Source organism: Enterobacter sp. 118C5 (assembly GCF_034107645.1).
GTDB lineage: Bacteria > Pseudomonadota > Gammaproteobacteria > Enterobacterales > Enterobacteriaceae > Enterobacter > Enterobacter nematophilus.
Genome location: NZ_JAWNEU010000004.1, coordinates 113,357 through 171,027 on the forward strand (window position 1 = coordinate 113,357; position 57,671 = coordinate 171,027).

The 57,671-nt window shown below is 56.5% G+C and carries 49 protein-coding genes and 1 riboswitch (2 of these 50 running past the window's edge); of the genes, 27 read left to right on the forward strand and 22 right to left on the reverse strand.

What is annotated here, in order from left to right:
• Positions 1-14: the final stretch of a carbamoyl-phosphate synthase large subunit gene (carB, locus tag UTO39_RS10310; protein WP_008502028.1), read on the forward strand. The gene continues 3,211 nt to the left of window position 1, outside the view; 14 of the gene's 3,225 nt are visible here — the last part of the coding sequence; its start codon lies off the left edge, out of view; the stop codon is at positions 12-14.
• A gap of 139 nt (positions 15-153) precedes the next feature.
• Positions 154-387, forward strand: a complete 234-nt coding sequence (locus tag UTO39_RS10315) for a YgdI/YgdR family lipoprotein (RefSeq protein WP_023310357.1) — start codon at positions 154-156, stop codon at positions 385-387.
• Between the two features lie 48 nt (positions 388-435).
• Here the strand turns inward: UTO39_RS10315 and UTO39_RS10320 are convergent, their stop codons facing one another.
• Entirely contained in the window at positions 436-3,348 is a 2,913-nt protein-coding gene (locus UTO39_RS10320; protein WP_320727119.1) for an autotransporter outer membrane beta-barrel domain-containing protein, read from the reverse strand.
• A 362-nt stretch (positions 3,349-3,710) separates the two neighbouring features.
• Between UTO39_RS10320 and kefF the strand changes: the two genes are divergently transcribed.
• From kefF to folA, 3 genes are all read left to right on the forward strand, one after another.
• On the forward strand, positions 3,711-4,241 hold the full coding sequence (gene kefF, locus UTO39_RS10325; protein ID WP_061099262.1) for a glutathione-regulated potassium-efflux system oxidoreductase KefF: 531 nt from the start codon (positions 3,711-3,713) through the stop codon (positions 4,239-4,241).
• On the forward strand, positions 4,234-6,099 hold the full coding sequence (gene kefC, locus UTO39_RS10330; protein ID WP_061099261.1) for a glutathione-regulated potassium-efflux system protein KefC: 1,866 nt from the start codon (positions 4,234-4,236) through the stop codon (positions 6,097-6,099). Before kefF ends, kefC begins: the two co-directional genes overlap by 8 nt.
• A gap of 114 nt (positions 6,100-6,213) precedes the next feature.
• On the forward strand, positions 6,214-6,693 hold the full coding sequence (gene folA, locus UTO39_RS10335) for a type 3 dihydrofolate reductase (RefSeq protein ID WP_006173915.1): 480 nt from the start codon (positions 6,214-6,216) through the stop codon (positions 6,691-6,693).
• Between the two features lie 59 nt (positions 6,694-6,752).
• Here folA and apaH read toward each other — a convergent pair whose 3' ends face one another.
• The 6 genes from apaH to lptD are packed head-to-tail and all read right to left on the reverse strand — an operon-like array spanning position 6,753 to position 13,482.
• A complete protein-coding gene (apaH, locus tag UTO39_RS10340; protein ID WP_320727120.1) occupies positions 6,753-7,601 on the reverse strand; it encodes a bis(5'-nucleosyl)-tetraphosphatase (symmetrical) ApaH in 849 nt (282 codons plus the stop codon).
• Between the two features lie 4 nt (positions 7,602-7,605).
• Positions 7,606-7,983 (reverse strand): Co2+/Mg2+ efflux protein ApaG, encoded by a 378-nt coding sequence (gene apaG, locus UTO39_RS10345; protein WP_014882505.1) that lies wholly within the window; start codon positions 7,981-7,983, stop codon positions 7,606-7,608.
• Between the two features lie 3 nt (positions 7,984-7,986).
• Positions 7,987-8,808, reverse strand: coding sequence for a 16S rRNA (adenine(1518)-N(6)/adenine(1519)-N(6))-dimethyltransferase RsmA (gene rsmA, locus UTO39_RS10350; protein ID WP_028015479.1), 822 nt, complete (start codon positions 8,806-8,808; stop codon positions 7,987-7,989).
• Positions 8,805-9,791: a 4-hydroxythreonine-4-phosphate dehydrogenase PdxA gene (gene pdxA / locus UTO39_RS10355; protein WP_320727121.1), complete on the reverse strand. Its 987-nt coding sequence runs from the start codon at positions 9,789-9,791 to the stop codon at positions 8,805-8,807. The genes rsmA and pdxA overlap by 4 nt, the downstream gene beginning before the upstream one ends.
• Positions 9,791-11,077 (reverse strand): peptidylprolyl isomerase SurA, encoded by a 1,287-nt coding sequence (surA, locus tag UTO39_RS10360; protein ID WP_253540671.1) that lies wholly within the window; start codon positions 11,075-11,077, stop codon positions 9,791-9,793. The genes pdxA and surA overlap by 1 nt, the downstream gene beginning before the upstream one ends.
• A 53-nt stretch (positions 11,078-11,130) precedes the next feature.
• Positions 11,131-13,482, reverse strand: coding sequence for an LPS assembly protein LptD (lptD, locus tag UTO39_RS10365; protein ID WP_320727122.1), 2,352 nt, complete (start codon positions 13,480-13,482; stop codon positions 11,131-11,133).
• Between the two features lie 239 nt (positions 13,483-13,721).
• On the opposite strand from lptD, the gene djlA reads away from it, so the two are divergent.
• Entirely contained in the window at positions 13,722-14,537 is an 816-nt protein-coding gene (djlA, locus tag UTO39_RS10370) for a co-chaperone DjlA (RefSeq protein ID WP_061099256.1), read from the forward strand.
• Between the two features lie 29 nt (positions 14,538-14,566).
• Here the strand turns inward: djlA and rluA are convergent, their stop codons facing one another.
• The 6 genes from rluA to araB form a co-directional block, all read right to left on the reverse strand.
• The gene (gene rluA, locus UTO39_RS10375; RefSeq protein ID WP_008502014.1) at positions 14,567-15,226 is read right to left on the reverse strand and encodes a bifunctional tRNA pseudouridine(32) synthase/23S rRNA pseudouridine(746) synthase RluA; all 660 of its coding nucleotides are present in this window, start codon (positions 15,224-15,226) and stop codon (positions 14,567-14,569) included.
• A gap of 12 nt (positions 15,227-15,238) precedes the next feature.
• The gene (gene rapA, locus UTO39_RS10380; RefSeq protein ID WP_320727123.1) at positions 15,239-18,145 is read right to left on the reverse strand and encodes an RNA polymerase-associated protein RapA; all 2,907 of its coding nucleotides are present in this window, start codon (positions 18,143-18,145) and stop codon (positions 15,239-15,241) included.
• Positions 18,146-18,273: 128 nt separating this feature from the next.
• On the reverse strand, positions 18,274-20,631 hold the full coding sequence (gene polB / locus UTO39_RS10385; RefSeq protein WP_320727124.1) for a DNA polymerase II: 2,358 nt from the start codon (positions 20,629-20,631) through the stop codon (positions 18,274-18,276).
• A gap of 74 nt (positions 20,632-20,705) precedes the next feature.
• A complete protein-coding gene (araD, locus tag UTO39_RS10390; RefSeq protein WP_023295910.1) occupies positions 20,706-21,401 on the reverse strand; it encodes an L-ribulose-5-phosphate 4-epimerase in 696 nt (231 codons plus the stop codon).
• A 47-nt stretch (positions 21,402-21,448) separates the two neighbouring features.
• Positions 21,449-22,951 (reverse strand): L-arabinose isomerase, encoded by a 1,503-nt coding sequence (gene araA / locus UTO39_RS10395; RefSeq protein WP_061099252.1) that lies wholly within the window; start codon positions 22,949-22,951, stop codon positions 21,449-21,451.
• A gap of 10 nt (positions 22,952-22,961) precedes the next feature.
• The gene (araB, locus tag UTO39_RS10400) at positions 22,962-24,671 is read right to left on the reverse strand and encodes a ribulokinase (RefSeq protein WP_061099251.1); all 1,710 of its coding nucleotides are present in this window, start codon (positions 24,669-24,671) and stop codon (positions 22,962-22,964) included.
• A 337-nt stretch (positions 24,672-25,008) separates the two neighbouring features.
• On the opposite strand from araB, the gene araC reads away from it, so the two are divergent.
• A complete protein-coding gene (gene araC / locus UTO39_RS10405) occupies positions 25,009-25,854 on the forward strand; it encodes an arabinose operon transcriptional regulator AraC (RefSeq protein WP_061099250.1) in 846 nt (281 codons plus the stop codon).
• Between the two features lie 128 nt (positions 25,855-25,982).
• Complete coding sequence (locus UTO39_RS10410; RefSeq protein WP_253540680.1) at positions 25,983-26,750, forward strand: DedA family protein; 768 nt, start codon at positions 25,983-25,985, stop codon at positions 26,748-26,750.
• 30 nt (positions 26,751-26,780) lie between these two features.
• Here the strand turns inward: UTO39_RS10410 and thiQ are convergent, their stop codons facing one another.
• From thiQ to sgrR, 4 genes are all read right to left on the reverse strand, one after another.
• Positions 26,781-27,482 (reverse strand): thiamine ABC transporter ATP-binding protein ThiQ, encoded by a 702-nt coding sequence (gene thiQ, locus UTO39_RS10415; protein WP_266179276.1) that lies wholly within the window; start codon positions 27,480-27,482, stop codon positions 26,781-26,783.
• Positions 27,466-29,076 (reverse strand): thiamine/thiamine pyrophosphate ABC transporter permease ThiP, encoded by a 1,611-nt coding sequence (gene thiP / locus UTO39_RS10420; RefSeq protein ID WP_320727125.1) that lies wholly within the window; start codon positions 29,074-29,076, stop codon positions 27,466-27,468. Before thiP ends, thiQ begins: the two co-directional genes overlap by 17 nt.
• Positions 29,052-30,035: a thiamine ABC transporter substrate binding subunit gene (gene thiB, locus UTO39_RS10425; RefSeq protein ID WP_320727126.1), complete on the reverse strand. Its 984-nt coding sequence runs from the start codon at positions 30,033-30,035 to the stop codon at positions 29,052-29,054. The genes thiP and thiB overlap by 25 nt, the downstream gene beginning before the upstream one ends.
• Positions 30,036-30,066: 31 nt before the next feature.
• A riboswitch (TPP riboswitch) is annotated at positions 30,067-30,167 on the reverse strand.
• A 36-nt stretch (positions 30,168-30,203) separates the two neighbouring features.
• On the reverse strand, positions 30,204-31,859 hold the full coding sequence (sgrR, locus tag UTO39_RS10430; protein WP_320727127.1) for an HTH-type transcriptional regulator SgrR: 1,656 nt from the start codon (positions 31,857-31,859) through the stop codon (positions 30,204-30,206).
• 88 nt (positions 31,860-31,947) lie between these two features.
• Between sgrR and sgrT the strand changes: the two genes are divergently transcribed.
• The 3 genes from sgrT to UTO39_RS10445 all read left to right on the forward strand — a co-directional run bounded on the left by sgrT (position 31,948) and on the right by UTO39_RS10445 (position 33,768).
• Complete coding sequence (sgrT, locus tag UTO39_RS10435) at positions 31,948-32,100, forward strand: glucose uptake inhibitor SgrT (RefSeq protein WP_116342480.1); 153 nt, start codon at positions 31,948-31,950, stop codon at positions 32,098-32,100.
• Positions 32,101-32,220: 120 nt separating this feature from the next.
• Positions 32,221-33,399: a sugar efflux transporter gene (locus UTO39_RS10440; RefSeq protein ID WP_061099243.1), complete on the forward strand. Its 1,179-nt coding sequence runs from the start codon at positions 32,221-32,223 to the stop codon at positions 33,397-33,399.
• 216 nt (positions 33,400-33,615) lie between these two features.
• Complete coding sequence (locus UTO39_RS10445) at positions 33,616-33,768, forward strand: Hok/Gef family protein (protein ID WP_042319272.1); 153 nt, start codon at positions 33,616-33,618, stop codon at positions 33,766-33,768.
• Positions 33,769-33,859: 91 nt separating this feature from the next.
• Here UTO39_RS10445 and leuD read toward each other — a convergent pair whose 3' ends face one another.
• The 5 genes from leuD to leuL form a co-directional block, all read right to left on the reverse strand.
• Positions 33,860-34,465, reverse strand: a complete 606-nt coding sequence (gene leuD / locus UTO39_RS10450) for a 3-isopropylmalate dehydratase small subunit (protein WP_320727128.1) — start codon at positions 34,463-34,465, stop codon at positions 33,860-33,862.
• A 10-nt stretch (positions 34,466-34,475) separates the two neighbouring features.
• A complete protein-coding gene (leuC, locus tag UTO39_RS10455; protein ID WP_061099241.1) occupies positions 34,476-35,876 on the reverse strand; it encodes a 3-isopropylmalate dehydratase large subunit in 1,401 nt (466 codons plus the stop codon).
• Between the two features lie 2 nt (positions 35,877-35,878).
• On the reverse strand, positions 35,879-36,970 hold the full coding sequence (gene leuB / locus UTO39_RS10460) for a 3-isopropylmalate dehydrogenase (RefSeq protein ID WP_320727129.1): 1,092 nt from the start codon (positions 36,968-36,970) through the stop codon (positions 35,879-35,881).
• The gene (leuA, locus tag UTO39_RS10465) at positions 36,970-38,541 is read right to left on the reverse strand and encodes a 2-isopropylmalate synthase (protein ID WP_151413490.1); all 1,572 of its coding nucleotides are present in this window, start codon (positions 38,539-38,541) and stop codon (positions 36,970-36,972) included. The genes leuB and leuA overlap by 1 nt, the downstream gene beginning before the upstream one ends.
• A gap of 91 nt (positions 38,542-38,632) precedes the next feature.
• Positions 38,633-38,719, reverse strand: a complete 87-nt coding sequence (leuL, locus tag UTO39_RS22335; protein ID WP_071786497.1) for a leu operon leader peptide — start codon at positions 38,717-38,719, stop codon at positions 38,633-38,635.
• 609 nt (positions 38,720-39,328) lie between these two features.
• Between leuL and leuO the strand changes: the two genes are divergently transcribed.
• From leuO to UTO39_RS10545, 16 genes are all read left to right on the forward strand, one after another.
• Positions 39,329-40,273 (forward strand): transcriptional regulator LeuO, encoded by a 945-nt coding sequence (gene leuO, locus UTO39_RS10470; RefSeq protein WP_061099238.1) that lies wholly within the window; start codon positions 39,329-39,331, stop codon positions 40,271-40,273.
• A 380-nt stretch (positions 40,274-40,653) separates the two neighbouring features.
• The gene (gene ilvI / locus UTO39_RS10475) at positions 40,654-42,378 is read left to right on the forward strand and encodes an acetolactate synthase 3 large subunit (protein ID WP_320727130.1); all 1,725 of its coding nucleotides are present in this window, start codon (positions 40,654-40,656) and stop codon (positions 42,376-42,378) included.
• Between the two features lies 1 nt (position 42,379).
• Positions 42,380-42,871 (forward strand): acetolactate synthase small subunit, encoded by a 492-nt coding sequence (gene ilvN, locus UTO39_RS10480; RefSeq protein WP_045259452.1) that lies wholly within the window; start codon positions 42,380-42,382, stop codon positions 42,869-42,871.
• A 179-nt stretch (positions 42,872-43,050) separates the two neighbouring features.
• Complete coding sequence (gene cra / locus UTO39_RS10485; RefSeq protein WP_320727131.1) at positions 43,051-44,058, forward strand: catabolite repressor/activator; 1,008 nt, start codon at positions 43,051-43,053, stop codon at positions 44,056-44,058.
• Between the two features lie 598 nt (positions 44,059-44,656).
• On the forward strand, positions 44,657-45,115 hold the full coding sequence (gene mraZ / locus UTO39_RS10490) for a division/cell wall cluster transcriptional repressor MraZ (RefSeq protein ID WP_014882537.1): 459 nt from the start codon (positions 44,657-44,659) through the stop codon (positions 45,113-45,115).
• Positions 45,116-45,117: 2 nt separating this feature from the next.
• A complete protein-coding gene (gene rsmH / locus UTO39_RS10495) occupies positions 45,118-46,059 on the forward strand; it encodes a 16S rRNA (cytosine(1402)-N(4))-methyltransferase RsmH (protein WP_028015503.1) in 942 nt (313 codons plus the stop codon).
• Positions 46,056-46,421 (forward strand): cell division protein FtsL, encoded by a 366-nt coding sequence (ftsL, locus tag UTO39_RS10500; protein WP_006173860.1) that lies wholly within the window; start codon positions 46,056-46,058, stop codon positions 46,419-46,421. Before rsmH ends, ftsL begins: the two co-directional genes overlap by 4 nt.
• Positions 46,422-46,436: 15 nt before the next feature.
• A complete protein-coding gene (locus UTO39_RS10505; RefSeq protein ID WP_028015504.1) occupies positions 46,437-48,203 on the forward strand; it encodes a peptidoglycan glycosyltransferase FtsI in 1,767 nt (588 codons plus the stop codon).
• Positions 48,190-49,677: a UDP-N-acetylmuramoyl-L-alanyl-D-glutamate--2,6-diaminopimelate ligase gene (gene murE / locus UTO39_RS10510; protein WP_061099235.1), complete on the forward strand. Its 1,488-nt coding sequence runs from the start codon at positions 48,190-48,192 to the stop codon at positions 49,675-49,677. Before UTO39_RS10505 ends, murE begins: the two co-directional genes overlap by 14 nt.
• Positions 49,674-51,032 (forward strand): UDP-N-acetylmuramoyl-tripeptide--D-alanyl-D-alanine ligase, encoded by a 1,359-nt coding sequence (gene murF / locus UTO39_RS10515; protein ID WP_320727132.1) that lies wholly within the window; start codon positions 49,674-49,676, stop codon positions 51,030-51,032. The genes murE and murF overlap by 4 nt, the downstream gene beginning before the upstream one ends.
• On the forward strand, positions 51,026-52,108 hold the full coding sequence (mraY, locus tag UTO39_RS10520; RefSeq protein WP_008501985.1) for a phospho-N-acetylmuramoyl-pentapeptide-transferase: 1,083 nt from the start codon (positions 51,026-51,028) through the stop codon (positions 52,106-52,108). The genes murF and mraY overlap by 7 nt, the downstream gene beginning before the upstream one ends.
• A gap of 2 nt (positions 52,109-52,110) precedes the next feature.
• The gene (gene murD, locus UTO39_RS10525) at positions 52,111-53,427 is read left to right on the forward strand and encodes a UDP-N-acetylmuramoyl-L-alanine--D-glutamate ligase (RefSeq protein ID WP_320727133.1); all 1,317 of its coding nucleotides are present in this window, start codon (positions 52,111-52,113) and stop codon (positions 53,425-53,427) included.
• Positions 53,427-54,671 (forward strand): cell division protein FtsW, encoded by a 1,245-nt coding sequence (ftsW, locus tag UTO39_RS10530; RefSeq protein ID WP_061099232.1) that lies wholly within the window; start codon positions 53,427-53,429, stop codon positions 54,669-54,671. The genes murD and ftsW overlap by 1 nt, the downstream gene beginning before the upstream one ends.
• Positions 54,668-55,732 (forward strand): undecaprenyldiphospho-muramoylpentapeptide beta-N-acetylglucosaminyltransferase, encoded by a 1,065-nt coding sequence (murG, locus tag UTO39_RS10535; protein ID WP_061099231.1) that lies wholly within the window; start codon positions 54,668-54,670, stop codon positions 55,730-55,732. The genes ftsW and murG overlap by 4 nt, the downstream gene beginning before the upstream one ends.
• Before the next feature lie 56 nt (positions 55,733-55,788).
• The gene (gene murC / locus UTO39_RS10540) at positions 55,789-57,264 is read left to right on the forward strand and encodes a UDP-N-acetylmuramate--L-alanine ligase (RefSeq protein ID WP_028015510.1); all 1,476 of its coding nucleotides are present in this window, start codon (positions 55,789-55,791) and stop codon (positions 57,262-57,264) included.
• A protein-coding gene (locus tag UTO39_RS10545; protein ID WP_320727134.1) for a D-alanine--D-alanine ligase crosses the window boundary here: on the forward strand, positions 57,257-57,671 show its beginning. It continues 506 nt past the right edge of the window; 415 of the gene's 921 nt are visible here — the first part of the coding sequence; the start codon lies at positions 57,257-57,259; its stop codon lies beyond the right edge, outside the window. Before murC ends, UTO39_RS10545 begins: the two co-directional genes overlap by 8 nt.

Consider the following 57,671-nt stretch of genomic DNA (forward strand, 5'->3'; position numbering starts at 1 on the left):
AGATTAGCAAGTAAGACAAATTGCCCGGTGCCGTTCGGTTGCCGGGCATTTTCCCCATCTTCAGAACCTTCTGGTTTTTCATCCGCTTTCAGTCAGTTAGCCTAAAATGGTTAGGTCGATAACTAAATTCATCTGAGAGCAGGGGAAAACACCATGCAAAATAAATTACTGATCGCTTCCGTTCTGGCTGCCACTACAATGTTCACCGTCGCGGGCTGTTCGTCCAATCAGGCCGTAAAAACTACCGATGGCAAAACCATCGTGACTGACGGGAAGCCGCAGGTGGATGACGATACCGGTCTGGTGTCGTACAAAAACGCCGAAACCGGTCAAACTGAACAGATTAACCGTGACCAGGTTAAATCGATGGGCGAACTGGATAATTAAAAAAAAGCAGTGGCATCAGCCACTGCTTTTTTGCTTCGTGCTGAAAGATTACCAGCGGTGATTCAGCAGGATATGACCGCCGTAAGCGGCATAGCTGTTTTCACCCCATTCGCCGCTGGCGCGCAGGGAGATCGTCGTGGTTTCGTTCAGATTGCCGGTGACGCCCAGCTCTAGCTGACCGCGATCTTCAGGCGTATCGTTGCTGACGGTTTCGTCGTTGAATGCCAGATCGTTTTGACCAGCACCTTTCAGCCAGTTAACCGCAACGTACGGCTGCCATGCGGTGACGTCTTTCTGCTGGAAGTAGCTGGATTTCACGCCCAGACGACCGAAGAGGCTGTCATTGTCCAGCGTGGTGACGCGAACGCCGTCGCGATCGGTATGATTTTCCTGATCGAGATAGCTGTAGATCACCTGCGCCTGTGGCTCGATCTTCCAGGTACGTTCGTTTTCAGACTGGATGACCCACGCGTGGCCGACTTCAACAGACGCGGCAAAGCCTTCGCTATCGTAGTCTTCATCGTTGCGGTTGCTGGTCACTTTGTTGTTATACCAGCTATAGGCGGCCCAGGTATCAATGTAGCTGCCCAGACGTAATTTCTGATCTTCCTGCCAGGTGGCGTACATCCCAACGTTGAAACCATCTACCTTGCCCTGCGCATCACGCACGTTGTGCTTTGCATCAGGGTGGGTTTTCGCCTGGCCAGCACCGAACATGCCGCCGGCACGCAGAATACCGTTGTCCAGAGGCTTGCTCATGAAATCGCTGCCGACTTGCAGAACGGTAGTGGTGGTGTCGTAGCTGACTTTATCGCCGCCTGCATCGTTCTCATGATAACGACCTTTTACGTACATCCAGGTGTTCAGATCGTCTTCATTGCGGAAGGTAATTTGGTCACGGTCATCGCGCTTATGCAGGAACATGCTTTGTGCGGCGAGGTAGTTGCCTAAGTAAGCCCCTACTTCAGGCGCCATCACTTCCGGGGCATTGCTGCCGCCGTTGTCGGTATTGTCACCCTTGTCGCTGTTATCGCCGCCGTCTGTATTGCCGCCACCGTCGTTATTTCCGCCGCCATCGGTATTGCCACCGCCGTCGGTATTACCGCCGCCATCAGTGTTACCACCGTCATCGGTATTATCACCGCCATCGGTATTGTCCCCGCCGTCGGAAGGCTCATCAGAAGGTGTCGCCTTTGATTCCAGGTACCAGTTGCCGTCTTCGTGCTGATAAAGGTTGTATTCATAAGCGCCGGCAACAACCGGTGCTGCCAGGGTCAGCTGGGCTTCGGAGCTGCCGCCTACGCTTACAATTTCCATACCGTTAACGGTTTGCGCGCCTTCACCACCAATATTGGTAATGCTTACTTCGGACTGACCGAAGCTGCTGCCGGTAATGGTGAGGTGGTCGGTTGGCGCATCATCTTCACCCACAGTGCTGTTCATCACAATCTGGCTGCCGTCAGAACCGGTGTAGTCGCCGTTAATCGTGAAATCATTGCCTACGCTACGATCGGCCGCGCTGAGCAGCAGCGTGCCGCCGTTCGTCACGTTGCCGTTCACCGTATCAACTCCGGCATCCCTTAGCGTTGAGTTACCCGCAATCGCATTCCACGCTGCCAGCGTACCGCCGGTAAGTACGGCGACGTTGTTGTTAACTTCGCCTGCGGTGGCAAAGGTTGCACCGTTTTCCACGGTGACGGTGGCGTTACTGCCTTTGACGCCGAGCATGGCTTCGGAAGCGACCAGCGTGGTTCCGCTGTGCAGAACCGTATTTCCTGTATAGCTATTTTGGCCGGTCAGCATCAGGGTGTTTGAATCCACTTTTTCTACGTTACCGCTACCCGTCATGCCGGTAGAAAAAGTTGAATTGCTGCCCTGGTTAAAAATGACGGTACCGTTGTTAGTAAGGCCACCGCTGAGCGTCGCGGTTTTTTGACCATCGCCCAGCTGCAGCGATGCGTCTTTTGCAACAAGGGTATTACCCGTATTGGATACCGCGCCCGACAGGGTTAATGCGCCGGTTTCTACCTGCAGAGAATCGGCAGAGCCGATAATGTCGAGGTTACCCGCCAGCGTCCAGCTTTCACCTTCCATTTTAACGCTGGCAAAGCCGTCGCCCTCATTCAGGCCAACGAAGTTGCTGTCTTCCGTGCCGGTGCCGACCAGTGTGAGGGTATTTCCTTTTGAACCAGTGGAAATAACGTCACCCTCCAGGGAGGAACCCGTGTCGAGAACCAGCGTGTTATTTTTATCGCTGGCAAACGTAATTGCGTTGGTATCACCGCCGATCGTTCCGCTATTCGTAATATCTACTTTTGCAGTATCTTTAACGTTAATACCGTTTTGGGAGCCCTTCACGGTAGCGCTGTTTAAAACCTTGGTATTGCCATCACTTAACGTAATAGCATCGCCGCTTGTACCGATTATTGTGCCGCTGTTATTAATACCAATGCCAATCTGAGACGTCAGGCCTGTTTTACCTTTGATCGTTGCCGTGCTGGTATTGGTTATGTTAACTGCTGAGGAGTTCTCGCTGACAAATATGCCGTTTTCCGCGCCGGTAATACCGCCATCATTATTAAAATCACCGAGTATTGACTGAATGTTTACCGCATTCCCGTTGGTAGAGGAAATGGTTGCGCCACTCTCATTGTTAATAACGACGCGTTGTGCGCCAGTATTAATGTCCAGACCATTGCCTGTGCCGGAAATATTGCCGTTGTTTGTGACAGTGGTGACATTAAATCCGGTCACTGACACGCCCGATTCATTACCTGCGGAGGAAATTGTGACGTCTTTACTAATCACATATTCTGAATCGGCTGAAAAATCTTGAGGTACAGAAGTTGATTGGTCAATCGTTGCAGAAAACGCAACGACAGGAGTACACATTAATAAGGCAGGAAATAGCTTACCCAGAGTTTTGGTTGTATTGTTCAATCTAAAAAATTTGTTGCTCATGTACACATCCATTTGATTGAGAAGTAACATCAGGTAACGTATGTAAGAACGTATATTGGTTTGGAAATAATGAGCTCACAGAAAAGAGCGTAAAATTATTATTTTTTCAATGGGTTATGTACAGGTTGATTTATTAAATAGTAATTTAAGGTGCTCTAAAAATATCCGTAGCCACTATGGTTAAGTATTATTATTTTGTTGGGTGAATTTGTCGTAGCGGCATCTTAGTGCCAGTAACGCTCGCAAGGCGGCGTCGGTTGCCAATACTTGCGTTTTACTTTGGGGTCTTAGTTTGCCCCTTTCAGTCGGGAAGGTAACTGTCTACACTCACTGCTACAGAAAAGAAGAAGACAGGCATATTCATGATTCTGATAATTTATGCGCATCCCTATCCGCACCATTCGCATGCGAATAAGCGGATGCTTGAGCAGGTAAGGACGCTTGATAACGTAGAGATACGTTCCCTCTATGAACTCTATCCCGATTTTAATCTCGATATCGCCGCCGAACAGGAGGCGCTCACCCGTGCCGATCTGATTATCTGGCAGCATCCTATGCAGTGGTACAGCACGCCTCCGCTCCTAAAACTGTGGATTGATAAGGTCTTTTCTCACGGCTGGGCGTATGGCCACAACGGCCATGCGCTAAAAGGCAAAAGCCTGATGTGGGCGGTTACCACCGGCGGTGGGGAAAGCCACTTTGATATTGGTGCCTTCCCGGGTTTTGACGTGCTGGCGCAGCCGCTGCAGGCCACGGCGCTTTACTGCGGGCTAAACTGGCTTCCGCCTTTTGCGATGCACTGCACCTTTGTTTGCGACGATGAAACGCTGCAGGCGCAGGCTCGCCATTATAAACAACGCTTGCTTGAGTGGCAGGAGACGCATCATGGATAGCCATACGCTGATACAGGCGCTGATTTATCTCGGCGCGGCGGCGCTGATTGTGCCAGTGGCGGTACGTCTGGGGCTGGGCTCTGTTCTCGGTTACCTGATTGCGGGCTGCGTCATTGGGCCGTGGGGCTTTCGACTGGTCACGGATGCGGAGGCGATCCTCCATTTCGCTGAAATTGGCGTTGTGCTGATGCTGTTTGTGATTGGCCTGGAGTTGGATCCGCAGAGGTTATGGAAGCTTCGCGCCTCGGTATTTGGCGGCGGGGCATTGCAGATGGTGGCCTGCGGCCTGCTGCTCGGTGGGTTCTGCATCCTGCTGGGCATGGACTGGAAAGTGGCGGAGCTCATCGGCATGACGCTGGCGCTCTCCTCAACGGCCATCGCCATGCAGGCGATGAACGAGCGTAACCTGACGGTCTCTCAGATGGGGCGCAGCGCGTTCTCGGTGTTGCTGTTCCAGGATATCGCTGCTATTCCGCTGGTGGCGATGATCCCGCTGCTGGCGGCAAGCGGCTCGTCCACCACGCTGGGTGCTTTTGCGCTGTCGGCATTAAAAGTCGTGGGAGCGCTGGCGCTGGTGGTCCTGCTTGGCCGCTACGTGACCCGTCCGCTGCTGCGGTTTGTGGCCCGCTCAGGCCTGCGCGAAGTGTTCAGTGCCGTGGCGCTGTTCCTGGTGTTTGGCTTTGGTTTGTTGCTGGAGGAAGCCGGGCTGTCGATGGCGATGGGGGCATTCCTTGCGGGCGTTCTGCTGGCGAGCTCTGAATATCGACACGCGCTCGAAAGCGATATTGAGCCGTTTAAAGGATTACTGCTGGGGCTGTTTTTCATCGGGGTGGGGATGTCCGTCGACTTCGGCACGCTGGTCACGCACCCGCTGCGGATCGTCATCCTGCTCGTCGGTTTCCTGGTCATTAAAATGGCGATGCTGTGGCTGATTGCGCGCCCATTGAAGGTGCCGAACAAGCAGCGCCGCTGGTTTGCCGTGCTGCTGGGTCAGGGAAGCGAATTTGCCTTCGTGGTCTTTGGCGCCGCGCAGATGGCAAACGTGCTCGATCCCGAGTGGGCGAAAGCGCTGACGCTGGCGGTCGCGCTGTCGATGGCGGCAACGCCTGTTCTGCTGGTGGTGCTGACGCGTCTCGAAAAATCGGGCAGCGAGCAGGAGCGCGAAGCCGACGAGATCGACGAGGAGCAGCCGCGCGTTATCATCGCCGGGTTTGGCCGCTACGGGCAGATCGTGGGGCGTTTACTGCTGTCGAGCGGGGTGAAAATGGTCATCCTCGATCACGACCCCGACCATGTCGATACCCTGCGTAAATTTGATATGAAGGTGTTTTACGGCGATGCGACCCGCGTCGATCTGCTCGAATCCGCCGGGGCGGCAAAAGCCGAGGTGTTGATTAACGCCATTGACGATCCTGAGACCAGCATGCAGATGGTGGAGCTGGTAAAAGAGCATTTCCCGGGGCTGACCATTATCTCCCGCGCGCGCGATGTGGATCATTACATCCGGCTGCGTCAGGCGGGCGTAGAGGCACCGGAGCGTGAAACGTTCGAAGGCGCGCTGAAGTCTGGCCGCATGGCGCTGGAGAATCTTGGGCTTGGCGCGTATGAAGCGCGCGAACGTGCGGACCTGTTCCGCCGCTTTAACACCGGGATGGTGGAAGAGATGGTGGCGATGGCTGGCAGCACGGCCACGGAGCGTGCGGCGGTGTTTAAACGCACCAGCGCGATGCTTACAGAAATCATTAATGAGGACCGTAATCACCTGTCGCTGATCCAGCGTCATGGCTGGCAGGGCACGGAAGAGGGCAAGCATACCGGCGATCCGGCTGACGAGCCTGAGAGTAAACCTTCCGCGTGAAGTGGAGTTGCCAGCAATAATAAAAAATTTCTGTATCTTTACTCTGCCGCCAGTCGACGAAAGATTAAGCTTTCCGTATAGTGGCGGCAATTTTTTGCATCCGGGAAATTTTCAATGATCAGTCTGATTGCAGCGCTGGCGGTAGACCGCGTTATCGGTATGGAAAATGCCATGCCGTGGAACCTGCCTGCCGATCTTGCATGGTTTAAACGTACTACGTTAAACAAGCCGGTAGTGATGGGCCGCCTGACCTGGGAGTCGATTGGTCGTCCATTGCCGGGCCGTAAGAATATCGTTATCAGTAGCCAGCCGGGCACTGACGATCGCGTCGAATGGGTTAAGTCGGTTGATGAAGCGATTGCCGCCTGCGGTGACGCCGAAGAGATCATGGTGATCGGCGGCGGCCGCGTGTATGAACAGTTCCTGCCTAAAGCGCAGAAGCTGTATCTGACCCACATTGATGCGGAAGTGGAAGGGGATACCCATTTCCCGGATTACGATCCGGACGAGTGGGAGTCCGTGTTCAGTGAATTCCACGATGCGGATGCGCAGAACTCACACAGCTACTGCTTCGAAATTCTGGAACGTCGTTAAGTGATTTTCCTAACCCTCTCCCCAAAGGGGAGAGGGGACTGTTCGGTGCGGTTTAATAGTCAGGAGGCGACGGCCTCATTTTCTCCTAAGTCCAGCTGTCGGTTGGACGGCTGCACAAAGTAAGCTTTATCTTCCCAGCGTAAGCAGGTTAACTCTCCGCCCCAGCAGCATCCGGTATCCAGAGCGTAGATCCCGTCCGGCGTGCCTTTTCCTTCCAGCGCAGCCCAGTGGCCAAAGACGACGTTGTACTCGCTTGTCACTGGTCCAGGAATGGCAAACCACGGTTTGAGCGGGGCAGGCGCGCTTTCCGGCGTCTCTTTGGAATACATATCCAGCTGCCCGTTCGGGAAGCAGAAACGCATGCGGGTGAAAGCGTTGGTGATAAAGCGCAGGCGGGCCAGACCGCTGAGATCCTCGCTCCAGTGGTTCGGCATATCGCCGTACATGGCATCAAGGAAAAAAGGGTAGGAGTCGCTCGCCAGCACCGCCTCAACGTCACGCGCGCAGGTTTTTGCCGTCTCAAGATCCCATTGCGGGGTGATCCCGGCATGGGCCATGACCAGCTTTTTCTCCTCATCGACCTGCAGTAAAGGCTGACGGCGCAGCCAGTTAATCAGTTCGTCCGCGTCTGGCGCATCCAGCAGGGGAGAGAGGCGATCTTTAGGTTTGTTGCGGCTGATCCCGGCAAATACGGCCAGAAGGTGAAGATCGTGATTGCCCAGCACCATGCGAACGCTGTCGCCCAGCGATTTGACGAAACGTAAAACCTCAAGCGAGCCCGGGCCACGCGCGACTAAATCGCCCGTCAGCCAGAGCGTGTCCTGTCCTGGCGTAAAGTCGACCTGTTTTAACAATGCGATCAGTTCATCGTAGCAACCGTGAACGTCGCCAATCAGATATGTAGACATTAGATTAATGAATGAGTGTGGTTACGGCGAGACGGAACACAGGAATAGCAACGCGGAACACGTTGCCATCGACGTCGACCATTTCGTAATGGCCTTGCATGGTACCCAGCGGCGTTTCAATTACCGCGCCGCTGGTGTACTGATACTCTTCGCCAGGGGCGATGTGGGGCTGTTCACCGACCACACCTTCACCCTGAACTTCAATTTCGCGGCCATTGCCGTTGGTGATAAGCCAGTAGCGCCCGCGCAGCTGCACGGGCATCCGCCCCAGATTGCGAATGGTCACGGTGTAAGCAAAGACAAAACGCTCTTCATCCGGTGAGGATTGCGATTCAACATAGACGCTTTGTACATGGACACATACGCGGGGCGAATCAATCATGGCTTAACTCTCCTTCGGCGGCGCATTTTCGCTGATGTAATTAGCCAGCTTGCAGTACTGCTCTACGGAAATGTTTTCCGCACGCATTGCCGGGTCGATCCCCAGCTCTGCTAACACCTCAACGGTAAACGAATTGCTCAGGCTGTTACGGATCGTTTTACGGCGCTGGTTAAAGGCTTCCGTGGTGATGCGGCTCAGTACGCGCAGATCTTTAACCGGATACGGTTTCGTTTTGTGCGGCACCAGGCGCACGACCGCAGAATCCACTTTCGGTGGCGGCGTGAACGCTGATGGCGGTACTTCGAGTACCGGGATCACGTTGCAGTAATATTGTGCCATCACGCTTAAACGACCATACGCTTTACTGTTCGGCCCTGCAACCAGACGGTTAACAACCTCTTTTTGCAACATGAAGTGCATGTCGGCAATGGCATCAGTATAGCTAAAGAGGTGGAACATTAGCGGCGTGGAGATGTTATACGGCAGGTTGCCGAACACGCGCAGCGGCTGGCCCATTTTTTCCGACAGTTCGCCAAAGTTCATGGTCATGGCATCCTGCTGATAGATGGTCAGCTTTGGCCCGAGGAACGGGTGCGTTTGCAGGCGTGCGGCCAGATCGCGGTCCAGTTCGATAACGGTCAGCTCGTCGAGGCGTTCGCCTACCGGCTCGGTCAGCGCGGCAAGGCCCGGGCCGATTTCGACCATAGCCTGACCCTTCTGCGGGTTAATAGCAGACACGATGCTGTCGATCACGAATTGATCGTTGAGAAAGTTTTGCCCGAAGCGTTTACGGGCTAAGTGGCCCTGATGGACTCGATTAGTCATTGAGTATTAACAATCATTTTGATGGCGAGATTAAGCGCCGTAATAAAACTGCCGACATCCGCTTTCCCCTGGCCTGCCAGATCCAGCGCAGTGCCGTGGTCAACGGACGTTCGAATAAAGGGTAAACCGAGGGTGATATTCACCCCGCGGCCAAAGCCCTGGTATTTTAGCACGGGCAGGCCCTGATCGTGGTACATCGCGAGGACGGCGTCGGCATTATCCAGGTATTTTGGCTGGAAAAGGGTGTCCGCAGGCAGCGGCCCGCTGAGATTCATCCCTTTGGCGCGCATTTCTTCAAGCACCGGAATAATGGTGTCGATCTCCTCGGTGCCCATATGACCGCCTTCACCCGCGTGCGGATTCAGGCCGCAGACCAGAACGTGCGGCTGCTTGATGCCGAACTTCGTTTGCAGGTCGTGATGCAGGATCCCGATGATCTCCCGCAGCAGTTCCGGGGTGATGGCATCAGGAATGGCCTTGATCGGCAGATGGGTGGTCACGAGAGCAACGCGCATCGCTTCTGTCGCCAGCATCATCACCACTTTCGGGCTATGCGAGCGCTCTTCAAAGAACTCAGTATGCCCGGTAAAGGGGATGCCCGCGTCGTTGATGACGCCCTTATGCACGGGGCCGGTGATCAGAGCGGCAAATTCGCCCTTCAGACAACCGTCGCAGGCGCGGGCAAGGGTTTCCACGACGTAGTGGCCGTTTTCCGTGCTGAGCTGGCCAGGAACAACGGGTGTACGAAGGGGAACAGAAAGAAGAGTGAGCGTACCGGCCTGCTGTGGTGCGGGCTGTTGGTCTTCAACGTAGGGGATGAGCGTTAAAGGCAGACCGAGCAGATTCGCCCGGTCCTGTAACAGTGTTGCATCAGCGCAGACAACCAGTTCTACTGGCCAGCTGCGCTGGGCGAGCTGGACGACGAGGTCAGGCCCAATCCCGGCGGGTTCGCCGGGCGTGATAACAACACGATGCGGTTTCATTAGTTGCTCAGGACTTTCACGTAAGCACTGGCGCGCTGTTCCTGCATCCAGGTTGCCGCTTCTTCAGAGAACTTACGGTTAAACAGCATACGATAGGCTCTGTCTTTCTGCGCCGCATCCGTTTTGTCCACGTTGCGGGTGTCCATCAGCTCAATCAAATGCCAGCCAAATGAAGAGTGAACCGGGGCACTGATCTGGCCTTTGTTCAGCTTCATCAGCGCATCGCGGAAGGCAGGATCGTAAATGTCCGCAGCCGCCCAGCCCAGATCGCCGCCCTGGTTCGCAGAGCCAGGATCCTGAGAGAACTCTTTCGCTGCATTGGCAAACGAGGTTTTACCGCTCTTAATGTCCGCGGCAATCTGCTCCAGCTTCGCTCGCGCCTGATCGTCGGTCATGATCGGTGACGGCTTCAGCAGAATATGGCGAGCGTGAACTTCAGTCACGGAGATGTTCTGGCTCTGACCGCGCAGATCGTTCACTTTCAGAATGTGGAAGCCCACGCCTGAACGGATTGGACCCACGATATCGCCTTTCTTCGCCGTGCTCAGCGCCTGAGCAAAGATGGACGGCAGCTCCTGGATACGTCCCCAGCCCATCTGGCCGCCTTTGAGGGCCTGTTGGTCAGCCGAGTAGGTGATAGCCAGCTTGCCAAAGTCGCCGCCGTTACGTGCCTGGTCGACAATTGAACGTGCCTGACTTTCTGCTTCCGCAGCCTGATCGGACGTTGGGTTCTCTGGCAGCGGGATCAGAATGTGGCTCAGGTTCAGCTCTGTGCTCGCATCGTTCTGGTTGCCCACCTGTTTTGCCAGCGCATCCACTTCCTGCGGCAGGATCGTGACGCGACGACGCACTTCATTGTTACGCACTTCCGAAATCAGCATCTCTTTACGGATCTGGTTGCGGTAGGTAGCGTAGCTGATGCCGTCATAGGCCAGACGACTGCGCATCTGGTCCGGCGTCATGTTGTTCTGTTTTGCAATGTTAGCGATAGCCTGATCGAGCTGCTCGTCAGTCACCTTCACGCCCATTTTCTGACCCATCTGCAGGATAATCTGATCCATGATCAGACGCTCCAGGATCTGGTGGCGCAGCGTGGCGTCATCCGGAAGCTGCTGACCCGCTTCGCCCGAATTGAGCTTCACGGATTTCATCAGACCATCAACGTCACTTTCGAGCACGACGCCGTTGTTAACGACAGCGGCGACCTTATCAACAACCTGGGGGGCCGCGAAGCTGGTATTCGCAACCATAGCGACACCAAGCAGCAGCGTTTTCCAGTTCTTCATACTTTTTCCATTTCAATTAACCGCAAAGCGGATTACGTTGTAAATCAAGCACATTACAAAGAACTACTGTACGGCAGAATGTTCGAACGCAGCATCTGATGCGTGCCAAGGCCGTAGTTGGAGCTCAGGCCGCGCAGTTCGACATTAAAGCCAATCACGTTATCGTATTTGCCCTGATTGTTTTCACTGTCCCAGCCGTTAAGCTTACGCTCGTAACCGACGCGCAGCGCGTAACAGCAGGAGTTATATTGCAGACCCACCATCTGGTCAGCTGGCTTGTTCGCGTTTGTGTCAAAGTAGTAAGCGCCTACGATTGACCAGCGGTCGGCGATAGGCCAGCTTGCTGCGCCACCCACCTGCGAGATGCCGTCTTTATACTGTTCATTGCCAGCATAATTAGGCAATGTTGCCTGAATATATTCCGGGCTGGCGTAACGATACGTCAACTGCATCATACGGTCTTCATCGCGGCGGTACTCGATAGCAGCGCTACTCGTGGCGATATTATCGAGGCGAGTGTCATACTGCACACCGCCACGCAGACCCCAGCGGTCAGTCATGCGCCAGTAAGTATCACCCGCCCAAACCAGCGATCCCGTTTTGTTGTCTTTCTCCCAGTTAATGTTGTCATCGCCGGTGCGAGACTCGGTGAAATAGTAGATTTGACCAACAGAAACGTTAAAACGTTCAACGGCGGCATCATCATAAACGCGCGTTGTGACGCCGGTCGTTAACTGGTTAGCGGATGCGATGCGGTCCAGACCGCCGTAAGTACGATCACGGAACAGGCCGCTGTAGTCAGACTGCAGTAAAGAAGAGTCGTAGTTTTGAATATTGCTCTGATCGCGATACGGCACGTACAAATACTGCATACGCGGTTCAAGCGTCTGGGTATAACCATCCGCCAGTAGGCCCATATCACGCTCGAAGATCAGCTTGCCGTCCATTTTGAACTGCGGGAGCGTTCGGTTGACCGACTCTTCAAGGTGAGCATTTCGGGTGGCATTGTAGTTATCAATATTTTTTTGCTGATAGTGAGTCGCCATCAGCTTGGCTTCGGTATTTAGGCTTGCCCAGTCGTTAGACCACGGTAGATTGATCGTCGGCTCTATATGAACACGCGTGGCTTCAGGCATGTCCGAATCCGTGTTCACGAAATGCACCGCCTGAGCGTAAACCCGGGTGTCGAATGGACCTACGTTATTCTGATACCAGTTAACGTCCAGCTGCGGCTCTGCGCCATAGGTAGGGGTGGACTGGTCAGAGAATACCTGGAACTGCTTGGTTGAGACGGTTGCATCAAAGTTCTGCACCGCATAGCCTACGCTGAACTTCTGCGTGGCATAGCCATCCGTGCTCGAACCGTATTTAGACGAGAAGTCGTTAAAATAAGATGAGTCGCTAACTTTGGTGTAGTCAATATTAAAGCGCCACACCTGATCCATCACCCCGGCATGCTGCCAGTAGAATAACCAGCGGTGTTTATCGCCTTCTGTAGGATGCTCATCCTGGAAGACCTTATCCGACGGCAGGTAATCCAGCTCCATCAGGCCAGCACCGGCCTGAGTCAGATAGCGGAACTCATTCTCCCACATGATATTGCCGCGCTTGTGGATATAGTGCGGCGTGATCGTGGCGTCCATGTTGGGCGCGATGTTCCAGTAATACGGCAGGTAGAACTCAAAGTAGTTCGAGGTGCTGTATTTGGCATTCGGGATCAGGAAGCCCGAGCGACGCTTGTCACCCACGGGAAGCTGAAGATAAGGGCTGTAGAATACCGGCACCGGACCCAGCTTAAAGCGGGCGTTCCAGATCTCCGCAACCTGCTCTTCGCGGTCATGGATAACTTCGCTCCCGACCACGCTCCAGGTATTTGAACCCGGCAGACAGGATGTAAAGGAGCCATTCTCCAGAATCGTATAGCGGTTTTCACCGCGCTGTTTCATCAGGTCCGCTTTACCGCGTCCCTGGCGACCTACCATCTGGTAATCGCCTTCCCAGACGTTAGTGTCTTTGGTATTCAGGTTTGCCCAGCCTTTCGGACCTTTCAGGATGACCTGATTGTCGTCATAGTGCACATTACCCAGCGCATCCACCGTTCGTACCGGCTCGGCCGCGCCTTCAGGCTGTTTCTGGTGCAACTGCACTTCATCCGCCTGCAGGCGGCTATTGCCCTGGTTAATATCCACATTGCCCGTAAAGGTGGCATTGTCAGGATAAGTACCTTTGGAGCTATCGGCAGTAATGGTTACCGGCAAGCTATTTGTATCGCCCTCCACCAGTGGGCGATTATAACTTGGGACGCCAAGCATACACTGCGAGGCGAGATCGGCCGCCAGCCCCTGTTGGCTGTACAGGGCGGAGCCAATCATTGTGGCCAGGAGGGTGGGGATACGTTTTTTCATACGTTATATTTTATTGTTCCGTCATCAGTGGCTACGGCTTACAAACGCTCAGAGACTATCTTACTCATCAGCGCAGTACCAGCGTTAATCCTGCCCGTTTGCGCGCCAGAGTGTTAGGCTCGCTATCGAATGACGAGTATGATAAAGCAAATTATAGGCGATGTCCTTCAATTGACCGTGGCTTGAACACTGTGATGATGACGTTGCGTCGGCAAGGAATATGACTATCCGGGGAGTATATGCAGTATTGGGGTAAAATAATCGGCGTTGCGTTCGCCATCATCATGGGTGCCGGGTTCTGGGGAATTGTGCTTGGGCTTATCATTGGCCATATGTTTGATAAGGCACGCAGCCGCAAAATGGCCTGGTTTGCCAACCAGCGCGAGCGCCAGTCGCTCTTTTTCTCCACCACCTTTGAGGTGATGGGGCACTTAACCAAATCCAAAGGCCGCGTGACCGAAGCGGATATTCAGGTTGCCAGCGTTTTTATGGATCGCATGAACCTGCACGGTGAGTCCCGCCTGGCGGCGCAGAATGCATTTCGTATCGGTAAATCGGACAATTATCCGCTGCGTGAAAAGATGCGCCAGTTCCGCAGCATCTGCTTCGGACGTTTTGATTTAATTCGGATGTTTCTGGAAATCCAAATCCAGGCGGCGTTTGCCGACGGCTCGCTTCACCCGAATGAACGTGATGTCCTGTACGTTATCGCGGAAGAGCTGGGCATCTCCCGCATGCAGTTTGACCAGTTCCTGCGCATGATGCAGGGCGGCGCCCAGTTTGGCGGCGGCTATCACCAGCAGTCTTCCGGCGGTGCATGGCAGCAGGCGCAGCGTGGTCCGACGCTGGAAGATGCCTGTAACGTGCTTGGCGTGAAGCCCACGGACGATCAGACCACGATTAAACGTGCCTACCGTAAGCTGATGAGCGAGCACCATCCTGACAAACTGGTGGCGAAAGGCTTACCGCCGGAAATGATGGAGATGGCGAAGCAAAAAGCGCAGGAAATCCAGAAGGCGTACGAGCTCATTAAAGAGAAGAAAGGTTTCAAATAAGAAAAAGCCCGACGATGTCGGGCTTTTTTTCAGAAGTCCACCGGGGCTTTAAACGTCATCGCGTTACCGAAGGCCGGATGGGTGATGGTGAGCGTCTGCGCATGGAGCTGCAGGCGTGGCGCTAACGCCAGCGCTTCCGGCGGGGCGTAAAACCGGTCGCCCAGAATCGGGTGGCCCAGCGCAAGCATATGCACGCGCAGTTGATGAGAGCGCCCGGTAATCGGCTTAAGCAGCACGCGCGCGGTGTTATCCGGCGCGTACTCCAGCACTTCATACTCGGTCTGCGCGGCCTTGCCGGTTTCATAGCACACCTTCTGCTTTGGCCGGTTCGGCCAGTCGCAGATCAGCGGCAAATCCACCAGCCCTTCCGCCTGCGCCGGGTGGCCCCAGACGCGGGCCACATACTGCTTTTTCGGCTCACGCTCGCGGAACTGGCGCTTTAGTTCGCGCTCCGCCGCTTTATTCAGCGCCACCACAATCACGCCGCTGGTGGCCATGTCCAGGCGATGGACGGATTCGGCCTGCGGATAATCGCGCTGAATGCGCGTCATCACGCTGTCCTTGTGCTCATCCAGACGGCCCGGCACGGACAACAGGCCGCTCGGCTTGTTGACCACCATAATGTGTTCATCCTGATACAGAATGACCAGCCAGGGATCCTGCGGCGGATTATACGGCTCCATCACCATTTTGCGCTCCGTTTACTGATGCGTCACAACGATAAGACGCAGGGCATCCAGACGCCAGCCCGCCTGATTCAGGCTTTCCAGCACCTGCTGACGGTTGCTTTCAATCGCTGCCAGTTCGTCGTCGCGAATGTTCGGGTTGACCGCTTTTAACGCTTCCAGACGGGACAGCTCGGCAGACAGTTTCTCGTCGGCTTCATTGCGCGCGGCGTCAATCAGGTCTCGGGCCGCTTTTTCAATCTGGATTTCGCCCTGCTGGAGAATGGCGTGCACGTCCTGCTGCACCGCATTCACCAGCTTGCTGCCGGTATGGCGGTTCACCGCGCTCAGCTGACGGTTGAAGCTTTCGAACTCAACCTGTCCTGCCAGATTCGTGCCGTTTTTATCCAGCAGCAAACGCACCGGCGTTGGCGGCAGGAAGCGGTTGAGCTGCAGCTGTTTCGGCGCCTGCGCTTCCACAACGTAGATAAGCTCCAGCAGCAGCGTGCCTACGGGCAGCGCCTTGTTTTTCAACAGGGAGATGGTGCTGCTGCCGGTATCGCCGGAGAGGATCAGATCCAGCCCGTTGCGGATCAGCGGGTGTTCCCAGGTGATGAACTGAGCATCTTCGCGGGACAGCGCCACATCACGCTCGAAGGTGATGGTACAGCCATCTTCCGGCAGGCCCGGGAAATCCGGAACCAGCATGTGGTCTGACGGGGTTAATACGATCAGGTTCTCGCCACGATCGTCCTGGTTAATCCCGACAATGTCGAACAGGTTCATGGAGAAGCTGATCAGACTGGTATCGTCATCTTGTTCTTCAATGCTCTCGGCAAGCGCCTGCGCTTTTTCGCCACCGTTGGAGTGGATCTCCAGCAGGCGATCGCGACCCTGTTCAAGCTGCGCCTTCAGCGCTTCATGTTTCTCGCGGCAGGATTTAATCAGATCGTCAAAACCGTCGGTATTTTCCGGCGCGGCCAGGTAACCGATCAGATCGCCATGCACCTGGTCATAAATGGTGCGGCCCGTCGGGCAGGTATGCTCAAACGCATCCAGACCTTCGTGGAACCAGCGCACCAGTACCGACTGGGCGGTTTTTTCCAGATACGGCACGTGGATCTGAATATCATGCGCCTGACCAATACGATCCAGACGGCCGATACGCTGCTCCAGCAGATCCGGGTTGAACGGCAGATCGAACATCACCAGATTGCTGGCGAACTGGAAGTTACGCCCTTCAGAACCGATTTCGGAGCACAGCATCACCTGCGCGCCGCTGTCCTCTTCGCCGAACCACGCCGCCGCGCGGTCGCGCTCGACGATGGACATGCCTTCGTGGAACACGGCGGCACGAATGCCTTCGCGCTCGCGCAGAACCTGCTCCAGCTGCAGCGCGGTGGCGGCTTTGGCGCAGATCACCAGCACTTTCTGGGAGCGGTGCGCGGTCAGGTAGCCCATCAGCCACTCCACGCGCGGGTCGAAGTTCCACCAGGTACCGGTATCGCCTTCAAATTCCTGATAAATCTGTTCCGGGTAGAGCATGTCACGCGCGCGCTCTTCCTGAGTTTTGCGCGCGCCCATAATGCCGGAGACTTTAATCGCCGTCTGATACTGCGTCGGCAGCGGGAGCTTGATGGTGTGCAGTTCGCGTTTCGGGAACCCTTTCACGCCGTTACGGGTGTTACGGAACAGCACGCGGCTGGTGCCGTGGCGGTCCATCAGCATGTCGATCAGCTCTTTACGTGCGGATTCCGCATTCTCGCTCTCGCTGTTAGCGGCCTGCAGCAGCGGTTCGATATCCTGCTCGCCAATCAGATCGCTCAGGGTGTTGAGTTCGTCGTTTGAGAGACGTTTGCCCGCCAGCAGCAGCGCGACGGCATCCGCAACCGGACGATAGTTGTTCTGCTCTTCCACAAACTGCGCGAAATCGTGGAAACGGTTTGGATCGAGCAGGCGAAGACGGGCGAAGTGGCTTTCCAGACCGAGCTGCTCTGGCGTTGCGGTCAGCAGCAGGACGCCGGGCACGCGCTCGGCAAGCTGTTCAATCGCCATATATTCCCGGCTCGGCGCGTCTTCGCTCCAGACCAGATGGTGCGCTTCATCGACCACCATCAGATCCCACTCGGCGTCACACAGGTGCTCAAGGCGCTGCTTGCTGCGGCGCACGAAGTCCAGGGAGCAGATCACCAGCTGTTCGGTTTCAAACGGGTTGTCCGCGTCGTGCTGGGCTTCGGCATAGCGCTCGTCGTCGAACAGGGAGAAGCGCAGGTTAAAGCGGCGCAGCATCTCGACCAGCCACTGATGCTGCAGGGTTTCAGGCACCACAATCAGCACGCGCTCGGCAGCGCCGGAGAGCAGCTGCTGGTGCAGGATCATACCCGCTTCAATGGTTTTACCCAGGCCCACTTCATCCGCCAGCAGCACGCGAGGCGCGTGGCGACGGCCCACGTCATGGGCGATATTCAGCTGGTGGGGGATCAGGCTGGTGCGCTGGCCGCGCAGCCCGCTCCACGGCATGCGGTACTGCTCGCTCTGGAACTTACGCGCGCGGTAGCGCAGGGAGAAGCGATCCATACGGTCGATTTGCCCGGCAAACAGGCGGTCCTGCGGCTTGCTGAACACCAGTTTACTGTCGAGCAGGACTTCACGCAGGATGACGTTCGTCTCGTCGGTATCAAGACGCGTCCCGATGTAGGCGAGCAGTCCATTCTCTTCTTTTACGTCTTCAATCTTGAGCTGCCAGCCGTCGTGGCTGGTCACGGTGTCACCCGGATTGAACATTACGCGGGTCACAGGGGAGTCATTGCGAGCGTACAGACGGTTTTCACCGGTGGCTGGGAAGAGGAGGGTAACCATGCGCGCATCGACGGCAACGACGGTTCCTAATCCAAGTTCGCTTTCTGTATCGCTGATCCAGCGTTGACCAAGTGTAAAAGGCATAGTTGTTCGGCTCTAATCTTTAATTGCAGGCAATAGTTCGACCCCCGTCAAAAAAGACGGTCATCGAAAAATGGGTCCGGGAATGGAAAGGGCGCTATGGTACTGGATGGCAGCCATTTCGTCACGCGTCAAAATAGGCCAAGTTGCCCTGTCACTAGTGTAGCAAAATCGTCGTCGATGAAGGGCAAAATTCCGTCGGCGACGGGCTGAAGCTGACGCGTAAGATAGTAATCGTAATCGAGCGGAGACTGCTGGTAATCAACGGGTTCCGGGCCGTTAATTGTCCAGACGTATTTGATCGTTCCCCGGTTCTGATACTGCGGCGCACGTCCGCGGCGTACGTTTTCTTCATCCGCCAGACGCGCGGCGCGTACGTGCGGAGGAACGTTACGCTGGTACTCCGCCAGCGGGCGGCGCAGGCGTTTGCGATACACCAGCTGGTCATCCAGCTCGCCGGCCATCAGGCTGGCAATGGTGTCGCGCACGTAATCCTGATACGGCTCGTTGCGAAACACCCGCAGGTAGAGCGTTTGCTGGAAGTGCTGGGCCAGCGGGGTCCAGTCGGTGCGCACCGTCTCCAGGCCTTTAAAGACCATTCGCTGCTTTTCACCCTCCTGAATCAGCCCGGCGTAGCGCTTCTTGCTGCCCTGGTCCGTACCGCGGATGGTGGGCATTAAAAAGCGAGTGAAATGGGTTTCAAATTCCAGTTCTAATGCGCTGGTTAACCGCTCTTTTTGCAAATGTTCCTGCCACCAGTCGTTTACGAAGGCCACCAGTTCTTTGCCGATTCGCGAGGCGTCGTCTTCTGAATGTGCGCCTTTAAGCCATACAAAGGTTGAATCCGTGTCGCCGTAGATAACGTCATAGCCCCGGGATTCAATCAGCGCTTTTGTCTGACGCATGATGTCGTGCCCGCGCATGGTGATAGACGACGCCAGACGCGGATCGAAAAAGCGGCAGGCGCTGGTCCCCAGCACGCCGTAAAAGGCGTTCATGATGATTTTCAGGGCCTGCGAGAGCGGCTTGTTGCCGTGGCGTTTCGCCTCGTCGCGGCCGTGCCAGATGTTTCCCACAATTTCGGGCAGGCAGTGTTTTTCCCGCGAGAAGCGGGCCCCGAGATAACCTTCGGTGCTGTGCGCATCGTCTGGCTGCGCCATCCCCTCTACAAGCCCCACCGGATCAATCAGAAACGTGCGGATAATTGACGGGTACAGGCTTTTGTAGTCCAGCACCAGCACCGAGTCATACAGTCCGGGCCGTGAATCCATCACGTAGCCGCCGGGGCTGGCCTGCGGCGGCACGTCTCCAAGGTTAGGGGCGACGTATCCCGCCCGGTGCATCCGCGGAAAATAGAGGTGGCTAAAGGCGGCAACCGAGCCGCCGTGCCTGTCGACCGCAAGGCCGTTCACCGTCGCGCGCTCCAGCAGGAACGGCATGATCTCGGTTTTGTGGAAAATCTGCGTCACCAGCTCGCAGTCTTTCAGGTTATAGGTGGCGAGCGCCGGTTTGTCTTCGTTGAAGCGTCGGTCAATCTCGTCCATGCGGTCCCACGGATTGTCGATGGATTTGCCTTCATCGAGCAATTCCTGCGCTACCGCTTCCAGAGAGAAGGAGGAGAAATTCCAGAAGGCGGATTTCAGCGCCTCGATGCCGTCGATAATCAGGCGGCCGTTGGCCTGCGCAAAGAACACGCCGTTCTTAAAGCCGTGCTCGCGCCACTCCAGCTCCGTATTTCCGCGCCCGAGCATCAGCGGGATGCGATAGCGCTCGGCGTGTTTTTGCAGCACGCGCAGGTCAAACTGCACCACGTTCCAGCCGATCAGCACGTCCGGGTCGTGCTCGGCAAACCACTGGTTAAGCTTCTCCAGCAGCTGCGGGCGGCTGCTGACGTACTCAAGCTGAAAATCCAGCGCGGACGCATCGCCGTTCGGCGGCCCGAGCATATAGACAACCCGCTGCCCGCAGCCTTCAAGACCGATGCAGTACAGTTCCCCGTGACGGGTAGTTTCGATATCCAGGGAGACCCACTTTAGCGGCGGTCGATAATGCGGATTCGGCTTCAGGCGAGCGTTGATAAGGGTGCCGTTTTGCTCAGCGCCGTCTACCCAGACGGGCGCGGTTATAAACCGCTCCATCAGAAAGCGTTCCGGCGGCCGGATATCCGCTTCGTAGAGCGTCACGCCCGCTTCGCGCAGCAGCTTTTCATAGCGCATCAGCTGGCGATGGGCGCGACAGTAGAGGCCGTAAACCGGCTGGCGATGGAAATCCTTCAGTTCAAGCGGGGTAATGCGCCAGCCGTTTTCGTCGCGCAGCAGCTGCTTCACTTTTTCGACGTGTGCTTCAGGGATAAACGCCACGGATTCCTGCGGCGGCAGCGTAACGTGCAGCGGGCCGTTGTCCGTCGCCAGCCAGAAAGCGACCTCTGTGCCCTGAGGGGTATCCCGCCAGTGTCGGGTCAGTAAAAAACCTTCTTGCGCCTGCGCCACGCCGCTATCCCATAAAATAAAACCAGGCCTGATTATAGCCTGGTTGAATGTTTTATGCTGGGGATATATACAGTTTATTGTCCGTAATAGGCCTTCGCGCCGTGCTTGCGCAGGTAGTGTTTATCCAGCAGGGTTTGCTGCATATCCGGCAACTGCGGCGCGAGCTGGCGACAGAAGATCCCCATATAGGCCACCTCTTCAAGCACGATCGCGTTATGCACCGCATCTTCCGCGTTTTTACCCCAGGCAAACGGGCCGTGGGAGTGCACCAGCACGCCGGGCATTTGCGCCGCGTCGATTCCCTGTTTTTCGAAGGTTTCGACAATCACGTTACCCGTTTCCCACTCGTACTCGCCGCCAATCTCCGCATCGGTCATCAGGCGCGTGCAGGGTATGGTGCCGTAAAAGTAATCCGCGTGGGTGGTGCCGGTAGCCGGGATAGGCTGGCCCGCCTGCGCCCAGATGGTCGCATGGCGAGAATGGGTATGCACAATGCCGCCGATGGTCGGGAATGCCTGATACAGCAGACGGTGGGTGGGCGTATCGGAGGAGGGCTTTTTGTTACCTTCCACCACTTCACCCGTTTCGATGCTGACCACTACCATATCTTCAGCGGTCATCACCGTGTAATCCACGCCGGAAGGCTTGATCACGAACACGCCTTTTTCCCGATCAACGGCGCTCACGTTACCCCAGGTGAGGGTCACCAGGTTGTGTTTCGGCAGCGCCAGGTTGGCTTCGAGCACCTGACGTTTGAGATCTTCTAACATCGTTGTCTCCCTGCCCGGCGAGCGCAGCGCCACCGGGCATTCCATACTTAGCGTTTTGAACCGTAATAAACTTCGTTCCAGCGCAGCGCGTCTTTGAAGGCAGGCAGGCGGGTGTCGTTATCAATCACGGTCAGTTCGATATCGTGCAGCTCGGCGAACTGACGCATGTCGTTAAGGTCCAGCGCGTGGCTAAAGACGGTATGGTGCGCACCGCCGGCCAGGATCCACGCCTCTGACGCGGTTGGCAGGTCAGGCTGCGCTTTCCACAGGGCATTGGCGACCGGCAGTTTCGGCAGAGAATGCGGGGTTTCAACCGCATCGACGCAGTTCACCAGCAGGCGGAAACGATCGCCGAGATCGATCAGGCTGGCGTTGATAGCCGGGCCGGTACGGGTGTTGAAGATCAGACGAGCCGGATCCGCTTTGCCGCCGATGCCGAGGTACTGCACGTCAAGGATCGGTTTCTCTTCCACCGCAATCGAAGGGCACACTTCCAGCATGTGCGAGCCGAGCACCAGGTCGTTGCCGTTCTCGAAGTGGTAGGTATAGTCCTCCATAAAGGAGGTGCCGCCCTGCAGACCGGTCGACATCACCTTCATGATGCGAAGCAGAGCGGCAGTTTTCCAGTCGCCTTCGCCCGCAAAGCCGTAGCCCTGCTGCATAAGACGTTGTACCGCCAGGCCCGGCAGCTGTTTCAGGCCGTGGAGGTCTTCAAAGGTGGTAGTAAAAGCGTGGAAGCCACCCTGTTCCAGGAAGCGCTTCATGCCCAGCTCGATGCGCGCCGCATCCAGCACGTTCTGGCGCTTGTCGCCGTTGATTTGTGCCGCAGGGGTCAGGCGGTAGCTGCTTTCGTACTCGTCCACCAGCGCGCTCACGTCGCCGTCGCTGACTTCATTTACCACCTGCACCAGGTCACCCACCGCCCAGGTATTCACGGAGAAGCCGAACTTGATCTGCGCCGCGACCTTATCACCGTCGGTGACCGCCACTTCACGCATGTTGTCGCCAAAACGCACCACTTTCAGGTGGCGGGTGTCCTGCTTAGAGACCGCCTGGCGCATCCAGGAGCCGATGCGCTGTTGCGCTTTGCCGTCCTGCCAGTGGCCGGTGACTACCGCGTGCTGCTGGCGCATGCGCGCGCCGATGAAGCCGAACTCGCGGCCGCCGTGCGCGGTCTGGTTCAGGTTCATGAAGTCCATGTCGATGCTGTCCCACGGCAGGGAAGCGTTGAACTGGGTATGGAACTGCAGCAGCGGTTTGTTGAGGATAGACAGGCCGTTGATCCACATTTTGGCCGGTGAGAAGGTGTGCAGCCACACCACCAGGCCAGCGCATTTATCGTCGTAGTTGGCGTCACGGCAGATATTGGTGATTTCGTCCGGCGTGGTGCCCAGCGGTTTCAGCACCAGCCTGCACGGCAGTTTGGCTTCCGCGTTCAGCGCGTTAACCACGTGCTCCGCGTGTTTCGTTACCTGCTGCAGCGCTTCCGGTCCGTACAGATGCTGGCTGCCAATCACAAACCACACTTCATAGTTATTAAAAATGGTCATCATCGTGTCCTTAATGGGTCAGGGTTGCCGTAGTGTCCGCGGTGCTTTTGGCCGGGGCGGCGACAGGGAGATAGTGAAGCTCGGCGCTTTTTGCCCATTGCTGGTAGCGCTGATAAAGCTGTTCAAAGCGTTGTGCCTGCCGGGCACGCGGCTGGAGCGTGTTTTCGACGGCGCTCGCCATATGCCGCTGTGCGGTCGGAATATCGGCATGAACGCCTGCGGCCACGGCAGCGAAAATCGCCGCGCCCAGCGCGCAGCACTGATCGGAGGCCACAATCTGCAGCGGACGGTTCAGCACGTCGCAGCAGGCCTGCATGATCACCGGGTTTTTACGGGCGATACCGCCCAGCGCCATCACGTTATTCACGTCGATACCCTGTTCGGTGAAGCACTCCATAATGGCGCGCGCGCCGAAGGCGGTGGCGGCAATCAGACCGCCGAACAGCGCCGGGGCGTCGGTTGCCAGGTTGAGATCGGTAATCACCCCTTTCAGGCGCTGGTTGGCAAACGGCGTGCGGCGACCGTTAAACCAGTCCAGCACCACCGGCAGGTGATCGAGAGACGGGTTTTTGGCCCAGGCTTCGGTGAGCTGCGGCAGAAGCTGCTTTTTGCTGTCGGCAATCTGGTTTTTCAGTTCAGGATGCGCCGCCGCCAGCTGGTCCAGCGGCCAGCCCAGCACGCGGCCAAACCAGGCGTAGATATCGCCAAACGCGGACTGGCCGGCTTCAAGGCCGATAAAGTCCGGCACCACGCTGCCGTCAACCTGGCCGCAGATGCCTTTCACCGCGCGGTCGCCGACGCTGGCTTTATCCGCCGTCAGGATGTCGCAGGTGGAAGTGCCGATAACTTTGACCAGCGTGTTGGGCTGCGCGCCCGCGCCCACGGCGCCCATATGGCAGTCAAACGCGCCGCCGGAGATAGCCACGTTCTGCGGCAGGCCGAGGCGTTTTGCCCACTCTTCGCAGAGCGTGCCGACCGGAATATCGGCGGTGAAGGTGTCGGTAAACAGCGGGTATGTCAGGTTCTTGTTGATGATCGGGTCGAGCTCGTCGAAGAACGCAGCCGGAGGCAGGCCGCCCCAGCTTTCATGCCACAGGGATTTGTGCCCGGCGCTGCAGCGGCCGCGGCGGATATCCTGCGGGCGGGTAGTGCCGGAGAGCAGGGCAGGCACCCAGTCGCACAGCTCAATCCAGGATGCCGCGGCCTGCGCAACGGCTGCATCGGCACGGGTGACGTGGAGGATCTTGGCCCAGAACCACTCGCTGGAGTAAATCCCGCCGATGTAGCGCGAGTAGTCGGTTTTGCCCGGCTGGTGGCATAAACGGGTAATGGCTTCGGCCTCTTCCACGGCAGTGTGGTCTTTCCACAGCACGAACATGGCGTTCGGGTTGTCGGCAAACTCCGGGCGCAGCGCCAGCACGCGGCCTTCGGCGTCCACGGGGGCAGGCGTTGAGCCGGTGCTGTCGACGCCAATGCCCACGACATCGGCCCGCTGGGCGTCCGTCAGTTCGGCCAGTACGGTTTTTATTGCCGCTTCCATCGACTCGATGTAGTCGCGCGGGTGGTGACGGAACTGGTTGTTCGGCGCATCGCAGTAGCGCCCCTCTTGCCAGCGCGGGTACCACTCAACGCTGGTTGCTATCTCCTGGCCGGACGCACAGTCCACTGCCAGCGCGCGAACCGAGTCGCTGCCAAAATCGAGGCCAATTGCAATTGCCATGGTGTTGCTCCATCCAAAAAACAGGTATGGATGAACATTAGAGACTGGGGGCGAAAATCGTCAGGCAGGATCCGCTAATCTTATGGACTAAATTGCTGTTACGACGGAAAGTGTGACGCCGTGCAAATATTCAATGTGGACATTTCTGCCGCACTTATAGACACTTTTGTTACTGCTTATCTGCCCGTACTGGCGGAGAAATCAGGGGGAAAGGCTGAAACATGGCGGACGTAAAAGAGGCGTGATGCTTTTGGGATCTTTTCGCGGGCCATTTTTAACCTGCTTTTAGTGATATGGACAATTGGTTTCCTTCAGGACCCTTGGGAGAACAGAATCTATGGCCGAACCGCAAAACGATCCCCTGCTGCCGGGATACTCGTTTAACGCGCACCTTGTGGCGGGACTGACCCCTATCGAGGCTGAGGGATATCTCGATTTTTACGTCGACCGACCGCTCGGGATGAAAGGGTATATCCTGAACCTGACCGTGCGCGGGGAAGGGGTGATCAAAAACGGCGATCGGCAGTTTATCTGCCGCCCCGGCGATATGCTGCTGTTCCCGCCAGGAGAAATCCATCACTACGGGCGCCACCCGGACGCCAAAGAGTGGTATCACCAGTGGGTCTATTTCCGCCCGCGCGCCTACTGGCAGGAGTGGCTGTCGTGGCCGGCTATTTTCGCGCAAACCGGTTTTTATCGTCCGGATGAAGTGCATCTGGCGCAGTTTCGTGAGCTGTTCGCACAGATTATTGAGGCGGGGCAGGCCGGGGGACGCTACGCTGAACTGCTGGCGATCAACCTGCTTGAGCAGGTGCTGCTTCGCCGCATGGAGGCCATCAACGAATCCCTTAACCCGCCGCTGGACAACCGCGTCCGCGACGCCTGCCAGTACATTAGCGACCATCTGGCCGACAGCCAGTTTGATATTGCCAGCGTCGCTCAGCACGTCTGCCTGTCGCCGTCACGGCTCTCGCATCTGTTCCGCCAGCAGCTGGGTGTCAGCGTACTGAGCTGGCGTGAGGATCAGCGTATCAGCCAGGCGAAGCTGTTGCTCAGCACCACCCGGATGCCTATCGCGACCGTCGGACGCAACGTGGGCTTTGAAGATCAGCTCTATTTCTCTCGCGTGTTCAAGAAGTGCACCGGTGCCAGCCCCAGTGAATTCCGCGCGGGATGTGAATAATCGGTAAAAAAAGCTAAACATACAGGTGAATGCAGAAAGCAACCTGTAAACTATTCAGACAATTGTTGCCTTGACGCAGTGCAGGGCGCTAAGCAGAATCGCTGATTCGTTTTCTGACCGGAATAGTTATGCAGGCATTGCTGGAACACTTTATTACCCAGTCCGTTATGTACTCGCTCATCGCCGTGGCGCTGGTGGCGTTTCTGGAATCGCTGGCGCTTGTTGGGTTGATCCTGCCCGGCACCGTGATGATGGCGGGGCTCGGTGCGCTTATCGGCAGCGGCGAGGTCAATTTCTGGCAGGCGTGGCTGGCCGGGATTATCGGTTGCCTGATGGGGGACTGGATCTCCTTCTGGCTGGGCTGGCGCTTTAAGAAGCCGCTGCACCGCTGGTCGTTTATGAAAAAGAACAAAGCGCTGCTGGATAAAACCGAACATGCCCTGCACCAGCACAGTATGTTCACCATTCTGGTAGGCCGCTTTGTCGGGCCGACGCGTCCGCTGGTGCCGATGGTGGCGGGGATGCTGGATCTGCCCGTCGCAAAATTCGTGGTGCCAAACATTATCGGCTGCGTATTCTGGCCGCCGTTTTACTTCCTGCCGGGGATCCTGGCCGGTGCGGCCATTGATATCCCTGACGGCATGCAAAGCGGTGAGTTTAAGTGGCTGCTGCTGGGAACGGCGGTGATGCTGTGGCTGGCGGCCTGGCTCTGCTGGCGCCTGTGGCGCAGCGCGAAAGCCAGCGTCGATCGCCTGACGCGCTATCTCCCGCGCGCGCGCCTGCTCTGGCTGGCCCCGCTGACGCTGGGTGTGGCCGTGGTGGCGCTGGTGGCGCTGATTCGCCACCCGCTGATGCCGGTGTACGGTGAGATCCTGTTGAAGGTGGTGAGCCGTTAAGGCCTTTTCCCTCTCCCACGGGAGAGGGCATCAGACCGCACGAATGCCTAACAATGAAGACGCCCCCGCTTTACCACTCAGAAGCTCTTCCGTTTCCCCATCCCACAAAATACGCCCCTCCGCGATCACCACCGATCGCGGTGCGATGCGTGCGGCATCTTCAATGCTGTGCGACACCATTAGCATCGCGATCTGCTCGCGCTGGCAAACCTCCTCAACCAGCGAGAGCATCTCCTGGCGCAGGGCCGGGTCGAGCGCCGAGAAGGGTTCATCAAGCAGCAGCAGCGGCTGCTCCCGCACCAGACAGCGCGCCAGCGCCACGCGCTGTCGCTGGCCGCCGGAAAGCTCGCCGGGCAGTCTGTCGATGAAGGCGGAAAGCCCCATTTGTTCGGCGATCGCCGCCAGCTTCTGCCGCTGCGCAGCATTGAGCTTTAATCCTGGATCCATCCCCAGCGCGATGTTCTGCCATACCGTAAGATGATTAAACAAATTGTTTTCCTGAAACAGCATCGATACCGGACGTTTAGCCGGAGGGGCGAGGGTGAAATCACGATTATCGATGGCTATCGACCCGCTGGCCGGCTGCAAAAAACCGGCAATTAAATTGAGCAAGGTGCTTTTGCCGGCGCCGCTTGGGCCAAGCACCGCGATCCGCTCGCCCCGCTGAACGGTAAGGGTGAAGCGCATTGGCAGGTGCTCGTAAAGCCAGGTTACATCAGTCAGTTTTAACATCGCGCCCCGGGAGTTTTTCGATAATGGTAAATAAGGCAAAGCAAAGTAGCAGCAATAGCAGCGCCGTGACGGCACCGTCCTGGCTGCGGTAGGAGCCAATTTGCTGATAAAGCCAGAACGGCAGCGTGCGGAAATCTTCATTGCCAAAAAGGGCTACCACGCCAAAATCTCCAATCGACAGTACGCAGGCAAAGGCCAGCGCCTGGGCGAGCGGGCGTTTCAGCGCGCGGAGCTCGACCACCTTCAGACGCTGCCAGCCTTTCATTCCCAGCGACTGGCACAGCAAACTGTAGCGGCTATTGACGTCGCGCATCGGGTTTTCCAGCACCTTAAGCGCGTAAGGGATGGCCATCAGGGCGTTGGTGAAAATCACGATGCCGTCGGCGCTTTCCGGCAGGCCGATGGTGCTGTTGAACAGCAAAAAAAATCCTGTCGCCAGCACGATGCCCGGCATCGCCAGAATCAGCATGCCCGTCAACTCCAGCGCGTGTCCGGCTTTACGGGCATGTCGCGCGTAGAGCTCGCGGCTGCTCCAGAGCAGCATCATGGTCAGAATCACACAGACCAGCCCGGCTGCCAGTGCGATGCGCAATGAGGTCCATGTCGCTTGCCACAGGACGGGCTGTTGCAGGACGGACATAAGATTAAGGTTCAAACCGTCAACGATGACGGCCATCAGCGGCGGCAGCAGTAGCAGCAGCGCCAGCGCGATCAGTATAAAATCCGAGATGCGGCTGTGCAGGCTGTCCTGCGGATCGCGCCAGCCGGTGATTTGATTACTGCCAGCGGGAATGGCTTTGCTCAGACGCTGGCTCAACAGCACCAGCGCCAGACAGCACGCCATCTGCACCATCGCCAGCAGCGCGGCGCGTCCCGGATCGTAGTCGTAGCTTAAGGCCTGATAGATCGCCAGCTCAATGGTGGTTGCCTGCGGTCCGCCGCCGAGCGAAAGCACGGTGGCAAAGCTGGCGAAGCAGAGCATAAAAATCAGCGCGGCAACAGGGGCAATCTGGCGTCGCAGCCACGGCCATTCAACAAAGCGGAAGAACGACCAGCCGCGCATGCCGAGCTGGGCGGCAATCTGGCGCTGCTCGCCGGGGATGTTCTCCAGCGCCTGCAAAAAGAGGCGCGTCGCCATCGGCATATTGAAGAAAATGTGCGCCAGCAGGATGCCCTTCAGCCCATAAGGGGAAAAGGTCCACTCCAGCCCCAAAGATGCGAAGAGCGAGGCCAGCCAGCCCTGACGACCGTAGACGCTCAGGATGCCAAAAACGGCCACCAGAACCGGCAGGATCAGCGTCATGGCGCACATGCGAAGCAGAGCCTGCCTGCCGGGAAAGCGCCGTCGGTATAGCGCCCGCGCGAGAAAAATGGCCGGGATTGCTGACAGCAGCGCAGAAAGAAACGCCTGCCAGAAAGAGAACCGGATAACGTGCCAGAGATAACTGTCGTGCCAGAGCGCGAGCAGATCGCTCTCTGGCGCGTTAAACCACAGTGCAAGAAATGCCCCCAGGCTGACCACCACCATCAGCATGGCGCCGAGCAGGCCGGGGATTAACCAGCCGGGAATTAACGGCTGACGGCGCGTTGCCATTCACTTACCCATGCTGCACGCTGCGCGGCGACCTGCTGCGGCGTAAACTCCAGCGAGGTTGTTGGCTTGGTCAACTGCTCGAAGCCTTCCGGTAGCGCAACGTTAGTGACCGGATACATCCAGTTGCCTGCTGGGATGGCGTTCTGGAACGCCGGTGAAACCATAAATTTCAGGAACTTCTCGGCCAGTTCCGGCTGTTTGCTGGCGGTGGTGCGGGCAGCCACTTCCACCTGCAGATAGTGCCCTTCAGCAAAATTCGCGGCGGCGTAGTTGTCTTTCTTCTCGGCGATAATGTGGTAGGCCGGAGACGTGGTGTAGCTCAGCACCAGGTCGCTTTCCCCTTTCAGGAACAGGCCGTAGGCTTCGCTCCAGCCTTTGGTGACGGTGACGGTTTTAGCGGCCAGCTTCTGCCACGCTTCCGGCGCGTTATCCCCGTAGACTTTCTTCATCCACAGCAGCAGGCCCAGGCCCGGCGTGCTGGTGCGCGGATCTTCGTAAATCACGCGCCACTTCTGGTCGCTTTCCACCAGCTCTTTCAGGCTTTTCGGCGGGTTTTTCAGCTTATTTTTGTCGTAAACAAAAGCAAAGTAGCCGTAGTCGAACGGCACGAAGGTGTCATTTTTCCAGCCGCCCGGCACGTTGACGGCATCTGCCGCCACGCCGCTTTTGGCAAACAGTTTGGTTTGCGTCGCGGCTTCCAGCAGGTTGTTATCCAGCCCAAGCACCACGTCGGCCTTGCTGTTTTTCCCTTCCATGCGCAGACGGTTGAGCAGCGATACGCCATCTTCCAGCGCCACGAACTTCAGCTCGCAGTCGCAGTCGGCTTCAAAGGCTTTTTTCACCACCGGGCCAGGGCCCCAGTCGGCGGAGAAGGAGTCGTAGGTGTAGACCGTCAGGACGGGTTTCGCGAAAGCAGGCAGCGCAAACAGCGCCAGCAGGGGAAGAACGTTTTTTAACACTTTGCACCTCAGGGTTGAGTGGCAAAGGATTTTGAGCGACAGCCTCAAATCCCTTCGCCGGCGTTATCCGGATCAGGTTCGACGGGTATTATCTCAGCGCACATCTGTGATGCAGCACCCCGTTGAGAACGGCGCTATTGTAATGATTTGGTGAATATTACGAAAGCGTTATGGCTCCGGCGGCGCAAACCAGGCGGATTTAAAATCAAACCAGCCCAGGGTGTTCATCCGCAGGCCGCGCATGCTGCGCTGTCCCTGGATCAGCAGCCAGTGGTGGATCAACGGTACGATCGTCTGTCCGGCCAGGAGCTCCTGGCACCACGCGGCCAGATCCATTTCGCCTGCCCGCCACTTCGCGGCGTCCTGCTGCCAGTCCCGCTTGATACAGTGCTGAATGAGGGGCACTTCATACAGGTGAGAAAAGAGCGAGAAATCCAGCGGCAGCGTGAAGTTGGCGCTGTTGAGCCAGATATCGCTGACGACATCCCCGCGGTGCCATTCATCGTAATCGATTTCCTGTATCGCCAGCGTCACGCCTTCGGCCGCCAGCAGCTTGCTCATGATCTTCGCGATAAAACGGTGCTCAATGTGATCGCGATAGTAGCTGAGGGTAATGGTCTCCAGCCCGGCGGGTTTTTCACTGCGCACCGGCTGAGCATGATGCCAGCGCGGAAGCAGGCCATATGCCGGGAACCACCAGGTCTGGTATTGATCCTCGGCGTGATAAATCAGGTTAGCCGGGGCCAGAACATGGCTGATCCACCTGCGGACGTCGTGGTTTGATCCGCGGTGGCTGCGGCTGTCAAAGAGCAGGTAGTAACAGCCCTCTTCCAGGCGACTTTCGAACGCCTTTTCGCTGGTTGTGGGCCCCTCCAGCGTCAGGCCGGCGCTCAGCTCTTCGTTGAGATCTGGCAATACCCAGACGTTCACTTCGTCGATCAGCGCCCGATAGCCAAAATAGTCATCAAAGGCGCGGATCTTGAGCTGATTGTTGTTATTGCGCGACACGGCGTAGGGGCCTGTGCCAATCGGCAGGCTGGCAAAATTGTTCAGCGATCGCCATTCGCCGGGCAGGATCATTGAGGGCACATAGCCCAGCAGCCACGGCAGCCATCTGTCCGGCTGAGACAGCTCAATGTCCAGCGTCCAGGCAGTGGGGGAGTGGATCTGCGAGACGTGCGAATAGAGCGGAAGCGTGCGGGCGCGCTCCAGAGAGGCGATGACGTCACTCATCTCCAGCTCGCGGCCATGGTGGAAGTGAATGCCCGGGCGTAAAAAGAAACGCCAGTGCAGGGGGGAAAGTTGCTGCCAGTGGTGCGCGATATCCGCTTCCAGTTCCCCATTTTCCTCATTTATTTTCGTCAGACCGCTGAATATCTGCCGGGCCATGTGGGTTTCAGAACGTCGCAATGCCGTGCCGGGCAACAGGTTTTTCATCGGCCGATAGTAGAGCACCCGCAGAATGTGGCGGCCCTGACGAAAGCTGCGCCCCAGATGCGAGACCAGCATCTGGCGCACGGCGGCCTTGTCGCCCACCAGCTGCACCAGCTGATCGATGCGGTCCTGCTCCAGCAGATCCTCCGCCCGCTGCTGCTGTAGCGCCAGACCGGTATAGAGGAAGGTCAAGCGTGAGCGCTTGCCGCGTCCGGCCTCGGCCTCCCAGCTTAGCCAGCCCTGCTGCTGCATGGTGTTGAGTAACGTGCGCATATGGCGGCGAGAGCAGTTGAGGAGTTCTGCCAGCTCGTTAAGCGTGGTCTCCTGCGATTGACCCTCGCAGCACTGCCACAGGCGGATGAATTGTTGTTGCAGTCGACCGGATGGCATAAAAGGGGAACTCCTGACAAAAAATCAGCAATTTATTAATCCCTATATTAAGCCAATAATTCTTCCCGATGAAGTGAGGAGGTAAATTATGAAGAGGTCTACCGCACGTCAGTTTTATCAGCAGTACTTTTCAGCGACAAAGGGATCGTCCTGGCTGGCCCGCCAGTGTGCAGAGCAACGGCTGAAAATATTGGAAGAACTGATGCAGTGGGACGTTACGAAACCGACCTCTTCCCGCTAACTCGCCTCGATCATGTGTGACTGAGTATTGGTGTTTATCACCCGCCAGCAAAATGTTTTTGCTGGCTTTTTTCGTTTATTCTTTCACCCAATTTCGATTCGCTTTCACAAGGACTTGCGCATGCTGTGGTTGATGACGATGGGGCGCCGCCTGAATGGCGTATATGCCGCTTTTATGCTGGTGGCCTTTATGATGGGCGTGGCGGGGGCCCTGCAGGCGCCGACGCTGAGCCTGTTTCTCAGCCGCGAGGTGGGGGCGCAGCCGTTTTGGGTTGGCCTGTTTTATACCGTCAACGCGATTGCCGGGATCCTCGTAAGTCTGGGGCTGGCGAAACGATCGGACAACCAGGGCGATCGCCGCAGGCTGATCCTCTTTTGCTGCGCGATGGCCGTGGGCAACGCGCTGCTTTTTGCCTTCAATCGTCATTACCTGACGCTCATCACCTGCGGCGTGCTGCTGGCCTCTCTTGCTAATACCGCCATGCCGCAGCTGTTCGCGCTCGCCCGTGAATACGCCGACAGCTCGGCGCGAGAGGTGGTGATGTTCAGCTCGGTGATGCGCGCGCAGCTCTCGCTGGCGTGGGTGATCGGCCCGCCGCTGGCGTTCATGCTGGCGCTGAACTACGGCTTTACGGTCATGTTTTCTATCGCGGCAGGCATTTTTATTATCAGCCTGGCGCTGATAGCCTTTGCGCTGCCGTCTGTCGCCCGGGTTGAGCAGACGACGGATAAGCCCATCACTCAGGTGAGCGGCTGGCAGGATAAAAACGTGCGGATGCTGTTTATCGCCTCCACGCTGATGTGGACCTGCAACACCATGTACATCATTGATATGCCGCTGTGGATCAGCAGCGATCTGGGTCTGCCGGACAAGCTTGCAGGGATCTTAATGGGGACCGCCGCCGGGCTGGAAATTCCAGCGATGATTCTGGCGGGGTATTACGTTAAGCGCTTCGGAAAGCGTCGGATGATGATCGTTGCCGTGGCGGCCGGGGTGCTGTTCTACGCGGGGCTGCTCCTTTTCCATTCGCGTGAAGCGTTGCTGGTGCTGCAGCTGTTTAATGCCGTGTTTATTGGCATCGTTGCCGGGATCGGCATGCTCTGGTTCCAGGATCTCATGCCCGGCCGCGCCGGCTCCGCGACTACGCTGTTCACCAACAGCATTTCGACGGGCGTTATTCTGGCGGGGGTGATTCAGGGGGCGCTGGCGCAAAGCTATGGCCATGCCTCGGTTTACTGGATGATTGCTGCGATTTCGGTGGTGACGCTTGGGCTGACCTGCCGGGTCAAGGATGTTTGATTCTGGAAGGCGGCTTCACGAAATGAAACGATTTTCTGACAGGAGCAGAGAAGGCGCATAGAGTGCGTGGCGGGTGCTTGAGGCTGTTTGCCTCAGGCTTTCGCAAGAGGCAAACAGTGGAGAGTCCCACATCAAAAAAATGATGGGGAGACCAACTTCACAACACACATTGCGAGGTTAGTCTCTTCATTGCCGAAAAGCAATAAGGAGGCTGGAATGCCAAAACGTGCTCTGCTGTTAGGTTTGTTTCTGATCTGTACGACGCTATTGATCTTCACCTGGATGGTGCGTGATTCGCTGTGTGAATTGCACTTCAGACAGGAGAAAACAGAGCTGGCGGCAGTGTTGGCTTACGAAGCAAAACGTTAGCGGTATTGGCGGGGAGATTTCCCCGCCTCTCCAGAGTGGTTGAGCCTCAACGCACCCTTATCAATGGCCCGCACCCTGCGGGCCATTGCCTTTAGCCCATAAACGCAGGCTGTTTTTTCTCGTACGCTGAGATGGCGTCCTCGTGCTGGAGCGTCAGGCCAATGCTGTCCAGACCGTTCAGCATGCAGTGGCGACGGAAGGCATCAATGCTGAAGCTGTAGGTCTTATCCCCGGCTTTCACCACTTCTGCTTCCAGATCCACCTCAAACGCCATGCCCGGGTTCGCCTTCACCAGCGCGAACAATTCATCGACCTGCTCGTCGCTCAGCGTCACCGGCAGCAGCTGGTTGTTGAAGCTGTTGCCGTAGAAGATATCCGCGAAGCTCGGGGCGATAACTACCTTAAAGCCGTAGTCGGTCAGCGCCCAGGGCGCATGCTCACGCGAGGAGCCACAGCCGAAGTTTTCCCGCGCCAGAAGAATTGATGCACCTTTGTATTCCGGGAAGTTCAGGACGAACTCCGGGTTTGGCACTTCGCCTTTGTCGTCCAGAAAACGCCAGTCGTTGAACAGGTGTGCGCCAAAACCGGTGCGGGTCACTTTCTGCAAAAACTGCTTAGGAATGATCGCGTCCGTATCGACGTTAGCGGCGTCCAGCGGGACAACACGGCCCGTATGTTGGGTAAATTTATCTGCCATGATTGTCTCCTTATTTCAGGCTGCGAATATCGGCGAAATGGCCGGTGACTGCCGCAGCGGCGGCCATTGCCGGGCTGACCAGGTGGGTGCGTCCACCCCGGCCCTGACGGCCTTCAAAGTTACGGTTGCTGGTGGAGGCGCAGCGCTCGCCCGGATTCAGGCGGTCGTTGTTCATCGCCAGACACATTGAGCAGCCCGGCAGACGCCATTCGAAGCCTGCTTCGATAAAGATCTTATCCAGTCCTTCCGCTTCCGCCTGGGCTTTCACCGGACCGGAGCCTGGAACCACCAGCGCCTGTACGCCCGGCGCCACTTTGCGGCCTTTCGCAATCTCTGCCGCCGCGCGTAAATCTTCGATGCGGGAGTTGGTGCAGGAACCGATAAAGACTTTATCAATGGCGACGTCGGTCAACGGTACGCCTGGCTTCAGCCCCATGTAGGCCAGCGCTTTTTCCGCACTGGCGCGCTCGACCGGATCGGCGAAGGACGCCGGGTCCGGGATGCTGTCGTTGACGGAAATCACCTGGCCCGGATTGGTACCCCAGGTGACTTGCGGCGCAATCTCTTCCGCCTGCAGCGTGACAACGGTATCGAAGGTGGCACCGTCGTCAGTTTTCAGGGTTTTCCAGTACGCGACCGCGTCGTCAAAATCCTGACCTTTCGGCGCGTGCAGACGGCCCTTCACATAGTTGAAGGTGGTTTCGTCCGGTGCGACCAGGCCTGCTTTAGCGCCCATCTCAATAGCCATATTGCACAGGGTCATACGACCTTCCATGCTCAGCGCCTGAATGGCTTCACCGCAGAATTCCACCACGTGACCGGTACCGCCTGCGCTGCCGGTTTTGCCGATGATGGCGAGAACGATGTCCTTCGCGGTAATGCCCGGCGCGGCTTTACCCTTCACTTCAATTTTCATGGTTTTGGCGCGGCCCTGTTTCAGGGTCTGCGTCGCCAGAACGTGCTCAACTTCCGAGGTGCCGATACCGAACGCCAGCGCGCCAAATGCGCCGTGGGTCGCGGTATGGGAGTCACCGCAGACGATGGTCATACCCGGCAGGGTAATACCCTGCTCAGGCCCCATCACGTGGACAATGCCCTGATACGGATGGTTCAGGTCGTACAGCTCAACGCCAAACTCGTTGCAGTTCTTAATCAGCTCCTGCATCTGGATACGCGCCATTTCACCGGACGCATTGATGTCTTTGGTTTCGGTCGAGACGTTGTGATCCATGGTCGCGAAGGTTTTACCCGGCTGGCGCACCGGGCGCTTGTGCGCGCGCAGGCCGTCGAAGGCCTGCGGAGAGGTCACTTCGTGCACCAGGTGGCGGTCAATGTACAGCAGCGGGGTTTCGTTTGGCGCCTCGTAGACAACGTGGGCGTCAAATAACTTTTCATATAAGGTCCTGGCCATGATTACACCCCTTCAGCGACATAGCGGGCAATGATGTCACCCATTTCATCAGTACTGACTGCTGCCGTACCGCGCGCTAAGTCACCGGTACGGACGCCTTCTTCTAACGCCCGGTTAATGGCGCTTTCAATTGCGGTTGCTGCGTCGCCTGCATCGAGGCTGTAGCGCAGCAGCAGGGCCAGAGAGAGGATCTGCGCAATCGGGTTGGCAATGTTTTTACCGGCGATATCCGGCGCGGAGCCGCCCGCCGGCTCGTACAGGCCAAAGCCTTCTTCGTTCAGGCTGGCGGACGGCAGCATGCCCATAGAGCCGGTAATCATCGCGCACTCGTCAGACAAAATATCGCCGAACAGGTTGGAGCACAGCAGCACGTCAAACTGGGACGGATCCTTAATCAGCTGCATCGTTGCGTTGTCGATGTACATGTGTGACAGCTCAACGTCCGGGTACTGCTTAGCGACTTCACTGACGATCTCGCGCCACAAAATGGACGACTGCAGCACGTTCGCTTTATCAATAGAGGTCACCTTATGGCGGCGCTTGCGCGCAGACTCAAAGGCGATATGGGCGATACGTTCAATTTCGAAACGGTGATACACCTCGGTATCAAACGCTTTCTCGTGCTGACCGCTGCCTTCGCGACCCTTTGGCTGACCAAAATAGATGCCGCCCGTCAGCTCGCGCACGCAGAGAATGTCGAAACCGTTAGCCGCGATGTCTGCGCGCAGCGGGCAAAACTCTTCCAGCCCCTGATACAGCTTCGCCGGACGCAGGTTGCTGAACAGCTTAAAATGTTTACGCAGCGGCAGGAGCGCGCCGCGCTCCGGCTGCTCTGCCGGCTGCAGATGTTCCCATTTCGGGCCACCGACGGAGCCAAACAGCACGGCATCGGCATTTTCGCAGCCTTCAACGGTGGCTTTCGGCAATGGCGTTCCGTGGTTATCAATCGCAATACCGCCCACGTCGTAGTGGCTGGTGGTAATTTTCATCGCAAAACGCGAGCGAACGGCTTCCAGTACTTTCAGCGCCTGTGCCATCACTTCCGGGCCAATACCGTCACCCGGCAACACAGCAATATGGTAATTCTTCGACATTACACGGTTTCCTTGTTGTTCTCTTTATTCTGAGCTTTGCGTTGCAACTCTTTTTCGACTTCAGCGGCGCGCCAGATGTTGTTCAGGACATGCACCATCGCTTTCGCGGAGGATTCGACAATATCCGTCGCCAGGCCCACGCCGTGGAAGCGGCGGCCGTTGTAGTTGACGACGATATCCACCTGACCCAGCGCGTCTTTACCGTGCCCTTTCGCCGTCAGGTCATACTTCACCAGCTCAACGTCGTACTCGGTGACGCGGTTGATCGCCTGATAGATAGCGTCGACGGGGCCGTTGCCGTTTGCCGCTTCCGCTTTAATTTCCTCACCGCAGGCCAGCTTAACTGAGGCGGTGGCGATGTCGCTGGAGCCGGACTGCACGTTGAAGTAATCCAGACGGAAGTGCTCAGGCTCTTCCTGCTGCTTGTTGATGAAGGCCAGTGCTTCTAGGTCGTAATCGAACACCTGACCTTTTTTGTCGGCCAGCTTCAGGAACGCGTCGTACAGCTGATCCATGTTGTAATCGCTGTCCTGATAGCCCATCTCTTCCATCCGGTGTTTCACCGCCGCACGACCGGAACGGGAGGTCAGGTTCAGCTGCACCTGGTTCAGGCCGATGGATTCCGGAGTCATGATTTCGTAGTTTTCACGGTTTTTCAGCACGCCGTCCTGGTGAATGCCGGAGGAGTGGGCGAAGGCGCCGGTGCCGACAATCGCCTTGTTGGCCGGAATCGGCATGTTGCAAATCTGGCTGACGGTCTGGCTGGTGCGCCAGATTTCGTTGTGATTGATGCGGGTGTGCACGTTCATGATGTCTTTGCGCACCTTGATCGCCATGATCACTTCTTCCAGGGAACAGTTGCCCGCGCGTTCCCCGATACCGTTCATTGCACCTTCTACCTGACGGGCACCGGCGTGCACCGCGGCGATGGCATTGCCTACGGCCAGGCCCAAATCATCATGGGTATGTACTGAGATGATGGCTTTATCAATGTTCGGTACGCGCTCATACAGGCCGGTAATGATGTTGGAGAACTCAAACGGCATGGTGTAGCCGACGGTGTCAGGGATGTTGATGGTTTTAGCGCCCGCGTTGATGGCGGCTTCTACTACGCGCGCCAGGTCTTCAATCGGCGTACGGCCCGCATCTTCACAGGAGAATTCAACGTCATCGGTGTAATTGCGTGCGCGCTTAACCATGTATACCGCGCGTTCAATGACCTCATCCAGCGTGCTGCGCAACTTGGTTGCGATGTGCATGGGTGAGGTTGCAATAAAGGTATGAATACGGAAGGCTTCGGCCACTTTCAGCGACTCAGCAGCAACGTCGATGTCTTTTTCTACGCAGCGCGCCAGACCGCACACGCGGCTGTTTTTAATGGTGCGGGCGATAGTCTGTACGGATTCAAAATCACCCGGAGAGGAGACCGGGAAACCGACCTCCATCACGTCGACGCCCATACGTTCGAGAGCCAGCGCAATCTGCAGTTTCTCTTTTACACTCAGGCTTGCCTGTAATGCCTGTTCACCGTCACGTAAAGTAGTATCGAAAATAATGACTTGCTGGCTCATGGGTTAGGTCCTTGTCAGTCTTAGGGCGCCTTGCTACGAGCATAAAAAAACCCGCGCAGTGGCGCGGGTTTTTAGTCTTACTGGTGACGATTCAACGCTGAATTTCGCCCGCCAGTCTACCGCGCACAGTGGATGCGTTTAGTAGTAGTAGACCGGTGAAACGAATGGTGCGTGTCATGAATCGTGCTCCGTTAAATTCAATATGCTTTTAGTGGTACTGGATACGACTGTTCATGTCAACCCCTGATGGCAAAAACGGCCCCAGAAGGCGTAACAGACAGGATGTGTTGTTTAGCTTATTGTGCTGGATTTTAGATTTTTGACTTAACTAATTGTCTATTTTTGGACTTAAAAATCATTTGCACAAACGAATAAACATAACGGATATTTTTAAGGCAATTATGTCCTCACGAATTCTTTCCCTTTAAACTGTTTTAATATCATTAGTTTATCATTTTGAAGAGGTCTTATGCTCTATTCAAAAACAATCATCGATAACAGGTTATTAACTTAATTTCGCTCAAAATTGATAACAGTTTAATTATACTTAAGTCATCCTTAACTGGATGGTTGTTGTATATTGATTTGGTTTATGGTTTCATTCTATCACTAAAGTTAAACATATCCTTTGCGTCCATTTTTTATTTTAGCATCATTGTGTGATCTTTATATATTCCGATTTTTAAACAATTTTCTTTCGCTGGTCGTATTTGCATGGTAAATCATATTTTCCGAAATTATTACAGTGCGTTGGCGAAGGGAGTGTAGCGTGACAGTGGAGTCAGAAGTGCCAGAAAATAATATTAAACAACCACAAGTTACTGATGGGATTAAACCGCAGTTGCGCACGGTGGATCTTAATCTACTGACGGTGTTTGATGCTGTCATGCAGGAGCAGAATATCACCCGGGCGGCACAAACGTTGGGAATGTCACAACCCGCGGTAAGCAACGCGGTTGCCAGGCTTAAAGTGATGTTCAACGATGAGTTATTCGTTCGTTATGGCAGAGGGATCCAGCCCACAGCGCGGGCTTTCCAGCTTTTCGGCTCCATCCGCCAGGCGCTGCAGCTGGTGCAAAATGAGCTCCCGGGCTCAGGCTTTGAACCCTTAAGCAGTGAGCGGGTATTCCATCTCTGCGTCTGCAGTCCATTAGATAATTATCTGACATCAATTATTTATAATAAAGTTGAAGAGATCGCACCTAATATTAATCTCGTCTTTAAATCGTCCTTAAATCAAAACACCGAACACCAGTTACGTTACCAGGAAACCGAATTCGTCCTGGGGTATGAAGAATTCCGCCGTCCTGAATTTTCCTGTGTACCGCTGTTTAAAGATGAAATGGTGCTGGTTGCAAGCAAAAAACATCCGCGACTGAATGCGCCGTTACGTGAAAATGACGTTTATAGCGAACAGCATGCCGTTGTTGCGCTCGACAGATATGCCTCCTTTAGCCTGCCCTGGTACGACACTGCGGAGAAACAGGCGAGCGTGGCTTATCAGGGGATGGCCATGGTCAGCGTCTTAAACGTCGTTTCCCAGACGCAGCTGGTGGCAATTGCACCACGCTGGCTGGCAGAAGAGTTCTCTGGCGCGTTAAATCTGCAAATTTTGCCTCTGCCGCTCAAGCTAAATAGCCGCACCTGTTATCTCTCCTGGCATGAAGCCGCTGGACGGGATAAAGGACATCAGTGGATGGAAGAGCTACTTATTAGCATCTGCCGTCGATAATCGAATCAGGATAAATTGCATCTTTGCATGTGATTTATCCTGGTTTTGTTTCCTTTATTAATATTTTGTTCTGTTGCGTATTTTGTCTGGCGGTTGCCAGGCGTGTAAAAATAGATGATTTTCTACATCGCCGCGCTTTTCAGCGATGATTTATCATCTCATCCTCTAATTTCAGATGAATTAACCATATCCTCTGACAATGCCTGCTTTTTCTGCTTTCACGGCCTCTTCTCTCTCCTGGTTTGCGAATTGCCTGCCTCATAACGAGCGGTTAAGGTAAGTATCACTCTGCAAAATAGAAGACGGGTTCATCCCGATCGCAAGACGGTGCGGAAATGAATTCTGCGGTCCGTCTATAACAAAATGCCTGGAGGCAAAGCATGGAGATGTTGTCTGGCGCGGAAATGGTCGTCCGGTCGCTGATCGATCAGGGCGTAAAGCAAGTGTTCGGCTATCCTGGCGGTGCGGTTCTTGATATTTATGATGCGCTGCATACGGTAGGAGGCATTGACCATGTGCTGGTACGCCATGAGCAGGCGGCGGTACATATGGCTGATGGCCTGGCGCGTGCGACGGGTGAAGTGGGCGTGGTACTGGTCACGTCGGGGCCTGGTGCGACAAATGCCATTACCGGCATTGCGACCGCGTACATGGACTCTATTCCGCTCGTGATCCTTTCCGGACAGGTCGCGACATCCCTGATTGGCTATGATGCATTCCAGGAGTGCGACATGGTCGGGATTTCGCGTCCCGTTGTGAAGCACAGCTTCCTGGTCAAGCAAACTGAAGACATTCCTGGCGTGCTGAAGAAGGCGTTCTGGCTTGCGGCAAGCGGGCGCCCGGGTCCGGTGGTGGTCGATCTCCCGAAAGATATCCTGAACCCGGCAAACAAGCTGCCTTATGTCTGGCCGGAATCGGTGAGCATGCGCTCTTACAACCCAACAACGCAGGGCCACAAAGGTCAGATCAAACGCGCGCTGCAGACGCTGCTGGCTGCTAAAAAGCCGGTGGTCTATGTCGGTGGCGGAGCAGTCAATTCAGCGTGTGGGGCACAGCTTCGTGAACTGGTTGAAAAGCTCAATCTTCCTGTTGCGTCATCCCTGATGGGGCTCGGAGCGTTTCCTGCCACCCACCGTCAGGCGCTCGGCATGTTGGGTATGCACGGTACCTATGAAGCCAACATGACGATGCATCATTCTGACGTCATCTTTGCCGTCGGCGTGCGTTTTGACGATCGTACGACCAACAACCTGGCGAAGTACTGTCCGAATGCCACCGTGCTGCACATTGATATTGATCCAACCTCAATTTCAAAAACGGTGTCGGCCGATGTACCTATCGTCGGCGACGCTCGTCAGGTCCTTGAACAAATGCTGGATCTGCTGGCCCTGGAGAACGCAGCGCAGCCGCTGGATGAGATCCGCGACTGGTGGCAGCAAATTGAGCAGTGGCGCGCGCGGCAGTGTCTGAAATATGACGCCCAAAGCGAGCACATCAAGCCGCAGGCGGTCATCGAAGCGGTGTGGCGGCTGACGAAAGGCGACGCGTATGTGACCTCTGACGTGGGCCAGCATCAAATGTTTGCCGCCCTCTATTATCCGTTTGATAAACCCCGTCACTGGATCAACTCGGGGGGATTAGGCACGATGGGCTTTGGCCTGCCTGCCGCGCTGGGGGTGAAGCTGGCGCTGCCAAATGAAACCGTCGTCTGCGTGACCGGCGACGGCAGTATTCAGATGAACATTCAGGAACTCTCCACCGCGCTGCAGTATGAGCTGCCGGTACTGGTGCTCAACCTTAATAACGGCTATCTCGGTATGGTGAAGCAGTGGCAGGATATGATCTACTCGGGCCGCCACTCTCAGTCATACATGAAATCGCTGCCGGATTTTGTTCGTCTTGCTGAAGCTTACGGTCATGTGGGGATGCGGGTGACCGATCCGGCTGAACTGGAAACGAAGCTCGCAGAAGCGCTTGAGCACGTTAAAAACAACCGCCTCGTCTTTATGGATGTCATCGTTGATGGAACCGAGCACGTTTATCCGATGCATATTCGCGGCGGCGGTATGGACGAAATGTGGTTAAGCAAAACGGAGAGAACCTGATATGCGCCGGATATTATCGGTATTACTGGAAAACGAGTCTGGCGCACTGTCGCGCGTCATTGGGCTTTTTGCGCAGCGCGGCTATAACATTGAAAGCCTGACCGTTGCGCCAACGGACGATCCGACGCTGTCGCGTATGACGATTCAGACCGTTGGCGACGCCAAGGTAATTGAGCAGATCGAGAAACAGCTGCATAAGCTGGTCGATGTGCTGCGCGTGAGCGAGCTGGGGCAGGGCGCTTACGTTGAGCGTGAGGTCATGCTGGTAAAAATTCAGGCCAGCGGTTACGGGCGCGAAGAGGTCAAACGCAATGCGGACATTTTCCGCGGGCAGATCATCGACGTCACGCCTTCTCTTTATACGGTTCAGCTGGTCGGAACCAGTGACAAGCTGGACGCTTTTCTGGCGTCCGTGCGGGATGTAGCAAAAATAGTTGAGGTGGCGAGATCGGGGATCGTTGGTCTGTCACGCGGCGAGAAAATCATGCGGTAGTTGTTAAAAAGGTTCGCCTCTTTCAGCCCGGTCAGCAAAGCCGGGCTTTTTTTTGCGTAATCAGCCGACAACGCAGATAAAAGCGGTTGCCGCGAAGGCTTTTCTGCGTTTAGATGTTAAAAGATTTAACCATAACCTTGACAGGGCCATGGACTCTTTTCTTTTTTTAAGGGGCAATTGTGAAACTGGATGAAATCGCCCGGCTAGCCGGCGTGTCACGAACAACGGCCAGCTATGTGATTAACGGCAAAGCAAAGCAGTACCGCGTCAGCGATAAGACCGTTGAAAAAGTTATGGCGGTGGTTCGTGAGCATAATTACCATCCGAATGCTGTCGCTGCCGGCCTGCGTGCCGGGCGCACCCGCTCTATTGGTCTGGTGATACCGGATCTGGAAAACACCAGCTATACCCGTATCGCCAACTATCTTGAACGTCAGGCTCGCCAGCGCGGTTACCAGCTGCTGATTGCCTGTTCTGAAGATCAGCCCGATAACGAGATGCGCTGCATTGAACACCTGCTCCAGCGTCAGGTCGATGCCATCATCGTCTCGACCTCCTTACCGCCGGAGCATCCGTTCTACCAGCGCTGGGCGAACGATCCTTTCCCCATTGTTGCGCTGGACCGCGCGCTCGATCGTGAGCATTTTACAAGCGTAGTGGGTGCCGATCAGGATGACGCGGAAATGCTGGCCGCTGAGCTGAGAACTTTCCCCGCTGAAACGGTGCTGTATCTTGGCGCGCTGCCCGAGCTTTCCGTGAGCTTCCTGCGTGAGCAAGGGTTCAGAACCGCCTGGAAAGACGATCCGCGTGAAGTCCACTATCTCTATGCCAACAGCTACGAACGCGAAGCCGCTGCGCAGCTGTTCGAAAAATGGCTGGAGACGCACCCGATGCCCCAGGCGCTGTTCACCACGTCGTTTGCTCTTCTGCAGGGGGTGATGGATGTCACCTTACGTCGTGAAGGCAAGCTTCCCTCCGACCTGGCGATCGCCACGTTTGGGGATAACGAGCTTCTCGATTTCCTTCAGTGCCCGGTGCTGGCGGTAGCCCAGCGTCACCGCGATGTAGCTGAACGGATCCTGGAGATTGTTCTGGCGAGCCTGGATGAGCCGCGGAAACCGAAGCCGGGTCTGACGCGTATCAAACGTAATCTCTATCATCGCGGAATTTTGAGCCGCCATAAATGAAATGACGGGGCGGCGAAAACCGCCCCTTTTTACTGGAATAATTCGCCGAGTTAATTCCCGCAATGAAATTAGGATAATTCTTGAGAGATCGTAATCTACTATTTTTCTTAATTCATTTTGCCGTTTTAAATGAACCTTAAAGAATCACGAAGCCATTTTAAAAGCCTCTCTTTGTATTATTTTGTTACAAACCCTCTTCGGTCGATGAATATTCAGACGTTTTTCCTTAACCCCGACCGGCCAGCAACGCAACCGCCGCTCCCACCGACCATTTGAGTGAATCTGGCGCTGTTCTCCCCTGACAATCTGTCATAAAATGCTGCCCGCGTCGCAAACTGACACTTTATATTTATCTGCGATGATATTGAGTGAGCCTTAACGCTAGTGTGCATATTCGGTTTTTTTCTTACAAATATTCATAACGTTAATTTTGCCTCGCCAGTTGTGCAGTTATTAACCAGGACTGTTTATCTCTGTAAATAGAGGGCTTTCGGGTCCTTACAGGGAGAGTCCTGGCTTGACAAGCTTTTCCCTCGCTCCGTAAACTCCTTTAGGTGGGAATTTGTGGGTTAAAGTGGTGAGGAGGGGTGAGACTGGCATGTTCCGTGGAGCTACGTTAGTCAATCTCGACAGCAAAGGGCGTTTATCGGTCCCAACCCGATACCGCGACCAGCTGATTGAGAATGCTTCGGGTCAAATGGTTTGCACCATTGACATCAACTCCCCCTGCCTGCTGCTTTACCCCTTACCTGAATGGGAAATTATTGAGCAAAAGCTGTCGCGACTGTCGAGCATGAACCCGCAAGAGCGCCGCGTGCAGCGGCTGTTATTGGGACATGCCAGTGAGTGTCAGATGGATAGCGCCGGGCGATTACTGATCGCGCCCGTGCTGCGGCAACATGCCGGTCTGACCAAAGAAGTGATGCTGGTCGGGCAGTTCAACAAGTTTGAACTGTGGGACGAAACGACCTGGTATCAACAGGTCAAGGAAGATATCGACGCTGAGCAGTCTGATTCCGCAACTTTATCGGAACGGCTGCAGGACTTGTCTCTATAAATATGATGGAAAATTATAAACACAAAACGGTGTTACTGGACGAGGCCGTGAACGGCCTGAATATTCGTCCGGATGGCATCTACATTGATGGCACGTTTGGTCGCGGTGGTCACTCGCGTTTGATCCTCTCCCAGCTTGGAGAGGAAGGGCGTCTGCTGGCAATCGATCGCGATCCGCAGGCGATTGCCGTTGCACAAACCATCAATGACCCACGCTTTTCCATCGTGCATGGACCTTTCTCTGCGCTCGCGGATTACGTTGCCGAGCGCGATCTTACGGGCAAGATCGACGGGATTCTTCTCGATCTTGGCGTCTCTTCTCCCCAGCTTGATGATGCAGAACGCGGCTTCTCCTTTATGCGCGACGGTCCGCTGGACATGCGTATGGACCCGACGCGCGGCCAGTCTGCCGCCGAATGGCTGCAGACTGCTGACGAAGCGGATATTGCCTGGGTGATCAAAACCTTCGGCGAAGAACGTTTTGGCAAGCGCATTGCGCGCGCCATCGTTGAGCGCAACCGCGTAGAGCCAATGACCCGCACCAAAGAGCTGGCCGAAGTGATTGCGGCGGCAACGCCGGTGAAGGATAAGCACAAACATCCCGCGACCCGTACCTTCCAGGCGGTTCGCATCTGGGTAAACAGTGAACTGGAGGAAATAGAGCTGGCGCTAAAAAGCTCGCTCGACGTGCTGGCCCCGGGTGGGCGGTTATCCATCATCAGCTTCCATTCGCTGGAAGACCGCATTGTGAAACGCTTTATGCGTGAACAGAGCCGCGGTCCACAAGTACCAGCGGGGCTGCCGATGACGGAAGAACAACTCAGGAAGCTGGGTGGCCGTCAGTTGCGAGCATTAGGCAAGTTGATGCCGGGCGAAGAAGAGGTGGCAGAGAATCCACGCGCCCGTAGTTCAGTGCTGCGAGTTGCAGAGAGGACGAACGCATGATCGGCAGAGTGACAGAAACCCTAAGCAAAGTTAAGGGATCGTTAGGAAGCAACGAGCGCCATGCCTTGCCTGGCGTGATCGGCGACGATCTTTTGCGGTTCGGGAAACTGCCACTCTGCCTGTTCATTTGCATCATTGTTACGGCAGTTACGGTGGTGACCACAGCTCACCATACACGTTTATTGACTGCGCAACGCGAGCAGCTGGTGCTGGAACGCGATGCGCTGGATATTGAATGGCGAAATCTGATCCTTGAAGAAAACGCGCTCGGCGATCACAGCCGGGTTGAACGGATCGCAACGGAAAAGCTGCAACTGCAGCATGTTGATCCTTCCCAGGAAAATATCGTAGTACAAAAATAAGGGAAAACGCGACGCATGAAAGCAGCGGCAAAAACGCTAAAACCAAAACGTCAGGAAGAACAGGCCAACTTTATCAGTTGGCGTTTTGCGTTGCTTTGCGGCTGCATTTTACTGGCGCTGGGTTTCCTGCTGGGACGCGTGGCGTGGTTGCAAATCATCGCCCCTGACATGCTGGTACGCCAGGGAGACATGCGCTCCCTTCGCGTTCAGGAAGTATCGACTTCTCGCGGAATGATAACCGACCGTTCAGGCCGCCCGCTGGCGGTGAGCGTGCCGGTGAAAGCGATTTGGGCCGACCCGAAAGAGCTGCACGACGCCGGTGGCATCACGCTTGATAACCGCTGGAAAGCGCTGTCAGATGCGCTAAAAATGCCGCTGGATCAGCTTGCCTCCCGCGTCAACGCGAACCCGAAAGGGCGTTTTATCTATCTGGCGCGCCAGGTTAACCCTGACATGGCGGACTATATTCGAAAACTGAAGCTGCCGGGCATTCATCTGCGCGAAGAATCCCGTCGTTACTATCCGTCCGGCGAAGTAACCGCTCACCTCATCGGTTTCACCAACGTCGACAGCCAGGGGATTGAGGGCGTTGAAAAAAGCTTCGATAAGTGGCTCACCGGCCAGCCTGGCGAGCGTATCGTACGTAAAGACCGCTACGGGCGCGTCATCGAAGATATCTCCTCTACGGACAGCCAGGCGGCGCACAACCTGGCCCTGAGCATCGACGAGCGCCTGCAGGCGCTGGTCTACCGCGAGCTGAACAACGCCGTGGCGTTTAACAAGGCAGAATCCGGCAGCGCCGTGCTGGTGGACGTTAGCACTGGCGAAGTGCTGGCGATGGCCAACAGTCCGTCCTACAACCCGAACAACTTTACCGGCACCGCAAAAGATGCGATGCGTAACCGGGCGATTACCGACGTGTTCGAACCGGGCTCCACGGTGAAACCGATGGTGGTGATGACGGCGCTTCAGCGCGGTATCGTCAATGAAAACACGGTCCTGAACACGATCCCTTACCGTATTAACGGCCACGAGATTAAAGACGTGGCGCGCTACAGCGAATTGACCCTGACCGGGGTGCTACAGAAGTCGAGTAACGTCGGTGTTTCAAAGCTGGCGTTAGCGATGCCGTCCTCAGCGTTAGTAGAGACTTACTCACGTTTTGGACTTGGAAAGGCGACCAATTTGGGGTTGGTCGGAGAACGCAGTGGCTTATATCCTCAAAAACAACGGTGGTCTGACATAGAGAGGGCCACCTTCTCTTTCGGCTACGGGCTAATGGTAACCCCGTTACAGTTAGCGCGAGTCTACGCAACGATTGGCAGCTACGGCGTCTATCGCCCGCTGTCCATCACCAAAGTTGATCCACCGGTTCCGGGCGAGCGTATCTTCCCGGAATCCATCGTTCGTACCGTTGTGCACATGATGGAAAGCGTGGCGCTGCCGGGCGGCGGCGGCGTGAAGGCGGCCATCAAAGGCTATCGCATCGCCATTAAAACCGGTACGGCGAAAAAGGTGGGGCCAGACGGTCGCTACATCAACAAATACATTGCCTATACCGCAGGCGTTGCGCCTGCAAGCAATCCGCGTTTTGCGCTGGTGGTCGTCATTAACGATCCACAGGCGGGTAAATACTACGGCGGCGCCGTCTCCGCGCCCGTGTTCGGGGCCATCATGGGCGGCGTGTTACGCACCATGAACGTTGAACCGGATGCGCTGGCGACGGGCGAAAAAAGTGAATTTGTAATTAATCAAGGCGAGGGTACAGGTGGCAGATCGTAATTTGCGCGACCTTCTCGCTCCGTGGGTGCCAAATGCACCGGAGCGAGCACTGCGAGAGATGGTACTGGACAGCCGCGTGGCTGCTTCTGGCGATCTTTTTGTGGCGGTGGTTGGTCATCAGGCGGACGGGCGTCGTTATATCCCGCAGGCGATTGCGCAAGGTGTTGCTGCCATTATTGCTGAGGCTAAAGACGAGGCAACCGACGGCGAGATCCGTGAAATGCACGGGGTGCCGGTTATCTACCTCAGCCAGTTGAATGAGCGTCTCTCTGCACTGGCAGGACGTTTTTATCACGAACCTTCCGACCAGCTGCGTCTGGTTGGCGTGACGGGCACGAACGGAAAAACCACCACCACGCAGCTGATGGCGCAGTGGGCCCAGCTGCTGGGTGAAACCGGCGCGGTGATGGGTACCGTGGGTAACGGCCTGCTGGGCAAAGTGAGCCCGACGGAAAACACCACCGGCTCGGCGGTTGACGTACAGCACGTGCTTGCCGGTCTGGCAGGGCAGGGGGCGACCTTTGCCGCGATGGAAGTTTCTTCGCACGGTCTGGTACAGCACCGCGTCGCGGCCCTGAAGTTTGCTGCTTCAGTGTTCACCAACCTGAGCCGCGATCACCTTGATTATCATGGTGATATGGAACATTACGAAGCCGCGAAATGGCTGCTGTTCTCTACTCACCATTACGGCCAGGCCATCATCAATGCCGACGACGAAGTGGGCCGCCGCTGGCTTGCGAAGCTGCCAGACGCGGTAGCGGTGTCGATGGAAGACCATATCAATCCGAACTGCCACGGCCGCTGGCTGAAGGCCGTTGACGTTAACTATCACGACAGTGGCGCGACGATCCGCTTTGCCTCTTCCTGGGGTGAAGGAGAAATTGAAAGCCGCCTGATGGGGGCGTTTAACGTCAGCAACCTGCTGCTGGCGCTGGCCACGCTGCTGGCGTTGGGGTACCCGATGGACGAACTGCTGAAAACGTCAGCGCGTCTGCAGCCGGTTTGCGGCCGTATGGAAGTGTTTAGCGCGCCGGGCAAACCGACCGTGGTTGTCGATTATGCCCACACGCCGGATGCGCTGGAAAAAGCGCTGGAAGCGGCACGTCTGCACTGCACCGGTAAGCTCTGGTGCGTCTTCGGCTGCGGCGGCGATCGCGACAAAGGCAAACGTCCACTGATGGGTGCCATTGCGGAGCAGTTCGCGGACATTCCGGTTGTGACCGATGACAACCCGCGTACTGAAGAGCCGCGCGCCATCATCAACGACATTCTGGCGGGTATGCTGGACGCCGGTCGCGCCCGCGTGGTGGAAGGCCGCGCGGAAGCCGTGACGAACACCATCATGCAGGCAAAAGAAAACGACGTGGTTCTGCTGGCCGGTAAGGGCCATGAAGATTATCAGATTGTTGGCAATCGTCGTCTGGATTACTCCGACCGCGTAACGGCAGCGCGTCTGCTGGGAGTCGTCGCATGATTAGCATCACCTTAAGCCAGGCAGCGTCAGTCCTCCATGGCGAACTGCTGGGCCCGGATCTGACCATTGATGCCGTCACGACCGACACGCGGAAAGTGACCGCAGGCTGTCTGTTTGTGGCGCTGAAAGGCGAGCGTTTCGACGCCCATGATTTTGCCGGACAGGCCAAAGAAAACGGCGCTGGCGCGCTGCTGGTCAGCCGCAGGATCGATGTCGATCTGCCGCAGATTGTGGTGAACGATACGCGTCTCGCGTTCGGTGAACTGGCCGCCTGGGTTCGTCAGCAGGTGCCTGCTCGCGTTGTCGCGCTGACCGGGTCTTCGGGCAAAACGTCAGTGAAAGAGATGACGGCGGCCATCCTCAGCCAGTGCGGTAATACGCTTTATACCGCAGGCAACCTCAATAATGACATTGGCGTGCCGATGACATTACTTCGCCTGACCAAAGAGCATGAATTTGCGGTGATCGAGTTAGGGGCAAACCACCAGGGCGAAATCGCCTGGACCGTGAGCCTGACTCGCCCGGAAGCGGCGCTGGTGAATAACCTCGCGGCTGCGCACCTGGAAGGCTTTGGCTCGCTGGAAGGCGTGGCGAAAGCGAAAGGCGAAATCTACACCGGTCTGCCCGCTGACGGCATTGCCATTCTCAATGCCGACAACAACGACTGGCTGAACTGGCAGAGCATCATTGGCTCGCGTAAAACCTGGCGCTTTTCGCCGAACGCGGCCAACAGCGACTTTACCGCGACCAATATCCATGTGACGTCGCACGGTACGGAATTCACGCTCGCTACCCCAACGGGTGACGTAGACGTGCTGTTACCGCTGCCGGGACGCCATAACATCGCCAATGCGCTTGCGGCAGCGGCCTTGTCGACGGCGGTAGGTGCGTCGCATGAGGCGATTAAAACCGGGCTGGCGAATTTAAAAGCCGTGCCGGGACGCCTGTACCCGATCCCGCTTGCAGAAAACAAACTGCTGCTGGATGACTCCTACAACGCGAACGTCGGCTCAATGACGGCGGCGGTGCAGGTGCTATCTGAAATGCCGGGCTACCGCGTCATGGTGGTCGGCGACATGGCGGAGCTGGGCGATGAAAGCGAAGCCTGCCATACCCAGGTGGGTGAAGCGGCGAAAGCCGCGGGGCTGGACTGCGTGCTGAGCGCAGGAAAGCTGAGCCAGGCGATTAGCCGTGCCAGCGGCGTTGGCGAACATTTTGCCGACAAAGCCGCGTTGATTGAGCGCCTTAAGGCATTAATTTCAGAAAAACAAATTGTGACAGTGTTAGTGAAAGGTTCACGTAGTGCCGCCATGGAAGAGGTTGTGCACGCATTACAGGAGAACGGGACATGTTAGTTTGGCTGGCCGAACATTTGGTCAAATATTATTCAGGCTTTAACGTCTTTTCTTATCTGACGTTTCGCGCCATCGTCAGCCTGCTGACTGCGCTGTTCATCTCGTTGTGGATGGGCCCGCGCATGATTGCCCGTCTGCAAAAGCTCTCTTTCGGCCAGGTCGTACGTAACGACGGTCCGGAGTCGCACTTCAGCAAGCGCGGTACGCCAACGATGGGCGGGATCATGATCCTGACCGCAATCGTCGTTTCCGTGCTGCTGTGGGCCTATCCCTCTAACCCGTACGTCTGGTGCGTGCTGACCGTACTGGTGGGCTACGGCATTATCGGGTTTGTGGATGATTACCGCAAAGTCGTACGCAAAGACACGAAGGGCCTGATTGCCCGCTGGAAGTATTTCTGGATGTCAGTAATTGCGCTGGGCGTGGCCTTTGCGCTGTATCTGGCAGGGAAAGACACCCCTGCTACCGAGCTGGTGGTGCCGTTCTTTAAAGACGTGATGCCGCAGTTGGGGCTGTTCTACATCCTGCTGGCCTACTTTGTGATTGTTGGCACCGGTAACGCCGTTAACCTGACCGATGGCCTGGATGGTCTGGCGATTATGCCGACCGTCTTCGTGGCGGCTGGCTTTGCGCTGGTGGCGTGGGCGACCGGAAACATGAACTTTGCGAACTATCTGCACATCCCTTATCTGCGTCACGCGGGTGAGCTGGTGATCGTCTGTACGGCGATAGTCGGCGCGGGGCTGGGCTTCCTGTGGTTCAATACCTATCCGGCGCAGGTCTTTATGGGCGACGTCGGTTCTCTGGCGCTGGGCGGCGCTCTGGGCATTATCGCCGTGCTGCTGCGTCAGGAGTTCCTGCTGGTGATCATGGGCGGCGTGTTTGTGGTTGAAACCCTGTCGGTGATTTTGCAGGTCGGCTCCTTCAAACTGCGCGGTCAGCGCATCTTCCGTATGGCGCCGATCCACCACCACTATGAACTGAAAGGCTGGCCGGAGCCGCGCGTGATTGTGCGCTTCTGGATTATTTCGCTGATGCTGGTGCTGATTGGCCTGGCAACGCTGAAGGTACGTTAATCATGGCAGATTACCAGGGCAAAAAAGTCGTTATCATCGGGTTAGGCCTCACTGGCCTCTCCTGCGTGGACTTTTTCCTTGCGCGCGGCGTGACGCCGCGCGTGATGGATACGCGTGTCTCTCCGCCGGGTCTGGACAAGCTGCCGGAACAGGTTGAACGCCACCTTGGTGGTCTGAATGATGACTGGCTGCTGGCAGCCGATCTGATTGTCGCCAGCCCGGGAATGGCGCTGGCGCACCCTTCACTGAGCGCCGCTGCGGATGCGGGCGTTGAGATTGTCGGCGATATCGAGCTGTTCTGCCGCGAAGCGCAGGCGCCGGTTATCGCGATCACCGGTTCTAACGGCAAAAGTACCGTCACCACCCTGGTGGGTGAAATGGCGAAAGCCGCAGGCATGAACGTAGGGGTAGGCGGCAATATCGGTCTGCCCGCGCTGATGCTGCTGGACAAAGGCTGCGAGCTGTACGTTCTGGAACTTTCCAGCTTCCAGCTTGAAACCACCTCCAGTCTGCATGCGGCGGCGGCAACGATCCTCAACGTGACTGAAGATCATATGGACCGGTATCCATTTGGTCTGCAGCAGTACCGCGCGGCCAAGCTGCGCGTTTACGAAAACGCCAAAGTCTGCGTGGTTAACGCCGACGACGCGCTGACCATGCCGGTGCGCGGCGCGGACGAGCGCTGCATCAGCTTTGGTATCACCATGGGTGATTATCATCTGAACCGTCAGCTGGGCGAAACCTGGCTGCGCGTAAAAGGTGAAAAAGTGCTGAACGTGAAGGAGATGAAGCTTTCCGGCCAGCACAACTACACCAACGCCCTGGCGGCGCTGGCCCTGGCAGATGCCGTAGGGCTGCCGCGCTCTTCCAGCCTGAAAGCGTTGACCACGTTTTCCGGCCTGGCGCACCGTTTCCAGCTGGCGCTGGAGCATAACGGCGTGCGCTGGATTAATGACTCCAAAGCGACCAACGTGGGTAGCACGGAGGCCGCGCTGAACGGCCTGCACGTTGACGGTACTCTGCATCTGCTGTTGGGTGGTGACGGCAAATCCGCTGATTTCTCCTCCCTGAAGCAATACCTCACCGGCGATAACATCCGCCTGTACTGCTTCGGTCGTGACGGCAGCGAGCTGGCTGAGCTACGCCCGGAAATTGCCGAGCAAACTGAAACGATGGAACAGGCGATGCGCCTGATTGCCCCGCGCGTGAAGCCTGGCGACATGGTTCTGCTCTCCCCGGCGTGCGCCAGCCTCGATCAGTTTAAGAATTTCGAACAGCGTGGCGATGTCTTTACCCGCCTTGCGAAGGAGTTAGGCTGATGCGTTTATCTCTCCCTCGCCTGAAAATGCCGCGCCTGCCAGGATTTGGAATTCTGGTGTGGCTGTTTGCGGCGCTGAAAGGCTGGGTGATGGCTTCACGGGATAAAGATTCCGATAGCCTGATTATGTACGACCGCACCCTGTTCTGGCTGACGCTGGGGCTGGCGGCGATCGGCTTTATCATGGTGACCTCGGCCTCCATGCCTGTCGGACAGCGTCTGGCTAACGATCCCTTCCTTTTCGCCAAGCGTGACGGGCTGTACATCATTCTGGCGTTTTGCCTGGCAATGGTGACGCTTCGTCTGCCGATGGCGTTCTGGCAGCGGCACAGTACCGCGATGCTGATCGCCTCCATTATCATGCTTCTTATTGTACTGGTTGTCGGGAGCTCCGTTAACGGGGCATCGCGCTGGATCGCCTTCGGCCCGCTGCGTATTCAGCCGGCGGAATTTACCAAGCTTTCACTGTTCTGCTATCTGGCGAACTACCTGGTGCGAAAAGTCGATGAGGTGCGTAACAACCTTCGCGGCTTCTTAAAGCCGATGGGCGTGATTCTGGTGCTGGCGATCCTGCTGCTGGCGCAGCCTGACCTCGGTACCGTTGTCGTACTGTTTGTCACGACGCTGGCGATGCTGTTCCTGGCAGGAGCCAAGCTGTGGCAGTTCATCGCCATTATCGGAATGGGGATATCAGCAGTGGTGCTGCTGATCCTCGCTGAGCCTTACCGTATCCGCCGCGTGACCTCGTTCTGGAACCCGTGGGAAGATCCTTTCGGCAGCGGTTATCAGCTGACGCAGTCGCTGATGGCGTTTGGCCGCGGTGAAGTCTGGGGGCAAGGCCTGGGTAACTCGGTACAGAAACTGGAGTATTTACCGGAAGCACACACCGACTTCATCTTCTCCATTATTGGGGAAGAACTGGGTTATATCGGTGTGGTATTGGCGCTATTAATGGTATTCTTCGTCGCTTTCCGCGCCATGTCGATTGGCCGAAAAGCGCTGGAGATCGATCACCGCTTCTCAGGCTTCTTAGCTTGCTCAATTGGTATCTGGTTTAGCTTCCAGGCACTGGTTAACGTCGGGGCCGCAGCGGGTATGCTGCCGACCAAAGGTCTGACGTTGCCGCTAATCAGCTATGGTGGTTCGAGCCTGTTGATCATGTCGACGGCCATTATGTTTTTGTTACGCATAGATTATGAGACGCGTCTGGAGAAAGCCCAGGCGTTTACACGAGGTTCACGATGAATCAACCGAAGCGGTTAATGGTGATGGCAGGCGGTACCGGTGGACACGTGTTCCCGGGGCTGGCGGTTGCGCACCATTTAATGGAGCAGGGCTGGCAGGTACGCTGGCTGGGAACCGCAGACCGCATGGAAGCCGACCTGGTGCCAAAGCACGGTATTGAGATCGACTTTATTCGTATTTCCGGCCTGCGGGGCAAAGGCCTCAAGGCCATGCTGCTGGCGCCGGTGCGTATTTTTAACGCCTGGCGTCAGGCGCGCACCATTATGAAGCGCTTTAAGCCCGATGTGGTGCTGGGCATGGGCGGCTATGTTTCTGGTCCCGGCGGGCTGGCCGCGTGGTCGTTAGGCATTCCCGTTGTGCTGCATGAGCAAAACGGTATTGCCGGTCTGACCAACAAGTGGCTGGCGAAAATCGCCACCAAAGTGATGCAGGCGTTTCCCGGCGCGTTTCCGAAAGCGGACGTGGTGGGTAACCCGGTGCGCGTCGACGTGCTGGCGCTGCCGCTGCCGGATGCCCGCCTGGCGGGACGCGAAGGCCCGGTTCGTGTTTTGGTCGTTGGCGGTTCTCAGGGGGCGCGCATCCTGAACCAGACAATGCCGCAGGTGGCGGCAAAGCTGGGTGATGCCGTGACTATCTGGCACCAAAGCGGTAAAGGCGCTCAGCAGACCGTTGAGCAGGCTTACGCAGATGAAGGCCAGCCGCAGCATAAAGTGACGGAATTTATTGACGATATGGCCGCAGCCTATGCCTGGGCCGATGTCGTGGTCTGCCGCTCTGGCGCGCTGACGGTGAGCGAAATCGCCGCCGCCGGCTTGCCCGCGCTGTTCGTGCCGTTCCAGCACAAAGACCGACAGCAGTACTGGAATGCGCTGCCGCTTGAGAAAGCCGGCGCGGCGAAAATTTTTGAGCAGCCACAATTTACCGCTGATGCGGTCGCCACCACCCTGGCGGGCTGGAACAGAGACGCACTGCTGGAGATGGCACAGCGCGCGCGCGCTGCCGCTATCCCGGATGCGACAGAACGGGTGGCAAAAGAAGTGAGTCTGGCAACCCGGGCTTAACCCTCGCAGCGCGCGTTGCGCTGCACGAATTTTAAGTAGTCGATGGCGTTTAGAGAATGAATACACAACAACTGGCAAAACTGCGTTCAATCGTGCCCGAGATGCGTCGCGTCCGGCACATTCACTTTGTTGGCATCGGTGGTGCTGGCATGGGCGGTATTGCCGAAGTGTTAGCTAACGAAGGCTATCAGATCAGCGGGTCTGACCTGGCGCCAAACCCTGTCACGCAGCAGCTGGCGTCGCTTGGGGCGACTATCTATTTCAACCATCGCCCGGAAAACGTGCGCGATGCGAGCGTGGTGGTGGTCTCAAGCGCCATCTCCTCTGACAATCCGGAAATTGTTGCCGCGCACGAAGCGCGCATTCCGGTGATCCGCCGCGCAGAAATGCTGGCGGAACTGATGCGTTTCCGCCACGGCATCGCGATTGCCGGCACCCACGGTAAAACCACGACCACGGCGATGGTTTCCAGCATTTATGCGGAAGCGGGTCTCGACCCGACGTTCGTTAACGGCGGTCTGGTGAAAGCCGCAGGCGTGCATGCGCGTCTGGGCCACAGCCGTTATCTGATTGCGGAAGCGGATGAGAGCGACGCGTCGTTCCTGCACCTGCAGCCGATGGTGGCGATTGTCACCAACATCGAAGCCGACCATATGGATACTTACCAGGGCGACTTCGAGAACTTAAAGCAGACCTTCATTAACTTCCTGCACAACCTGCCGTTCTACGGACGCGCGGTGATGTGCGTGGACGATCCGGTGATCCGCGAGCTGCTGCCGCGCGTCGGGCGTCAAATCACCACCTACGGCTTCAGCGAAGACGCTGACGTCCGTGTGGAAGAGTACAAACAGATTGGTGCGCAGGGGCATTTCACTCTGGCGCGTCAGGACAAAGAGCTGCTACACGTCACGCTGAATGCGCCAGGACGCCATAACGCGCTCAATGCCGCAGCAGCAGTGGCTGTTGCGACGGAAGAAGGCATTGATGATGAGGCTATTCTGCGCGCGCTGGAAAGCTTCCAGGGCACGGGGCGTCGCTTCGACTTCCTCGGCGAGTTCCCGCTGGATGCGGTGAACGGTAAGCCAGGTACCGCGATGCTGGTGGACGACTACGGTCACCATCCGACCGAAGTGGACGCGACCATCAAAGCCGCACGCGCGGGCTGGCCGGAGAAGAATCTGGTGATGATCTTCCAGCCGCACCGCTTCACGCGTACCCGCGATCTGTATGACGATTTCGCCAGCGTGCTGTCACAGGTGGATACCCTGCTGATGCTGGATGTTTACGCCGCCGGCGAAACGCCAATTCCGGGCGCAGACAGCCGTTCCCTGTGTCGTACCATCCGCGGGCGCGGTAAAGTTGACCCTATTCTGGTTTCAGACCCGGCACAGGTAGCGGAAATTCTGGCACCTGTCCTGACCGGTAACGATCTGATCCTGATTCAGGGTGCGGGAAATATCGGCAAAATCGCCCGTACCTTAGCTGAAATCAAACTGAAGCCGCAAACCCAGGAGGATGAGCATCATGGCTGATAAGATTGCAGTCCTCTCTGGCGGCACTTCCGCTGAACGCGAGGTTTCTCTGAATTCCGGCGCTGCCGTGCTGGCGGGCCTGCGGGAAGGCGGCGTAAACGCGCATCTGGTCGATCCAAAAGAGGTCGACGTGACGCAATTAAAAGCGATGGGCTTCGATAAAGTCTTTATCGCGTTACATGGTCGTGGCGGTGAAGACGGAACCCTGCAGGGGCTTCTGGAGCTGATCGGCCTGCCTTACACCGGCAGCGGCGTGATGGCATCCGCCATCTCTATGGATAAACTGCGCAGTAAGTTACTCTGGCAGGGAGCGGGTGTACCCGTTGCGCCGTGGGTGGCGCTGACGCGCGGCGAATTTGAATTGGGCCTGTCGGACAGCGTTAATACACGCATTGCGGCACTGGGCT

Coding starts and splice junctions, on each gene's coding strand:
- ftsW (WP_061099232.1), top strand. CDS start 53,427: ATGCGTTTATCTCTCCCTCGCCTGAAAATGCCGCGCCTGCCAGGATTT.
- sgrR (WP_320727127.1), bottom strand. CDS start 31,859: ATGCCATCCGGTCGACTGCAACAACAATTCATCCGCCTGTGGCAGTGC.
- UTO39_RS10505 (WP_028015504.1), top strand. CDS start 46,437: ATGAAAGCAGCGGCAAAAACGCTAAAACCAAAACGTCAGGAAGAACAG.
- rluA (WP_008502014.1), bottom strand. CDS start 15,226: ATGGTGATGGAGCCGTATAATCCGCCGCAGGATCCCTGGCTGGTCATT.
- folA (WP_006173915.1), top strand. CDS start 6,214: ATGATCAGTCTGATTGCAGCGCTGGCGGTAGACCGCGTTATCGGTATG.
- kefC (WP_061099261.1), top strand. CDS start 4,234: ATGGATAGCCATACGCTGATACAGGCGCTGATTTATCTCGGCGCGGCG.
- djlA (WP_061099256.1), top strand. CDS start 13,722: ATGCAGTATTGGGGTAAAATAATCGGCGTTGCGTTCGCCATCATCATG.
- lptD (WP_320727122.1), bottom strand. CDS start 13,482: ATGAAAAAACGTATCCCCACCCTCCTGGCCACAATGATTGGCTCCGCC.
- leuC (WP_061099241.1), bottom strand. CDS start 35,876: ATGGCCAGGACCTTATATGAAAAGTTATTTGACGCCCACGTTGTCTAC.
- ilvI (WP_320727130.1), top strand. CDS start 40,654: ATGGAGATGTTGTCTGGCGCGGAAATGGTCGTCCGGTCGCTGATCGAT.
- surA (WP_253540671.1), bottom strand. CDS start 11,077: ATGAAGAACTGGAAAACGCTGCTGCTTGGTGTCGCTATGGTTGCGAAT.
- apaG (WP_014882505.1), bottom strand. CDS start 7,983: ATGATTGATTCGCCCCGCGTATGTGTCCATGTACAAAGCGTCTATGTT.
- rsmH (WP_028015503.1), top strand. CDS start 45,118: ATGATGGAAAATTATAAACACAAAACGGTGTTACTGGACGAGGCCGTG.
- araB (WP_061099251.1), bottom strand. CDS start 24,671: ATGGCAATTGCAATTGGCCTCGATTTTGGCAGCGACTCGGTTCGCGCG.
- rapA (WP_320727123.1), bottom strand. CDS start 18,145: ATGCCTTTTACACTTGGTCAACGCTGGATCAGCGATACAGAAAGCGAA.
- pdxA (WP_320727121.1), bottom strand. CDS start 9,791: ATGAAACCGCATCGTGTTGTTATCACGCCCGGCGAACCCGCCGGGATT.
- araC (WP_061099250.1), top strand. CDS start 25,009: ATGGCCGAACCGCAAAACGATCCCCTGCTGCCGGGATACTCGTTTAAC.
- mraZ (WP_014882537.1), top strand. CDS start 44,657: ATGTTCCGTGGAGCTACGTTAGTCAATCTCGACAGCAAAGGGCGTTTA.
- apaH (WP_320727120.1), bottom strand. CDS start 7,601: ATGTCTACATATCTGATTGGCGACGTTCACGGTTGCTACGATGAACTG.
- UTO39_RS10440 (WP_061099243.1), top strand. CDS start 32,221: ATGCTGTGGTTGATGACGATGGGGCGCCGCCTGAATGGCGTATATGCC.
- murD (WP_320727133.1), top strand. CDS start 52,111: ATGGCAGATTACCAGGGCAAAAAAGTCGTTATCATCGGGTTAGGCCTC.
- sgrT (WP_116342480.1), top strand. CDS start 31,948: ATGAAGAGGTCTACCGCACGTCAGTTTTATCAGCAGTACTTTTCAGCG.
- UTO39_RS10445 (WP_042319272.1), top strand. CDS start 33,616: ATGCCAAAACGTGCTCTGCTGTTAGGTTTGTTTCTGATCTGTACGACG.
- leuB (WP_320727129.1), bottom strand. CDS start 36,970: ATGTCGAAGAATTACCATATTGCTGTGTTGCCGGGTGACGGTATTGGC.
- araA (WP_061099252.1), bottom strand. CDS start 22,951: ATGACCATTTTTAATAACTATGAAGTGTGGTTTGTGATTGGCAGCCAG.
- UTO39_RS10410 (WP_253540680.1), top strand. CDS start 25,983: ATGCAGGCATTGCTGGAACACTTTATTACCCAGTCCGTTATGTACTCG.
- UTO39_RS10315 (WP_023310357.1), top strand. CDS start 154: ATGCAAAATAAATTACTGATCGCTTCCGTTCTGGCTGCCACTACAATG.
- leuA (WP_151413490.1), bottom strand. CDS start 38,541: ATGAGCCAGCAAGTCATTATTTTCGATACTACTTTACGTGACGGTGAA.
- leuL (WP_071786497.1), bottom strand. CDS start 38,719: ATGACACGCACCATTCGTTTCACCGGTCTACTACTACTAAACGCATCC.
- thiQ (WP_266179276.1), bottom strand. CDS start 27,482: ATGTTAAAACTGACTGATGTAACCTGGCTTTACGAGCACCTGCCAATG.
- leuD (WP_320727128.1), bottom strand. CDS start 34,465: ATGGCAGATAAATTTACCCAACATACGGGCCGTGTTGTCCCGCTGGAC.
- thiP (WP_320727125.1), bottom strand. CDS start 29,076: ATGGCAACGCGCCGTCAGCCGTTAATTCCCGGCTGGTTAATCCCCGGC.
- murC (WP_028015510.1), top strand. CDS start 55,789: ATGAATACACAACAACTGGCAAAACTGCGTTCAATCGTGCCCGAGATG.
- murF (WP_320727132.1), top strand. CDS start 49,674: ATGATTAGCATCACCTTAAGCCAGGCAGCGTCAGTCCTCCATGGCGAA.
- rsmA (WP_028015479.1), bottom strand. CDS start 8,808: ATGACTAATCGAGTCCATCAGGGCCACTTAGCCCGTAAACGCTTCGGG.
- kefF (WP_061099262.1), top strand. CDS start 3,711: ATGATTCTGATAATTTATGCGCATCCCTATCCGCACCATTCGCATGCG.
- ftsL (WP_006173860.1), top strand. CDS start 46,056: ATGATCGGCAGAGTGACAGAAACCCTAAGCAAAGTTAAGGGATCGTTA.
- araD (WP_023295910.1), bottom strand. CDS start 21,401: ATGTTAGAAGATCTCAAACGTCAGGTGCTCGAAGCCAACCTGGCGCTG.
- UTO39_RS10320 (WP_320727119.1), bottom strand. CDS start 3,348: ATGAGCAACAAATTTTTTAGATTGAACAATACAACCAAAACTCTGGGT.
- murG (WP_061099231.1), top strand. CDS start 54,668: ATGAATCAACCGAAGCGGTTAATGGTGATGGCAGGCGGTACCGGTGGA.
- mraY (WP_008501985.1), top strand. CDS start 51,026: ATGTTAGTTTGGCTGGCCGAACATTTGGTCAAATATTATTCAGGCTTT.
- ilvN (WP_045259452.1), top strand. CDS start 42,380: ATGCGCCGGATATTATCGGTATTACTGGAAAACGAGTCTGGCGCACTG.